The sequence below is a fragment of the Vibrio sp. Y2-5 genome (assembly GCF_014596725.1).
Taxonomy (GTDB): Bacteria; Pseudomonadota; Gammaproteobacteria; order Enterobacterales; family Vibrionaceae; genus Vibrio.
Genome location: NZ_JACVEG010000002.1, coordinates 517908 through 574946 on the forward strand (window position 1 = coordinate 517908; position 57039 = coordinate 574946).

At 43.3% G+C, this 57039-nt stretch carries 59 protein-coding genes (2 of these 59 running past the window's edge); 26 read left to right on the forward strand and 33 right to left on the reverse strand.

Going from position 1 to position 57039, the window contains the following annotated elements; all coding sequences use genetic code 11:
• The 4 genes from HUO09_RS07420 to HUO09_RS07435 form a co-directional block, all read right to left on the reverse strand.
• On the reverse strand, positions 1-282 hold the 5' portion of the coding sequence (locus HUO09_RS07420) for an SCO family protein (RefSeq protein WP_188233517.1). 321 nt of this gene lie to the left of the window's left edge; only the first 282 of its 603 coding nucleotides appear in the window; it begins with the start codon at positions 280-282; its stop codon lies off the left edge, out of view.
• Positions 279-707 carry a hypothetical protein gene (locus HUO09_RS07425; protein WP_188233518.1) on the reverse strand — a complete coding sequence of 143 codons (429 nt, stop codon included), beginning with the start codon at positions 705-707 and terminating at the stop codon, positions 279-281. The genes HUO09_RS07420 and HUO09_RS07425 overlap by 4 nt, the downstream gene beginning before the upstream one ends.
• A gap of 151 nt (positions 708-858) precedes the next feature.
• The gene (locus HUO09_RS07430) at positions 859-1779 is read right to left on the reverse strand and encodes a DUF368 domain-containing protein (RefSeq protein WP_188233519.1); all 921 of its coding nucleotides are present in this window, start codon (positions 1777-1779) and stop codon (positions 859-861) included.
• 94 nt (positions 1780-1873) lie between these two features.
• Positions 1874-2626, reverse strand: coding sequence for a flagellar brake protein (locus tag HUO09_RS07435; RefSeq protein WP_167410255.1), 753 nt, complete (start codon positions 2624-2626; stop codon positions 1874-1876).
• 123 nt (positions 2627-2749) lie between these two features.
• Here HUO09_RS07435 and HUO09_RS07440 point away from each other — a divergent pair, with 123 nt between their 5' ends.
• Positions 2750-3028, forward strand: coding sequence for a GNAT family N-acetyltransferase (locus HUO09_RS07440; protein ID WP_167410256.1), 279 nt, complete (start codon positions 2750-2752; stop codon positions 3026-3028).
• On the opposite strand, the gene HUO09_RS07445 is transcribed toward HUO09_RS07440, so the two are convergent.
• Positions 3017-3982: an endonuclease/exonuclease/phosphatase family protein gene (locus HUO09_RS07445; RefSeq protein WP_188233520.1), complete on the reverse strand. Its 966-nt coding sequence runs from the start codon at positions 3980-3982 to the stop codon at positions 3017-3019. The two genes, HUO09_RS07440 and HUO09_RS07445, sit on opposite strands and share 12 nt — an antisense overlap.
• 113 nt (positions 3983-4095) lie before the next feature.
• On the opposite strand from HUO09_RS07445, the gene HUO09_RS07450 reads away from it, so the two are divergent.
• Positions 4096-5271 carry an MFS transporter gene (locus HUO09_RS07450; protein WP_167410258.1) on the forward strand — a complete coding sequence of 392 codons (1176 nt, stop codon included), beginning with the start codon at positions 4096-4098 and terminating at the stop codon, positions 5269-5271.
• Positions 5272-5456: 185 nt separating this feature from the next.
• Entirely contained in the window at positions 5457-7004 is a 1548-nt protein-coding gene (locus tag HUO09_RS07455; protein WP_188233521.1) for a PAS domain-containing methyl-accepting chemotaxis protein, read from the forward strand.
• 117 nt (positions 7005-7121) lie between these two features.
• On the opposite strand, the gene HUO09_RS07460 is transcribed toward HUO09_RS07455, so the two are convergent.
• The 3 genes from HUO09_RS07460 to HUO09_RS07470 all read right to left on the reverse strand — a co-directional run bounded on the left by HUO09_RS07460 (position 7122) and on the right by HUO09_RS07470 (position 9955).
• On the reverse strand, positions 7122-7457 hold the full coding sequence (locus tag HUO09_RS07460; protein WP_167410259.1) for a DUF3316 domain-containing protein: 336 nt from the start codon (positions 7455-7457) through the stop codon (positions 7122-7124).
• Between the two features lie 289 nt (positions 7458-7746).
• Entirely contained in the window at positions 7747-9039 is a 1293-nt protein-coding gene (locus tag HUO09_RS07465; RefSeq protein ID WP_188233522.1) for a hypothetical protein, read from the reverse strand.
• A 199-nt stretch (positions 9040-9238) separates the two neighbouring features.
• On the reverse strand, positions 9239-9955 hold the full coding sequence (locus tag HUO09_RS07470) for an NUDIX hydrolase (RefSeq protein ID WP_167410261.1): 717 nt from the start codon (positions 9953-9955) through the stop codon (positions 9239-9241).
• Positions 9956-10256: 301 nt separating this feature from the next.
• On the opposite strand from HUO09_RS07470, the gene pncB reads away from it, so the two are divergent.
• The 4 genes from pncB (at position 10257) to HUO09_RS07490 (ending at position 14355) form a co-directional block, all read left to right on the forward strand.
• Positions 10257-11564 carry a nicotinate phosphoribosyltransferase gene (pncB, locus tag HUO09_RS07475; RefSeq protein ID WP_188233523.1) on the forward strand — a complete coding sequence of 436 codons (1308 nt, stop codon included), beginning with the start codon at positions 10257-10259 and terminating at the stop codon, positions 11562-11564.
• A gap of 110 nt (positions 11565-11674) precedes the next feature.
• Positions 11675-12715: an oxidoreductase gene (locus HUO09_RS07480; protein WP_188233524.1), complete on the forward strand. Its 1041-nt coding sequence runs from the start codon at positions 11675-11677 to the stop codon at positions 12713-12715.
• A complete protein-coding gene (locus HUO09_RS07485) occupies positions 12712-13185 on the forward strand; it encodes a heme-degrading domain-containing protein (RefSeq protein WP_188233525.1) in 474 nt (157 codons plus the stop codon). Before HUO09_RS07480 ends, HUO09_RS07485 begins: the two co-directional genes overlap by 4 nt.
• Positions 13186-13215: 30 nt before the next feature.
• Positions 13216-14355, forward strand: a complete 1140-nt coding sequence (locus tag HUO09_RS07490) for an amidohydrolase (protein WP_188233526.1) — start codon at positions 13216-13218, stop codon at positions 14353-14355.
• 153 nt (positions 14356-14508) lie between these two features.
• Here HUO09_RS07490 and HUO09_RS07495 read toward each other — a convergent pair whose 3' ends face one another.
• The 5 genes from HUO09_RS07495 to HUO09_RS07515 all read right to left on the reverse strand — a co-directional run bounded on the left by HUO09_RS07495 (position 14509) and on the right by HUO09_RS07515 (position 18765).
• Positions 14509-15459, reverse strand: a complete 951-nt coding sequence (locus HUO09_RS07495) for a hypothetical protein (protein ID WP_188233527.1) — start codon at positions 15457-15459, stop codon at positions 14509-14511.
• A gap of 388 nt (positions 15460-15847) precedes the next feature.
• Positions 15848-16669 (reverse strand): hypothetical protein, encoded by an 822-nt coding sequence (locus HUO09_RS07500; RefSeq protein ID WP_188233528.1) that lies wholly within the window; start codon positions 16667-16669, stop codon positions 15848-15850.
• Between the two features lie 369 nt (positions 16670-17038).
• Positions 17039-17410 carry a rhodanese-like domain-containing protein gene (locus tag HUO09_RS07505; RefSeq protein WP_188233529.1) on the reverse strand — a complete coding sequence of 124 codons (372 nt, stop codon included), beginning with the start codon at positions 17408-17410 and terminating at the stop codon, positions 17039-17041.
• A 93-nt stretch (positions 17411-17503) separates the two neighbouring features.
• Positions 17504-18082, reverse strand: a complete 579-nt coding sequence (locus HUO09_RS07510) for a nucleotidyltransferase family protein (protein ID WP_188233530.1) — start codon at positions 18080-18082, stop codon at positions 17504-17506.
• 26 nt (positions 18083-18108) lie between these two features.
• Complete coding sequence (locus tag HUO09_RS07515; protein ID WP_188233531.1) at positions 18109-18765, reverse strand: HAD family phosphatase; 657 nt, start codon at positions 18763-18765, stop codon at positions 18109-18111.
• A gap of 218 nt (positions 18766-18983) precedes the next feature.
• Between HUO09_RS07515 and HUO09_RS07520 the strand changes: the two genes are divergently transcribed.
• Both HUO09_RS07520 and HUO09_RS07525 read left to right on the forward strand, forming a co-directional pair.
• Positions 18984-20753, forward strand: coding sequence for a SulP family inorganic anion transporter (locus HUO09_RS07520; RefSeq protein ID WP_188233532.1), 1770 nt, complete (start codon positions 18984-18986; stop codon positions 20751-20753).
• Between the two features lie 168 nt (positions 20754-20921).
• On the forward strand, positions 20922-22664 hold the full coding sequence (locus HUO09_RS07525; protein ID WP_188233785.1) for a SulP family inorganic anion transporter: 1743 nt from the start codon (positions 20922-20924) through the stop codon (positions 22662-22664).
• A 57-nt stretch (positions 22665-22721) separates the two neighbouring features.
• Here the strand turns inward: HUO09_RS07525 and HUO09_RS07530 are convergent, their stop codons facing one another.
• From HUO09_RS07530 to HUO09_RS07545, 4 genes are all read right to left on the reverse strand, one after another.
• Positions 22722-23756, reverse strand: a complete 1035-nt coding sequence (locus tag HUO09_RS07530) for an NADP-dependent oxidoreductase (RefSeq protein ID WP_167410276.1) — start codon at positions 23754-23756, stop codon at positions 22722-22724.
• 124 nt (positions 23757-23880) lie between these two features.
• Positions 23881-24477 carry a TetR/AcrR family transcriptional regulator gene (locus HUO09_RS07535; protein WP_188233533.1) on the reverse strand — a complete coding sequence of 199 codons (597 nt, stop codon included), beginning with the start codon at positions 24475-24477 and terminating at the stop codon, positions 23881-23883.
• 97 nt (positions 24478-24574) lie between these two features.
• Entirely contained in the window at positions 24575-26257 is a 1683-nt protein-coding gene (locus tag HUO09_RS07540) for an RluA family pseudouridine synthase (RefSeq protein WP_188233534.1), read from the reverse strand.
• A gap of 79 nt (positions 26258-26336) precedes the next feature.
• Positions 26337-27185, reverse strand: coding sequence for a DMT family transporter (locus tag HUO09_RS07545; RefSeq protein WP_188233535.1), 849 nt, complete (start codon positions 27183-27185; stop codon positions 26337-26339).
• 126 nt (positions 27186-27311) lie between these two features.
• Here HUO09_RS07545 and dmeF point away from each other — a divergent pair, with 126 nt between their 5' ends.
• Together dmeF and HUO09_RS07555 are read left to right on the forward strand one after the other, a co-directional pair.
• On the forward strand, positions 27312-28208 hold the full coding sequence (gene dmeF / locus HUO09_RS07550) for a CDF family Co(II)/Ni(II) efflux transporter DmeF (RefSeq protein ID WP_223159341.1): 897 nt from the start codon (positions 27312-27314) through the stop codon (positions 28206-28208).
• A 12-nt stretch (positions 28209-28220) separates the two neighbouring features.
• Entirely contained in the window at positions 28221-28637 is a 417-nt protein-coding gene (locus tag HUO09_RS07555; RefSeq protein ID WP_167410281.1) for a MarR family winged helix-turn-helix transcriptional regulator, read from the forward strand.
• A 19-nt stretch (positions 28638-28656) separates the two neighbouring features.
• On the opposite strand, the gene HUO09_RS07560 is transcribed toward HUO09_RS07555, so the two are convergent.
• Positions 28657-29241 carry a LysE family translocator gene (locus HUO09_RS07560; protein ID WP_167410282.1) on the reverse strand — a complete coding sequence of 195 codons (585 nt, stop codon included), beginning with the start codon at positions 29239-29241 and terminating at the stop codon, positions 28657-28659.
• Between the two features lie 110 nt (positions 29242-29351).
• Between HUO09_RS07560 and HUO09_RS07565 the strand changes: the two genes are divergently transcribed.
• On the forward strand, positions 29352-29795 hold the full coding sequence (locus HUO09_RS07565; RefSeq protein ID WP_167410283.1) for an Lrp/AsnC family transcriptional regulator: 444 nt from the start codon (positions 29352-29354) through the stop codon (positions 29793-29795).
• An 83-nt stretch (positions 29796-29878) separates the two neighbouring features.
• On the opposite strand, the gene HUO09_RS07570 is transcribed toward HUO09_RS07565, so the two are convergent.
• Positions 29879-31522: a methyl-accepting chemotaxis protein gene (locus tag HUO09_RS07570; protein WP_167410284.1), complete on the reverse strand. Its 1644-nt coding sequence runs from the start codon at positions 31520-31522 to the stop codon at positions 29879-29881.
• A 358-nt stretch (positions 31523-31880) separates the two neighbouring features.
• Between HUO09_RS07570 and HUO09_RS07575 the strand changes: the two genes are divergently transcribed.
• The 4 genes from HUO09_RS07575 to pstB all read left to right on the forward strand — a co-directional run bounded on the left by HUO09_RS07575 (position 31881) and on the right by pstB (position 35416).
• Positions 31881-32702 carry a phosphate ABC transporter substrate-binding protein gene (locus HUO09_RS07575; RefSeq protein ID WP_167410285.1) on the forward strand — a complete coding sequence of 274 codons (822 nt, stop codon included), beginning with the start codon at positions 31881-31883 and terminating at the stop codon, positions 32700-32702.
• A gap of 109 nt (positions 32703-32811) precedes the next feature.
• On the forward strand, positions 32812-33738 hold the full coding sequence (gene pstC / locus HUO09_RS07580) for a phosphate ABC transporter permease subunit PstC (RefSeq protein WP_167410286.1): 927 nt from the start codon (positions 32812-32814) through the stop codon (positions 33736-33738).
• Between the two features lie 5 nt (positions 33739-33743).
• Positions 33744-34631 (forward strand): phosphate ABC transporter permease PstA, encoded by an 888-nt coding sequence (pstA, locus tag HUO09_RS07585; protein WP_188233537.1) that lies wholly within the window; start codon positions 33744-33746, stop codon positions 34629-34631.
• A gap of 35 nt (positions 34632-34666) precedes the next feature.
• Positions 34667-35416 carry a phosphate ABC transporter ATP-binding protein PstB gene (gene pstB, locus HUO09_RS07590; protein WP_167410288.1) on the forward strand — a complete coding sequence of 250 codons (750 nt, stop codon included), beginning with the start codon at positions 34667-34669 and terminating at the stop codon, positions 35414-35416.
• A gap of 90 nt (positions 35417-35506) precedes the next feature.
• On the opposite strand, the gene HUO09_RS07595 is transcribed toward pstB, so the two are convergent.
• The 4 genes from HUO09_RS07595 to HUO09_RS07610 form a co-directional block, all read right to left on the reverse strand.
• On the reverse strand, positions 35507-36607 hold the full coding sequence (locus tag HUO09_RS07595; RefSeq protein ID WP_167410289.1) for a GGDEF domain-containing protein: 1101 nt from the start codon (positions 36605-36607) through the stop codon (positions 35507-35509).
• The gene (locus HUO09_RS07600; protein WP_188233538.1) at positions 36607-37074 is read right to left on the reverse strand and encodes a molybdopterin-dependent oxidoreductase; all 468 of its coding nucleotides are present in this window, start codon (positions 37072-37074) and stop codon (positions 36607-36609) included. Before HUO09_RS07600 ends, HUO09_RS07595 begins: the two co-directional genes overlap by 1 nt.
• Before the next feature lie 287 nt (positions 37075-37361).
• Positions 37362-38741, reverse strand: a complete 1380-nt coding sequence (locus HUO09_RS07605) for a YjiH family protein (RefSeq protein ID WP_167410291.1) — start codon at positions 38739-38741, stop codon at positions 37362-37364.
• A gap of 387 nt (positions 38742-39128) precedes the next feature.
• Positions 39129-40805 (reverse strand): SulP family inorganic anion transporter, encoded by a 1677-nt coding sequence (locus HUO09_RS07610; protein WP_167410292.1) that lies wholly within the window; start codon positions 40803-40805, stop codon positions 39129-39131.
• Positions 40806-41051: 246 nt separating this feature from the next.
• Between HUO09_RS07610 and HUO09_RS07615 the strand changes: the two genes are divergently transcribed.
• The 4 genes from HUO09_RS07615 (at position 41052) to HUO09_RS07630 (ending at position 44148) form a co-directional block, all read left to right on the forward strand.
• Complete coding sequence (locus HUO09_RS07615; protein ID WP_167410293.1) at positions 41052-41681, forward strand: hypothetical protein; 630 nt, start codon at positions 41052-41054, stop codon at positions 41679-41681.
• Between the two features lie 153 nt (positions 41682-41834).
• Positions 41835-42134: an isoamylase early set domain-containing protein gene (locus HUO09_RS07620; RefSeq protein ID WP_167410294.1), complete on the forward strand. Its 300-nt coding sequence runs from the start codon at positions 41835-41837 to the stop codon at positions 42132-42134.
• Between the two features lie 189 nt (positions 42135-42323).
• Positions 42324-43637, forward strand: a complete 1314-nt coding sequence (locus HUO09_RS07625; protein WP_188233539.1) for a peptidoglycan DD-metalloendopeptidase family protein — start codon at positions 42324-42326, stop codon at positions 43635-43637.
• Between the two features lie 160 nt (positions 43638-43797).
• Positions 43798-44148 carry a hypothetical protein gene (locus tag HUO09_RS07630; protein ID WP_188233540.1) on the forward strand — a complete coding sequence of 117 codons (351 nt, stop codon included), beginning with the start codon at positions 43798-43800 and terminating at the stop codon, positions 44146-44148.
• A gap of 148 nt (positions 44149-44296) precedes the next feature.
• On the opposite strand, the gene HUO09_RS07635 is transcribed toward HUO09_RS07630, so the two are convergent.
• From HUO09_RS07635 to HUO09_RS07645, 3 genes are all read right to left on the reverse strand, one after another.
• Positions 44297-44926, reverse strand: a complete 630-nt coding sequence (locus tag HUO09_RS07635; RefSeq protein ID WP_188233541.1) for a glutaredoxin — start codon at positions 44924-44926, stop codon at positions 44297-44299.
• Between the two features lie 55 nt (positions 44927-44981).
• Positions 44982-45878: a DMT family transporter gene (locus tag HUO09_RS07640; RefSeq protein ID WP_188233542.1), complete on the reverse strand. Its 897-nt coding sequence runs from the start codon at positions 45876-45878 to the stop codon at positions 44982-44984.
• A 560-nt stretch (positions 45879-46438) separates the two neighbouring features.
• Entirely contained in the window at positions 46439-46864 is a 426-nt protein-coding gene (locus HUO09_RS07645) for an organic hydroperoxide resistance protein (RefSeq protein ID WP_167410299.1), read from the reverse strand.
• A gap of 111 nt (positions 46865-46975) precedes the next feature.
• Here HUO09_RS07645 and HUO09_RS07650 point away from each other — a divergent pair, with 111 nt between their 5' ends.
• Together HUO09_RS07650 and HUO09_RS07655 are read left to right on the forward strand one after the other, a co-directional pair.
• Positions 46976-47443 (forward strand): MarR family winged helix-turn-helix transcriptional regulator, encoded by a 468-nt coding sequence (locus HUO09_RS07650; RefSeq protein ID WP_188233543.1) that lies wholly within the window; start codon positions 46976-46978, stop codon positions 47441-47443.
• A 112-nt stretch (positions 47444-47555) separates the two neighbouring features.
• Positions 47556-48170, forward strand: coding sequence for a fumarylacetoacetate hydrolase family protein (locus HUO09_RS07655; protein ID WP_188233544.1), 615 nt, complete (start codon positions 47556-47558; stop codon positions 48168-48170).
• An 80-nt stretch (positions 48171-48250) separates the two neighbouring features.
• Here HUO09_RS07655 and HUO09_RS07660 read toward each other — a convergent pair whose 3' ends face one another.
• The 3 genes from HUO09_RS07660 to HUO09_RS07670 all read right to left on the reverse strand — a co-directional run bounded on the left by HUO09_RS07660 (position 48251) and on the right by HUO09_RS07670 (position 50475).
• Positions 48251-48568, reverse strand: coding sequence for an AzlD domain-containing protein (locus HUO09_RS07660; protein ID WP_188233545.1), 318 nt, complete (start codon positions 48566-48568; stop codon positions 48251-48253).
• Complete coding sequence (locus HUO09_RS07665; protein WP_188233546.1) at positions 48565-49314, reverse strand: AzlC family ABC transporter permease; 750 nt, start codon at positions 49312-49314, stop codon at positions 48565-48567. Before HUO09_RS07665 ends, HUO09_RS07660 begins: the two co-directional genes overlap by 4 nt.
• A gap of 81 nt (positions 49315-49395) precedes the next feature.
• Positions 49396-50475 (reverse strand): mechanosensitive ion channel family protein, encoded by a 1080-nt coding sequence (locus HUO09_RS07670; protein WP_188233547.1) that lies wholly within the window; start codon positions 50473-50475, stop codon positions 49396-49398.
• Between the two features lie 211 nt (positions 50476-50686).
• Here HUO09_RS07670 and HUO09_RS07675 point away from each other — a divergent pair, with 211 nt between their 5' ends.
• A complete protein-coding gene (locus HUO09_RS07675) occupies positions 50687-51349 on the forward strand; it encodes a TrkA family potassium uptake protein (protein WP_167410304.1) in 663 nt (220 codons plus the stop codon).
• The gene (locus HUO09_RS07680) at positions 51346-52713 is read left to right on the forward strand and encodes a TrkH family potassium uptake protein (protein ID WP_188233548.1); all 1368 of its coding nucleotides are present in this window, start codon (positions 51346-51348) and stop codon (positions 52711-52713) included. Before HUO09_RS07675 ends, HUO09_RS07680 begins: the two co-directional genes overlap by 4 nt.
• Here the strand turns inward: HUO09_RS07680 and HUO09_RS07685 are convergent.
• Complete coding sequence (locus HUO09_RS07685; RefSeq protein WP_188233549.1) at positions 52710-53144, reverse strand: DUF2850 domain-containing protein; 435 nt, start codon at positions 53142-53144, stop codon at positions 52710-52712. The two genes, HUO09_RS07680 and HUO09_RS07685, sit on opposite strands and share 4 nt — an antisense overlap.
• Positions 53145-53492: 348 nt before the next feature.
• Between HUO09_RS07685 and HUO09_RS07690 the strand changes: the two genes are divergently transcribed.
• Positions 53493-53774 (forward strand): pyrimidine/purine nucleoside phosphorylase, encoded by a 282-nt coding sequence (locus HUO09_RS07690; RefSeq protein WP_167410307.1) that lies wholly within the window; start codon positions 53493-53495, stop codon positions 53772-53774.
• 171 nt (positions 53775-53945) lie between these two features.
• On the opposite strand, the gene HUO09_RS07695 is transcribed toward HUO09_RS07690, so the two are convergent.
• Positions 53946-54794, reverse strand: coding sequence for a pirin family protein (locus tag HUO09_RS07695; RefSeq protein WP_188233550.1), 849 nt, complete (start codon positions 54792-54794; stop codon positions 53946-53948).
• Between the two features lie 214 nt (positions 54795-55008).
• Here HUO09_RS07695 and HUO09_RS07700 point away from each other — a divergent pair, with 214 nt between their 5' ends.
• Entirely contained in the window at positions 55009-55302 is a 294-nt protein-coding gene (locus HUO09_RS07700; protein WP_167410309.1) for a hypothetical protein, read from the forward strand.
• Here HUO09_RS07700 and HUO09_RS07705 read toward each other — a convergent pair.
• Positions 55283-56452, reverse strand: coding sequence for a GGDEF domain-containing protein (locus tag HUO09_RS07705; protein ID WP_167410310.1), 1170 nt, complete (start codon positions 56450-56452; stop codon positions 55283-55285). The two genes, HUO09_RS07700 and HUO09_RS07705, sit on opposite strands and share 20 nt — an antisense overlap.
• Positions 56453-56743: 291 nt before the next feature.
• Positions 56744-57039, reverse strand: partial view of a DUF3541 domain-containing protein gene (locus HUO09_RS07710; RefSeq protein WP_188233551.1) — the 3' portion only. It continues 814 nt past the right edge of the window; only the last 296 of its 1110 coding nucleotides appear in the window; its start codon lies off the right edge, out of view; its stop codon occupies positions 56744-56746.

A 57039-nucleotide genomic window follows, 5' to 3' on the forward strand; every position in this document is an offset into this window, starting at 1 on the left:
TGCTTTTGTTTCATCGTCTATCTGATTCAAAGCACCTGCCAGCATTGCAAGAGAGGTAGGACAAACGTCCGGACAACGAGTAAAGCCAAAATAGACAATACGGATACGCTTATCTGACGTATCAAAGATGTTCACCGCTTGGTTATTTTCACCATACAGAGTTACATCAGTGGCGGATTGCATCTCTTCTTGTTTTAGGGTTTTCTGAGAATCGAAATAACTCTTGGTACCAAAGCCAAGTACGAATGCCATAATTAAAACTAAAGACCAATTTTTACTCATCGTTCCATCCTTAATGCTGGTAGGACTGTTGTTTTACCGTCAGTGAGTTGTCCTGCCCATGTCATTGATTCACTGGTACATACGGGCAATATAATGTCGGCTTCAAATTTACCCGGTTCTACTTTTTTCAGCACGTATTTTACGGTGCCCATTTCCATCTCGACACCTTGTAGCCGCAATTCAAGCTGCTCAGAATCGCTGTTCGGCCATGAAACCGAGAGACGATTTGCCACCAGAGGATGCACTTTATCCTGAGCGAGAGTCATTGCGATATTTTGCTGCGAGCAAGGGGTTGATGACAATACGCAATATTGCGACAGGTCGATGTTCTTTGTCTCTGCGGAGAAGAACTTAATGATGTCGCTTGCAAAGAATCCAGCAAGAAGCGCGACAAGTATGAAGAAGAGTTTTAAGGCTGAACGCATTGTCTTACCCGCGGTTACGAAAGGTGTCCGCATCCTAGCACAAACGGAGATTAAGTTTAGGAAAAGTAGGGCAAAATGTGGAAGGGTTCAAGCAAACATTTAGGCGCTGAATAGGCGACTTGAAGCCGCCTATTGAGGGCATCTGAAACGATTAAACGTCGTGTTTCTCTGCGTATTTTTCTAAGCCTAATACCAATGCGATCGCGCAGCACATAAAGACAACAGCAATGACCAGCTGCGAAGACTGAGAAGTAATCGTTTCAAACTCAAACGGAGATAAGTTGTGCTGAACCAGTGGCACTTGTTCACCATGAGAATTCGTGCGCCATGAAATGGTCTCTTTCCAAGGCCAGATCTTAGGCAAAGTACCAAGCATTAAACCAGTCAGGAACATTAAGGTCACTTCACGGAATCTTTTCAGCAGCCACGAAAGCACATGAGAGAAACTTAATAAACCAATGACACAGCCAGACAAAAACAATAATAGGATATCGATTTGTACATTTTTCACCGCACCTAAAACGGTCGCGTACATGCCGATAAGCAGCAGAATAAAACTGCCTGAAATACCCGGCAATATCATCGCGCAAATGGCAATAGCTCCAGCAATAATGACGTTGATATTGCTGAGTTCAAGGTTCAGTGGTTTTAAAATCGTAATGCTATAGGCAAATGCGACCCCTAAAACAAGACATACCCAACGTGAAGCGGTTTTGTGCTCTACTTGTTTAAGCATATGAAATACTGAAACAAGGATTAAGCCGAAGAAAAACGACCAAGTTGGGATAGGATGAGTGACCAATGCCCAAGAGATAAGTTTTGCCAAAGTAGCAATACTGGTGAATATTCCTGCGAACAGCGAAATGAGGAAAAAGCCATTAATATACTGGAATGCAGCGGCAAAACCCTCGCGCTTCCAAATGCCGAGTAAGCTTGGGTTTATGCGTCGAATACTTTCCAACAAAGTGTCGTAGATGCCAGTAATGAATGCGATGGTACCACCTGAAACGCCGGGAACAACATCCGCAGCGCCCATCGCCATTCCTTTAATGAAAGTACTAAAGTAGTTCATTTCAAACCTTTAAGAGAGGATAGTGCTGAGGAGTATAGCGAAAAAGCAACGTCCATACTCCTAGGTTTTGGTGAGATATCGAGAATTTAAGGTTTTAAGCAACGCGTTCAATGTTCAACGTTAGCTTGGTTCCATTGAACTTCAATTGGCTGAGTAGATTTTTAGCGTTCTTCTGCCCTTCTTCGTCAAACTCCATACCGTAGCGAGCATAGTGAGTGGAACGTTGCAGATTACAAACTTTACCCGTTAAAGGCGCAAAAACTTTGGTGCCACGCTGATCTGCAAATATCTCTATCGAGACCATTTCGCCGACTTGATACGTTTTGCCTACTGGTGGGGCGATAAATCGGCAGCCACATTTTGATAAATCACGGACTTCGCCGCTGGCTTTGTGTTCACCACAAATCACTCTGCCTGGCAGATTAACGTCAAAGCGAGGTTCTTTTCTCAGTTGCGTTACTTGCATTGAGCTTGGTATTGACAGCATGGCTAGCGGGATTGGCTCTTGAACGACATGCAATAACTGACTGCGAAAGTGGATCATTGCGCCTTCGCCACGCGAAGATATTGCTCGAATATTAATCCAGAAACCTTCCTGAAAATAAAAGCTCATATCGCTGGCTGAGATATTGGGAATTTCAGCAAGAAGATACGTATCAGAGTGAGTACCGATAAATGGTGTTCTACAGATGAACTTTGTGCCAACAGGAGTGGTAATATTGAGCTTCAATTCGCTACCGTGCTCAACCATTGCAAGCGCATCGGTACTATTGAGGGTGATAACGGATTTAGTCGCTTTCGCGACATTTGTTTTAGCACTTTTAGTCGCTGTTTGTGGCGAGCTCATCCATAATCTCCAACAAGATAATTTATAATTTTTTTTAAGAGTTGAGATTTTATGGTGATGCAATCAGACTTTCAATTCACCAAGCTTATAAATTAAGACTTAATTATCATTTTGGATATAAAAATGGAACATACCGTTATTTATGACAGAGAGAACGAGTGCTTTCGCGTCCACCTTGAAGGTGAACACTACGCGGTTGTGCGCTATCAGTTCTTCGATAAGGCTATGCATATAACGTCAACCAAAGTCCCGGCAGAATTACAGGGCAAAGGCTACGGAAAAATTATGATGGAGAGTGTTTTACCTTTGATTGAAACACAAGGGTTTAAGATTGTGCCCGTTTGCAGCTACGTAAAACACTATTTGGATCGCCATCCAGAATGGCAACATTTACGAGCGTAACTCCAGCGTGACGCATACAAATGCATGATCACTCGCGAATTTATCCAGCTCAAAATTTGGGTTGACCAGATGCTGATCCTCAACATGAAAATCAACCACTCGGGCGATATTGCGGTCCGTTTCCAAACCGAAGTCGCTCGACATCAATATGTAATCCAAAACCTGACCTGAAGCGCCTGTGTAGTGAGTTGGCTGACGTTGAACTGTTCCCGCATGACAATACAGTTCCCAGCTATCGATAAGTTGGTAGGGAAGCAGAGGTTGGTAAGAATCCGGCTGACGAAAACGGTGAGTCGAACGTAAACAAGCGAACTCTTGGCTATCAAGTATCTGGTTAAAGTCTCCCATTAACACCACAGGATATCCGGTGGTTCGTTTTCTCTCCATGATAGCGTGATGCAATAGTGTTGCTTCGAATCCACGCTGAACTGTGGAAAGCCAGTTTCCGTAGTTCTCTTGTTGCCATGCTTCAAACACGCTCGAACCTTCTTCTTTGTCCTCTAGTGTCGGGCGTTGTGATTTAAAGTGGACAATATAGATATCCACTTTTCCCATCACTGGGTGGTTCAACGTTGCTCGAAGCGGTTTGCGATAGAAGGCAAAAGCGTCATTGGAATTCGGTTTCTTGGCCTCAACGGCCTCTATTTCTGTCAATTCATAACGTGACGCAATACCGACGACGGGGTGCGTGTAAATGTAGTCTTGAGAGACCTTAGGTTGGTCTACAACGGCGAAATATGAGTAACCAAGCGGCTTTAACTGTGCTTCTAGCGCTTCTGCACTGAAGATCTCCTGAAATCCAACCACATCCGCATTTAAGGTTAATAGTTTTCTTTCTAACCACTGTTGTTTTTTATGCCACTGGTTGAGCTCGTAGATATTATTGAACTCGTAAAAAGCATTGGGGGGAGCGAGGTAGTTGAATAAGTTTGCAGTAGCAAAACGGATTTGCATCAATTGCTCCTATTTTTATTAGGATCTATCGATCCTAGTATTAATAGTAAGGTTACAGCTAAAGCGGTATTGGTTAGACTGATAATATGATAACAAGGATGATAATACTTTTAATGAACACTAAAACTTGGCGTACCCCACAAAACTTCTTAATGGTTATTTCAGCAATTGTTCCGATTGCGTTTGCTAGCTGGATGGCGCTGCTCAATAACTTTGTGATTGAAAAAGCGAACTTTGATGGAGCCGATATTGGCTTGCTGCAAAGTGTACGTGAAGTGCCGGGATTTCTTGCTTTCACTGCTGTTTTTGTTTTGCTTTTTATCCGAGAGCAACGCTTTTTGTTGATCTCCCTTATGATGCTGACGTTGGGTACAGCGATCACGGGTTTGTTTCCTTCTCTGACAGGCTTGTTGCTAACCACTCTGTTGATGTCTACGGGTTTTCATTATTTCGAAACATTGAAGCAGTCACTGTCACTACAGTGGCTCAGCAAAGATGAAGCACCGGAAATGCTAGGAAAGATGATATCGGTTGGTGCGCTGGCATCCCTTGTGACTTATAGCGCACTGTGGCTAATGCTAGAACAACTGCATCTTAGCTATGAATGGGTCTATGGCATTACCGGTGGGTTTGCTTTGGCTTTAGTGATTGTCGCTGCCGTTGCATTTCCAGAGTTCAAATCGGCTACACCGCAAAACAAGAAGTTGGTTTTACGTAAGCGTTACTGGCTTTACTATGCGCTCACGTTTATGAGCGGTGCTCGCCGTCAGATCTTCACTGTGTTTGCTGGTTTCTTGATGGTCGAAAAATTTGGTTATACTGCCGCAGATATTACCCTCCTGTTCCTAATTAACTACGGTTTTAACTTCCTGTTTGCTAAACGAATTGGTCGTTTTATTGGTGTGGTTGGCGAACGGAAAGCTCTCATCGTGGAATATGTAGGTTTAATTTTTGTCTTTGTTGGCTATGCAGTGGTGACAGATGCCCATTGGGCTGCGGGACTCTATGTAATAGACCATCTTTTCTTTGCCTTGGCTCTGGCTGTGAAAACCTACTTTCAAAAAATCGCCGATCCAGCAGATATGGCATCGACAGCCGGTGTGGCATTTACTATCAACCATATCGCAGCAGTCATTATCCCTGTCAGTTTTGGGTTGTTATGGCTGATATCGCCAGCGGCAGTTTTTTATATTGGCGCAGGTATGGCGTGCGTATCATTGTTACTTTCTCTGAATATTCCTAAACAACCGGAAGAAGGGAATGAAGTGCGTTTATTCCGGTGGGCTTGATGACCACAAAGCAATGTGATGCAAAAACTGTTCATTTGTCTCAGTTATGATAAGTATATTATTGATAAGTTTCTGAATTGATTAGGGTCAAAGTCGCGACAGATGTCCCATGCTAAAAAAGCTGCAAAATATATCGTAATTTTTGAAATTACATTTCAACATGAACGTTAGTGAGCGCTATTTGCATGGAAGTTACTGAAAATAAAGATTACCCAGAGCACGTAAGTTTTATTTCTACAACGGATCGTTCTAGTCACATCACTTATGCGAACCAAGTGTTCTGTGACATTGCTGAGTATACGCCTGAAGAGTTACTGGGTAATCCTCATAACCTAGTTCGTCACGCTGATATGCCCAAAGCAGCGTTCGGACAATTGTGGAGCTACATCCAGGAAGGCAAAAGCTGGATGGGTATAGTGAAAAACAAATGCAAAAGCTCTAAGCATTATTGGGTTTCTGCGTTCGTCACACCGATAAAAAACGAAAAGGGCGAGATCATTGAGTATCAATCGGTTCGCTCTAAACCCACGGCAGAACAGGTGAAGCGCGCTGATGCGCTTTACGAAGCAATTAACGCGGGTAAAAAAATCTCCCTCACACGTTCTCCTTTAACCAAGAGCCTGATGCTGATAAGTGTTCTTGGGTTGGCAACCAATCTATATTGGATGTTGCAGCAGCAGACTTGGCTATTAGGCGCTCTTTCCAGTGCATTTCTGCTAGCAGTGATGGTCGGAATCGCCCATGTTCAGCGCCGTTTAAGCCATATGCAGGCATTGGCTAGTGAAGCTTATTCCAATCCTCTGCTAGAAAAAGTATATACCGGCCGTCGAGACGAGTTTTCCCAAGTGGAGCTGGCTCTTATGATGCGCAAGGCTGAGTTGAGAGCTGTCACAGCGCGAAGCGGTGATACTTCGGGTCGTATTTTGAAAGATGCTCAACACGAATTTGAAACAGCGAAATCGATAGAGCAAAGCTTAACCGCGCAACACGCAGAAACAGAGCAAGTGGCCTCAGCAGTAGAGGAACTCACATACTCCATCAACGATATTGCCAGCGCAGCCTCGTTGACTTCTCAGCTTACCCAAGAAGCTCGTTCAGAATCGATTACAGGCCTAGAAAGCATTAAAGCAACCGTGAGCAAAGTAAACGAGTTGGATAAAGAGCTGCTTAACAGCCAGACTATTTTGCAAACATTGTCTGCCCATACCAAGCAGGTTGAGTCGATCCTTGATGTGATCAGCGCCATTTCAGAGCAAACCAATTTACTTGCTTTAAATGCGGCGATTGAAGCTGCGCGTGCAGGAGAATCTGGCAGAGGCTTTGCCGTAGTTGCTGACGAAGTTCGTCATTTAGCGATTAAAACCAATGACTCGACAACTGAAATTCATAGCATGATTGCGGAACTACAAGATCTTGCGGCTCAAGGTGTTAACGCGATTCAGCGTGGTTCAGATTTGTCTCAACAGTGCATCGTGAGCGCAGATCAAACTGGTGGAATGATCAACGATATCGCCTCAAAACTGGAGCAGGTCTCTGACAGAAGCCAGCAGATAGCGGTTGCCGTAGAACAACAAGCGATTGCGACCAAAGAAATTACCGCGAATGCGGTGAATATTAAGATGTTGACGGAAAAAACTGCTCACTCTTCGGCTGACTCAGTGAACCGTACCAGAGTTCTGGTATCAAATCTTAAAGAGTTGCAGAGACTCATCAGCCAGTTTGAACGTAACTGATATTAAGCCTGTTCGTTCGACAAGCAGCAAACGGGCTTGATGTAAATTGATGACACTCCGTTGTCATCAATTTGCCGTGACTAACTCATATAGGGGTAGAGGTCGAGGCTCGTTGTTTTACTCTTTAGTGTCGTATTGGTAATCAACATTGACTAAACCGCGATAAGACGTTTTGTCCGGTTCAACCATGATAGATTCAACTTTCAGCTCGCTGTTGTTGATTTTAACACTGTCTGGAACAACCAGAGGTTCAACAACACCCAACTTGAAGCTGAGCTCTTCTGGAGATAACTCTCTCAAATCATGAATAATTTTGAATCCAGCTTGCTGCGCTTTTTGTTCAGAGTTGAACACTTCTGTTTGTAGCGTTCTCTCTGATTGTTTGGTTTGGGTAGCAGCCATTACACTACCGCTTACGACCATCATAGTGATTATTGCGAGCGCTTTTTTCATGTGAATACTCCTTTAACTGTCGTTGTTATGCCCTTGCAACAAAAGCGACACGGTGTTGATGCTATTGAGCTGCCCGTGACAACTTGTTGTTTGGGTATCCTGTGCACGTTGAGCACGAAATTATCCTAACAACAGACATGTAAGGAGTCCGTCAACCAATGTAAAACGATAGAAATCTTATCTTCAACTTTCTGACAATCCTGATTTAGTTACGGCTTTTTCTAACACTGTAAAACTATTGACCAAATTTTGTTCGCATTATTACGTATACAGTAAGGTTTAACGCCAGTTATCTCTGAATCGAATACCACCAGAGCACAGAGCAGCAAACCAGATACATAATGGCGATGTAGCGCCAGTTGGCCTTAAGCAACGCTTTTGCACTGATATCGTAGCGAGACTGAATACTGAGCTGGACACCAGAGAAAGGCGAGGCTGTAATGCCTAATGACCAGCCCATCAGCAGAGTCAAACCAAGCATATTGGGATCCGCCATTGAAGGAGCAAGCACACTTCCTGCCAGTACGACACTTGTCACTGGGTGCATTCCTGTCATCGCCAAAGCAATCAGCACAGCGACAGTCACACTGGCTTCAATTGGCCCAAAATGTTGCGGTGCCAATTGAATATTCATCGCATCTAAAGAGGCTGCCACACCGGAGGCGAGCATTGCAGCGGCAGCAAACAGAACCACTTCGCCGCTGGAATTCGCAATCCCAGACTCAATATGGTTACGTGCCGCGACAATGGTGTGATAGCCCTTATTAATCAGAAGCCACAATGCGATAAAGCACAAAGATGTTAAGGTCACCAGAGAGAGCACGCTAATGTGGGGATAGAACTTATGTGCGGTGATTACAACGGAGGCAAGTAAAGCCGGCATCCACAAAGAGTAAATAGAAATTGGGTAGCCTGCGGTAGAGTCGGCATCTGCGCGGTGAACGATTTGCCAACCGCTTATGGCTAATGCCACTGCGCATATAGGAATACCATAGCTCACCAAGGTGCCAAGTTCAGAGCCGGGAGAACTGGTTAACGCTAAACCCATAGAAGCGAAAAACGGTGACCAGAACGCACAGGCAGCGAAGCCTCGCAATAACACTAAACCTTGAGTGGTGCTGAGTTTACTTTGTGTTGCCAGCTTGTCGCCGACAATCATAATGGACGAGATGTTGAGCACAGTGCCAAATAGATGAGTGCCGAACAGAGTCCGAATCAACGCGCTTTTGCCTTGAGGGAGCGTTTCTCCTGTTTTGACGCTGTTGGTCGCGAAAATACGAAGAAACCCAACACCGACCACCATTGCCACCACATTTTGGTTGGCATCTAAAGCTTTTAATAGATAACGTCCATCAAGCCCCTTGAACACTCCGTAAAACAAGCCAATTGCGCCTATTAGCATCAGCAGGATAATTTGTTTTCTTTGTGTTGGTTTGACATAGGGCACGAAAAGCATGACGACTAGCCAGATAGGAATTCCCGCCCAGTAGCCGCTGAATAGACCTGTGATCTGAGCGATGAGCGAAAGCAGTACGCTAAGCATTAACAACCAGCCGCCAGTAGCAGCAACAGAGGGTTTCATAGTTTTAAGTACGCCAAACAAAAAGTGAATGAAATGTAGGGAAGTGGCGATATTTGTTGGAATTATTTTTGTTTATACACAAAACGTTTGAATAAAAAGCTTCAAGCCGTAACGGTATGATTGTTTACATATTACTCATCAATGTTGCGGGCGCAATAGAGATTGTGAATAAAATTTAGGCGCACTAGATATTGGCGGTTTAACCACGCAAGCAAGTTTGGAAATAGCTCACATCGTTGGTCGCTAATTTGTAGACGTTGGCAGGTTTGCCGCCTTTGCCTTTGCTCGACGCTGCAATTTTGTTGGCACTGACAATGATGCCAGTATCAATCAGGCGTCGCTTGATGGTCATGCGGTTTACTTCAACGCCAAACTTACTGTAGGCATCAATAATATCTGCCACGAGGAACTCTTTTTCCAATAGGAATAGAACCACAGAGGTATATTCCACTGCCGCTCTGAGCTTTTTCCATGCGTGCTGAATTTGAGCAACGTGGTCAAAAGCCAGTTCCATTTTTTCATCAAGCAAAGGTGGCAAGTCAAACCAATCCGCGCGACTTTTATCTGTTCCTGCATTTTCGATTTGCTGAACATTGGATGGATTGAGAAGCGCATAGTGAGAAATGCTGATACTCCAGCCTTCAGGGTCTCGTTTAGGGTTGCCATCCACCAGAGGATCACTGATGTAATTGGGATAGGTATGGATTTTTTGTCGACAGATTCTTCGGTGTGCAGAATTGAAATCTTCATCTGCGGGTTCACCACCTTGACTGGTCATATCCTCGTCGTAAACAAACCCGCCCGGCAATGCCCATTTCCCGCAATCTGGGCGGTTTGGGTTACAGCGTTTTACGAGTAGGGTCTGAATCCCCGATGGTGCGAGACGAAGGCAAACCATATCAATGGTAACAATCATAATAAGAATCCTGACATGTAGTGGAACCATTCTAGGCAAGTGAAAATTGAGGGTCAATGTAAATAACAGTTAGTGACAAACTAGCTGAAAATTAGGGAATCGAGCAGAAGCAGTAGCAATAAGTGCTTGTAATTAAATTGAATCAATAAAAATGCGTTAAATGACGACAAAATGCCACTTTCTTTACGGTTTGTAACAAGGTTTGACAAACTAAAAGGGTTGAATTATTGTTCATGGCAAAGTTAGGAACAAAATGTTACTAACACGAACCACTCCTTGCAGTAAAAAGAAGGAAGGCATCATGAGTAATCGCCTATTCTCCCCTCAAATCATCCGCAGTTTATTGGATTTAGATGCCTATAAAATCAATATGATGCAGGCGATTCATTCCAACTATCCTGATGCACAAGTGCGTTATGAACTGATTGTTCGTAGCGATGAAGATGTCAGTGATTTACTGGAAGAAGTTGGTGAAGAAATTGCGCATTTGTCTTCTTTAAGATTCTCAGATGCCGATATCGCCTATTTAGGTGACCATTTTCCGCATTTGAAGCAGTCTTTCATTCAATCCTTACGCTATTTCCACTTTCAGCCTGAACGTCAGGTTGAGTTAGGTGTGGTTAAACAGGACGGAAAGAAGCAACTTCGCATTAGTATCCAAGGTTCTTGGCGTGACACCATTTTGTACGAAACCATTGTGATGGCGATTGTGTCTGAAGTCCGCAACCGTCGCCATTGGGCGGATGTGCCTAATGAGCTACCGATGCAAGTGTTTGCAGAAAAAGTAGCGTTATTGAAAGCTGAAATCGCAAAACGAGGTATCACCAATTTCTCATTGACAGAAATGGGGACACGTCGCCGTTTTTCCGGTCAGGTGCAAAGAGATGTGATGGCGCATCTGAAACAAGAAATTCCCGAGTTTTTGTTGGGTACCAGTAACTGCCACTTTGCCCGTGAGTTTGATTTAAAATCGATTGGTACCATCGCCCACGAGTGGTTTATGGGGCATCAAGCATTAGTGAATGTGCGTGATTCTCAGCGTGTGGCACTTGAGCAATGGCTAAACGCATTTGAAGGCCAGATCGCTATTGCGCCAACCGATACGCTTACGATTGATGCTTTCATCAATGACTTCAATATGCATTTGGCTAAAGCCTACAGTGGCGTTAGACACGATTCCGGTTGCCCGTTTAAGTGGGGTGATCGAATGATTGCTCACTATGAAAGTCTTGGTATTGATCCGAAAACGAAAATCTTCATTTTCTCGGACGGATTGAACTTCAATGAAGCGCTGGATCTATGCGAATACTTTGCAGGTCGAGTTCAGATCTCCTTTGGTATTGGTACGTTTTTGACCAACGATCTCGGGAATTGGAAAAATGCTCAGGGCAAAACCTATAAGCCGCTTTCTATCGTGATTAAGTTGACCGAATGTAATGGCAGACCTGTGGCGAAGATCAGTGATGAGCCGGAAAAAGCCATGTGTGAAGATCCACTGTTTCTTGCCAACTTAAAGCGCCGATTCGATATTGAAGTTGATATCGATGCCTTGATTAAATCTCTCAAGAAACAAAAGCAGATCACGCGTAAATACATCGTCGCTGCTTAATCCGTCAGTCATACCATTAAATAAGCCTTCTCTGGTTTTTTCACTAGAGAGGGCTTTATTTTTATGTCACGATACCGGTTTCATTTCGCCTCTAAAAGGATTGCTTTGATATGAGTTTCACTCCTGTAAAAACAGCTGTTATTGGTTACGGCTTTTCAGCAAAAACCTTCCACCTTCCATTTATCAAAGCGTTACCTGAGTTAGAGTTATCCGCAATCAGCTCCAGTCAACAAGCGAGTGTTGAAGCTGATTGGCCGCAAGCGAAGTGGTTTGCTGATGCAAATGAATTATTAGATAACAGTGATGCTGAGCTGGTGATCATCACCGCGCCAAACGATGTGCATTATTCACTGACAAAACGCGCTCTGGAAAATGGCAAGCACGTTATCGTTGAAAAGCCGTTTGTTACTCGAGTGGAAGAGGGTAAAGAGCTGATCGCTCTGGCTGAAGAGAAAGGACTTGTGCTGAGCGTGTTCCACAACCGTCGTTGGGATGGTGATCTTCTCACAGTGAAAAAACTCATTGATGAGGGCCGCCTTGGCGAAGTGAAATTGTTTGAATCTCACTTCGATCGCTACCGTCCGGAAGTTCGTCAACGCTGGAGAGAAATGTCCGCTGACGGCGGCGGTATTCTGTTTGATTTAGCGCCTCATTTGCTGGATCAGGCGCTTATGCTATTCGGGATGCCACAAGCCATCAATGCACAATGCAGAAATATGCGTCTGGGTTCGACCACCAACGACTACTTCAATCTCATTTTGCATTACCCAGAACATCTGGTTCACCTGCACGGCAACATGTATAGCCCAGAGCCGAACTTGCGATACAAGGTATTAGGTACCTTGGGTAAATATGAAAAATACGGATTGGATCCGCAAGAACAGTGTCTAAAAGATGGCGTGGAGCCAAACGCATCGGGCTGGGCGAAAGAAGAGGAATCTTCGTACGGCAAACTGTATCTGGAAAATGAATCTCACACGATTACTACCGAACACGGCTGCTACGAACTGTACTTTAAGGCTGTTGCATCGGCTATTCGTCTCGGAACAGAAAACCCTGTACCACCGACGGAAGCACTGAAAAATATCACCCTAATTCAGATGGCGATGGAAAGCAGCGAAACGGGTCAAACGCTAACGGTGAACCTATGAGTTACACCCTAGACAGCTTGATTGAACAGGAACAGCAGCTTGAGTTGGAATATTTCAACCAAGATGTTGCTTGGCAGTTGGGCTCCTGCATTAAAACGCTTGCCGAGAAAAAAGGCGCATCGATATCGATAGAAGTGTTTGGCTTCGGCCAAACCTTATTTCAATATTGCATGATGGGTTCGAGTGCGGATCAGTTAGATTGGATTCGCCGCAAGCGTAATTCAGTACTGTGTTATGGCAAAAGTACTTACTACTTGTCACTCTACAATGAGGGTAAGAAGCGGGTATTTGAAACTCAGCCACACGTTGACCCGAATGAATACTGTGCTCACGGCGGCTCATTCCCAATCCGAATCAAAGGTTCTGGTTTAGTGGGGGCGGTAACGGCATCTGGGTTGGCCTCGCTGGAAGATCACGAGTTGGTAACCGAGGCAATGAAGCAAGCGCTGGAATCTCAAAAAGCACAATAAATACTGAGAACGACAAGGAGGTCGTGAATTATGTCTCAAACAACGTGGAGTGATTTTAGACGCACGCTGCACCAGTATCCTGAACTCTCAAACCATGAGCATCAAACCGCTCATCGTGTCAAAGATGTGTTTAAGCGTTTCCAGCCGGATGAAACGGTTTCTTCTCTTGGCGGGCAGGGCGTCGCTTTCGTTTTTAACGGTTTCAAAAAAGGGCCCACAACCTTAATTCGTTGTGAGTTGGATGCGCTACCCATCGAGGAGTGTAATGACTTCGCTCATCGCTCGGTTCATCAGGGCGTGTCGCACAAGTGTGGTCATGATGGTCATATGGCAATTGTGACTGCACTGGGTGAAATGCTCTCCGAAAACAAACCGAAATCTGGTCGCGTCATTCTTGCTTTTCAACCAGCAGAAGAGACGGGAGAAGGTGCCATTAATATGGTGAATGACCCTTCATTTTCCAGTTATCTGCCGGACTTCGCTTTTGCTCTGCATAATTATCCGGGGCTGGAGCTAGGGCATGTAGCGGTAAAATCCGGTTCATTTAACTGCGCATCTCGCGGCATGATTGTTCGCCTCAAAGGGAAAACCTCTCACGCAGCTCATCCTGAGAATGGAGTCAGCCCTGCTTTGGCGATGTGCAGTATTATTGAATCCTTGGCTGCCTTACCTGAAACCCTTACTCAAAGAAGTTGGGTGACCGTTATTCATGCCTCTCTTGGTGAAATTGCTTTTGGTACTTCACCGGGTGATGCCGTTGTTATGGCGACGCTGCGCAGTGAAACGAACGAAGCAATGGAGAGTTTGGTTCATGCCGCAACAGAAATTGCGCGGGAACTGGCACAGCAACATGGGCTAACGTGGTCCCTGGAATGGCAAGATGTTTTTCAGGCCAGTGTGAACTCGCAACTGGGTGCTGAGCTGGTGGTGAAAGCGTGTCAAAGCACTCAGACACCTTGCCACATTCTTAAGGAACCAATGCGCTGGTCGGAAGATTTCGGACAGTTTACAGCGGTTGCAAAAGAGGGCGCGATGTTTGTGCTCGGCTCAGGTAGCAAAAGCCCACAACTGCATAACCCCGATTACGATTTCCCAGATGAGTTAATACCAGTTGGCAAAGCGGTATTCGCAGATCTTATCGAGCAGATTAATGGTTTTAACAGAGCTTAAACCTAAACAATAACGGCATCTTAAGATGCCGTTATTGAATTAAACTTCTGCAAATTAGGGGTGTTTGTTAATTGATGCCCACTAACAGAGCAGCAACATGTACAGTGAAGCAACTCTGTTCAGAAATCGAAGTATTAGGAATCATAATAAAGTTCATAGGCCAGTGCGGTACTTATCGATTGCACTTAAAAACTTATCGATATCATCCTCTCTTTGCAGGTACGGTACGGATTTATTGTATAGGTCTAGGTGAGTTTGTCCGTACATGTAGCAAGCAGTAAAAGCTGAATCGGGACTGTTGCTATCAATGAAATTAAAGGTGTACCCCTGACCATCGGAAGTTTGTTCAATTTCAGTTATTAATAATGCATGAGAATCGATCCCTTTTATTTGCAATTTTACGTAAGCGATTCTTTTTCTAACCGCTACTTCTTCATAGATCTCATCCATGTACTTTTTTAGCTTTTCAGGTGTTGTCTCATAGCTACCAGAAAGTCCATTGATCCACTGCCAAAGTAGGAGACCATCATAAAGCTGCCATAGATTTAGGTACTTTTGTATTTCCTCTTTGAATTCCATTGAGAACTCAGAAAAATTATTGAACCCGCTAATCTCTGACACCTGTTTGCCTTTAATTAAGTTGCGGATGATCTTTTTTGCCTCTTTCTTGGAGCACTTAGGTTCATTTGGCCTGTATGTGGTAAGGTACAATGCAGCTCGCTGCAAGCGCGAATGCCACCAACACACACCTGCGTTAAAAAGTCCGCCAGCGTTTTTGAAAGCGATCAGGTTCTCGTTAGACTCGAAATATTCTTTAATCCCTGCTAAGTGAATGAAGTAGTTAGGATCTTGAGATTTTTCTATGAACTCTTTTTTCGACGTTGAGGCTTTTTGATGTTTAATACCCAGTGTTTTTCCAGATAGCTTAATCTCATCGGTGTACATATCCATGAGACGTTGCTTTTCGGTATGGCTACTTTTTAGCCTTGCTTCGGCACTGATCAAAGCTGCTCTTTCGTCAGGTGACAACGCGTCAATTTGTTTTGTATTGAGTTCTTCAATGTCATCTGAGTCAAAGAATTCAATTCCATCTGTATGTTTCATTCTAAATGACCTCCATAATCAGTTGCAGTCGAATGAATAGATATCACATACAATACTAGTTGCACTTGAGGAGATAACCTTACTATTAACGTGTCTTTTGTTAAGGTTAAGCTTAAGAGGGCGGAATGAGATTGATGGGGGCTGGTTAATTAATCACAGCCCTACTCTTATCGACTACTGACGTTATGATACGGTAAATCTAACCTATCTAGTTTTTTAAACAATGCGTCCATGTGATCGCTTTATCCTCGTTGTTGCATAAAAAATATAACGTTAAGCTAAGTGGCTGATAACGCAAATCCACTGAACCTAATATAATAACCGTAAACACACTAGTCGATTTCAACCCAAAACCGCCAAGCGTTAATAGTCCGTCTTGAGCGCCTTGTTATTCCAGCCTTTTTACAACTTGGTTCATTGTATAGTGAACGAACTGCGAACCGAGTTCAGTAAGCTGATATTGTTTTGTATTTTCAAACGCCGATTCCATTGTGTTGCTGCCAGATCCTGAATGCTTTGTAGCTCTAGTTTGCTTTACAAACTGCCCTTGCATGTTTGTAGGTCTAAACTGGCGAATAACACCACCAGTGCTTAAATCCCTGATCAGTAACTTAAATAGGTCAGCTTCTGCACTATCTTCTCGAGGCATAATATCGCTTACTGACTGCCAAATACCTAACCGCGTCACGCCAGGTTGCTGATAAATAGATCGAATAACCTTAAAGTGAATTTCATGATAAGTATCAAGCCAATCATTAAACAACCTAATTTGATCGTCAGGACATAGATTTGAGGCTGCTGCGTTGGAAATTAAATTTACGACATACTGCCTTTTTTCTGCTGTATCAGAACTATCCCAAGACCTAAACGCACGTCGCACTAGTCCTAAATATTCTTCACTTTGAATTCGTTCTTCTAATTCTTCAGGAATCGATTCTAACCGTTCAGTAACCTCATCGAGGGATTGTGCTAACTGTTCGATTTTTACTTTGTGGACTTTCAGCCACTCTTCATAGAGTGAATTTACTTGCCCTTGGCTTTTCTCTCCGTGAGCAGCCGCACCAGATGCTAAAATACTGCCTACCCAAGGTATAACACTCATTGCATTAGCGGTGACGCGACAGTATTTTTTCCATTTGTCACTTCCACTCAACACAACCAAATCATGAATAATAAATTCTTCCGATCTTTCAACGTTAGTACTGGTCACGGTTCCCTCCTGTAAGCCTAACAGTATCTTTTAACTAGACACATTCCATATAAAACTAAATACATATTTAGTTACTAGACAAAATAGGTCAAATCATGACAAGAGAAATGAGTTCTGAATCTTAGGCTGGCAAACAATGGGGCAATGTTTAGTTAGAACAGTACGGGAAACTGAAGATGCTGAGTGGTAGTAAAAATATCTATTAGGTTTAAATTTCTCACCAAAGCATGCACAGCAAACGTGCTCCACAAAATGAATTCTTAGCCGCTGGTATATTCAGTTTGTCGCTGTTTTCACTGCACTTACAAATTACCAATAGGTATTATGCCTTCTTTGACGGTGCAGTGATTCAGTTTGCTAGAGAGATAATCAGTTCAATGGTGCTTGGTTCAGTTGTGCATTCTGCATTTCTGATAAACCACCACCGTTGTGAACATTGATGAAGCCTTGTTTGACAAGAGATTGCATCGCCATACCCGATCGGTTTCCACTGCGGCAGTAAACGACAATAGAACGATCTTTGGCGATATCTGCAAAACCAGTTTCAACGGTGTAGAGTGGAATATTAATCGCGTTATCTAGGTGACCTTGAGCGAATTCTTCAGGGGTTCTAACATCTACAACCAGTGCGCCGCTTTCAATCAGTTCCCATGCAGCATCGGCTCGCTGTGATGCTAAAGCTGAACCGGCTGGCAACGCCATTACGCCGCCTAAAAATAAACTTAATAGCTTTTTCCACATAACCTTATATCTCCTTGGTGGATATCCTACTGAACTCATTATGAACGCAATTTTCCAAGTTCGACAATAAAAACGTCAAGCGCTTTTGGGCGTTCATTTCAACATTCGATTAGAGGCAGGGTGCACATCTTCTAAGACGAGTTTAGGCCAAATATTAAGCCAGTTTTTCTTGTTGACTCTCTGAGTAAAAACATCGGGCTGAGGGAAGTGTGGATTGAGAGCGACGTTGAGTGACCAGTTCTCCTCTAGGCCAAAAGGGGCACAAAAGGTGAGTTGGTCATCTGCGTCTAAATGAACACCAACACAGGTTGGCACTTCTACCCAATGGGCAATGGCATGTTCGGTACTTAGATACGGGGAATGACCATGATTCAAGTGCATTCTAGCCTGATTTCGGACTTCCCAATTGATGTGCGGAAGCGCATTCTTCAACTGTTCCTGATAGAGAAGTTCAGTATCGTGGCTGAGATCTTCAGTATCGAAATAGACCAAATCAATGTCGTTTAATGGTGTGATTTCTGGTTTGGAATGCAGATGATCCCAAATAGCATTTCTTAGAAAGCCCGCAGCAAGATACCAATTAGGTAAAGCTAGCGTTCGTGCCACTGTGAGACATTCCATTCTGAACTCATCACCTTTTATCAATAGGTTTGTTTGCTCGATAACGCTCATCTTTGGGCTTCCTAAATGTCTATTGCTTAGCTTGCCGCTTTTAATTCGCTTAATACATCGTGCATTGAGTTGCGAATGTATGGACCGAGCGCCAGCACATCGTTACAAGGTTTGACTAAATCGGGGATTTGATAAGTGATCATATTTGCAGCCATCGCAGATTTCACACCGTTGTTCGAATCTTCAAAGGCAAGGCAATGCTCAGGGGCGATATTTAAGCGCTCAGCCGCTAGAAGATAAATCTCAGGGTCTGGTTTGCCATTTTTCACTTCACAGCCTGTTGCATAGGTATCGAAGTACTGGTCAAGCTCAGCCAAACGCAGTTTTACGGTGGCAACGTCACGTTGAGTGGAAGTGGCAACCGCAGTAGGGATATTGTTCTTTCTCAGCCATTGCAGAAGTTCAACAACGCCTTCTTTAACAGGAATCGCTTGGTGCTTCACAACTGCGTCGTAACGCTTACGCCATTCTTGATGCAGTACTGGGTAATCTAAATCAGGGCCGTAACCTTCACGTAAGGTCTGTTCTATTCCCGCCGCGTTTTTGCCAATTACAGACAGGTAAATCTCTCGGTGGAAAGGTACGCCTACTGCGTAGCAGGCTTGTTCGAAGATTTCTAAACAGACTTGCTCGGTATTCAGCAATAGTCCGTCCATATCAAAAATAGCAGCTTTGAATTTCATTATTACAACTTTGAGCTGGTGTGCGGAAGCTCGTTATTCTCCCATATTCTGACTTTGAAGTGAGATTTTTTTTATCGCCTTGAAAGTGTCTGCTTATCTTTTGTTACGAAACGCATTTGGCAGAGAGAGATTCTTGGCCTTGGGGTATTCTTACGCCCCGTTTTTGGGATCTGCTTCAAACAACATACCGGCTTACGCCGTCTTGGAAGGTAAAATCGTTGAAATCTTCATCAATTCAGCAATGGGTGCCAGGGTTGCACCAGCTCAAAAATTATGACCGCTCGTGGCTAAAGGATGATATTCGCGCCGCGGTCTCTGTTGTTGCTGTTGCGTTACCGGTGGCGATTGCCTATGCCCAGTTAACGGGTGTGTCAGCGATAGTGGGTTTGTATTCCTGTATTCTTCCAATGATTGTTTACGCTCTGTTCGGTACGTCTCGCCAACTGATTGTGGGGCCTGATGCCGCTACTTGTGCGGTTGTTGCGGCGGTAGTGACTCCATTAGCTGGTGGCGATCCTATTCGTCATATGGAACTGGTGACAGCCATGACGTTGATGACAGGAGGATGGTGTATTTTAGCCAGCCGATTCAAGTTAGGTATTTTGGCGGATTTCCTATCTCGTCCCATTTTGATTGGCTTATTAAACGGTGTGGCGCTGACCATTATCTTTGGTCAGTTGGTTAAGTTTATCGGCATGAAAAATTCTGAGGAATTCTTATTACAAAATGTGATTGATACGCCTTGGATTATCTTCGATGTACATTGGCAGACTGTTGCAATAAGTGTTGTAACTGCGGTGATTTATTTTGGTTTTAAGAAGTATCAACCTAGCTCTCCTGCTGCAATGATCTCTATTTTTGTTGCGAGCTTAATGGTGTGGTTCTTTCAACTTGATGAACAGGGTGTAAAGGTCATTGGTTCTATTCAAGGTGGCTTGCCAGTGTTCCACGTTCCGCACATTGAAGTGACAACGTTACGTGAACTGGTGATGCCTGCGCTTAACTTAGCGATGGTGAGCTTTGTAAGTATGATGCTTACCGCCCGTAGCTTTGCGGCCAAGAATGGTTACGAAATTGATGCAGATAAGGAGTTCCAAGCATTAGGTTTGGCGAACTTGGCTTCCGCGTTCTCGCAAGGCTTCGCTATTAGCGGCGCAGATTCTCGTACTGCTGTGAATGACGCCAACGGCGGTAAAAGCCAAATGGTTTCTATTATTGCTGCGCTGTTAGTGGCGATCATCGCTATCTTCGTTTACGAGCCTTTGCGTTATATTCCAATTGCTGCGTTGGGTGTGGTGTTGATCATTGCTGCCACATCATTGGTGGATCTATCGGGGATCTGGCAGCTTAGAATCCGCAATAAAGATGCCTTTTATTTAGCGATGATTACCTTTGTTGGCGTATTGATGATAGGCGTGATTCCGGGCATTACTATGGCTGTATTGTTAGGATTAGTGCAGTTTCTTCGCGTGATTATGCGTCCAACCGACGAGCTTTTAGGTTTGGATAAAGAAGGTACCGTTCGTGCGCTGGATATCTCGGACAAAGCCTCTCCGATTCCGGGTTTAACCATCTATCGTTTTAACTCTCCACTTACTTATTTCAACTCACCTTACTTTAAGCGTCGAGTTCTGGACCATTCAGAAGCCGCTGCCCCTGACGAGAAGTGCTTCATTATCGATGCGGTCTCTTGTTTTACCCACTTTGATTTGAGCGTAATGGCAACACTTGCTGATGTGCACAAAATTCTGAAAAGTCGAGGTATTCGACTGGTGGTTGCTGGGCGTAAACCAAGCATGCGTAAGTGGTGTGAGTTAAGCGGTATTCCAGTTGGCGATGGTGGCTTAGTATTGCGGGCAGATATGTTCGTAGCGATCAAATTGAGCGGCTGCTATTTCAATGCAGTTGGAGAAGGGCATATCCCTGAAATCCAGAAAGAATCTGAAAGCTCAGTCGAAGATATTCGTTTCGCTCCGAGTGTTGCTTAATATTTGTGTTGAGTTATTCAAGCCTGCTTAAATGCAGGCTTTTTTATTGCATTTTTATTTCAATGTTTATGTGAATGGTTTGAACAACTTAGGTTATGCTTAATGGAGATATTTTTGTATGTGAAGTAAGGAACACAGCAATTGAAACACGTTTCGATCGAACAATGGATGCCCGGTTTTAATCAACTGAAACAGTATGACCGCTCATGGTTTAAAGATGACCTTCGAGCCGCGTTATCTGTGGTGGCTGTCGCTTTGCCAGTTGCTATTGCTTATGCGCAGTTAACCGGAGTGTCTGCGATCGTTGGTCTTTATTCGTGTGTGCTTCCCATGCTGGTGTATGCCTTGTTCGGTACTTCTCGTCAGTTAATCATTGGCCCTGATGCTGCAACTTGTGCGGTTATTGCTGCCGTGGTCACTCCATTGGCTGCTGGTGACCCCACCAAACATTGGCAGTTAGTTATGACCATGACTGCGATGACGGGTATTTGGTGTATTTTGGCGAGCCGTTTCAAGCTTGGTGTTTTGGCTGATTTCTTATCACGACCAATTTTACTTGGGCTGTTAAACGGTGTGGCGCTAACTATTATCGTCGGTCAATTTGCGAAAATATTCGGTTTTAAGTTCGAACAGAGTTACCTTTTGGAACGATTGTATGAAGCCCCTTCTTTATTGCTGAGTGTTCATTGGCAAACCATGATGATCAGTGCCACTACGGTGGTTGTTTATCTGGCGTCAAAACGTTTCAGACCCCAGTGGCCAGCAGCGATGTTTGCCATATTCATTACCGGTGTAATGGTTTGGCTAATGAAGTTAGACGCTGTGGGTGTCCAAGTGGTGGGGGCGATTCAGGGTGGATTACCAGCATTTCAGGCTCCGACATTTGATATTGGGGTTTCCCGTGAACTTGTCGTGCCAGCGCTCAACTTAGCGGTAGTGAGCTTTGTGAGTATGATGTTGACCGCGCGTAGCTTCGCAGCGAAAAACGGTTATGACATTGACGCGGATAAAGAGTTTCAAGCCTTGGGGCTTGCGAATCTGGCGTCCGCATTTTCGCAAGGCTTTGCTATTAGTGGCGCAGATTCTCGTACTGCGGTGAATGACGCGAACGGTGGGAAATCACAACTGGTTTCCGTGATTGCAGCTGCGGTGATTGGCGCAATAGCGATATTTGCTTATCAGCCATTACAATACATTCCGATTGCGGCATTGGGTGTTGTGTTGATTATTGCGTCGATGTCTCTGCTGGATTTAAAAGGGGTTTGGCAACTTCGCAAACGCAATAAAGATGCGTTTTTTCTTGCTTCTATTACGCTGGTGTCAGTGCTGGTTATTGGTGTTATTCCAGGTATCACTTTGGCGGTATTGTTGGGTTTGTTCCAGTTCCTGCGCGTGGTCATGCGCCCAAGAGACCAAGTGTTAGGTTTGGATAAAAAAGGTACGGTACGTTCGATTGATCCATCAGGCAAAGCGACGGCGATTCCGGGTTTAATCATTTATCGTTTTAATTCTCCGCTAACTTACTTCAACGCACCTTACTTTAAGCGTCGTCTATTGGAGCTTTCTGAAGTGAGTGGTAGTGATGTTGTGTGTATCGTGGTTGATGCTGTATCCAGTTTTACCCATTTAGATCTGAGTGTGATGGCGATGCTTGGGGATGTTCAGTCGATTCTTAAGAAACGAGGCATACGTTTAGTGATTGCAGGACGAAAACGCAGTTTACGCAAATGGTGTGACCTAACTGGAGTACCTGTCGGCGATGGTGGGGTAGTGCTTCGTGCCGATCTCTATTTAGCAATTAAACTCAGCGGTTGTTATCAAGAAGCGTTTCTGGGAGGTCAAGTGCCCCCAGTGCAGAAAGAGAACGATCCAAACGAGAACACCACGAAAGCAACTCCCGAAGTGGCTTAACGCATAAATTAAAAAAAGAGCCTGTTAATACAGGCTCTTACAGTATGTGTAATGCGATTAAAGCGGTTTAGCGACTTCAATCACTACTTTGCCGAAGTTCTTACCTTCAAGCAGACCAATCAGTTGTTCTGGTGCGTTTTCTAAACCAACTTCAACTTGTTCACGGTATTTGATCTTACCTTCCGCTACCCATTGGTTCATGTCTTTAGCAAATTCGCCGTAACGATGACCGTAGTCGTCAAAGATAATGAAGCCCTGAATTCTTATGCGTTTAGTCAGGATCAGACCTGTAAGTTGAGACAAACGGTCTGGGCCTTCAGGCAGTGAAGTTGAGTTGTATTGAGCAATCAAACCACATACTGGAATACGTGCTTTGCTGTTCAACAGTGGCATTACAGCGTCGAATACTTTGCCGCCTACGTTTTCGTAGTACACGTCAATACCTTGTGGACAAGCGGCCGCAAGCTGCTCTGCAAAATCTTCTGCTTTATGGTCGATACAAGCGTCCATACCCAGTACTTCTACTGCATAACGACATTTCTCTTCACCACCTGCGATACCAACAACGCGGCAGCCTTTGATTTTACCAATCTGACCAACCGTTGAACCTACTGGACCTGTTGCAGAAGCGACAACAATTGTTTCACCAGCTTGTGGTGCGCCAATATCTAAAAGACCCATGTACGCAGTAAAGCCCGGCATACCAAGAACACCTAATGCCCATGAAGGATTTGTTGGGTTCGCACCTAGTTTCAATAGGCCAGCACCATCGGATAGTGAGTATTTCTGCCAACCTGTTGCGTATGAAAGAACCCATTCACCAACTTGGAAATCAGGGTTGTTTGATTCTTCAATTTGACACACAGTGCCACCAATCATTACGTCATTGATGGCTAGAGGTTCAGCATAAGATTCCGCATCACTCATACGGCCACGCATGTATGGGTCGAGTGATAAGTAGATAGTGCGCAGTAAAACTTCGCCTTCTTTTGGTTCTGGTTTAGCTACGGTTTCTAAGCGAAAGTTTTCTGCTGTTGGCGCGCCTACAGGGCGTGACGCCAACACGATACGTTGGTTTGTTGAGTCAGTCATTGAACTTTCCTTTTGTATTTTTAAATAATTAGACCAGTCGTCTAGTGTTCGTTTCAAAAAAACCGCTACGGAAATAGCGGATGAATCTGTTAAATCGGCACAGGTTTGCGTTTGTCGATATCGCTTAGTTGAGCTGTTCACCTTTTAAAATTTGTTCGGTTACTTTCAGCGCCTGAGCTAAGCTAGCGTCATCGAGGCGAATTTTATTTATCAAGCTCGCACCAATCCAAAGGTTATAAAGCAACTCTGATGTTTGGCGGCTATCTTTGACGTTTAATTCGCCTGACTGAATACCTTTTTCAATGTGTTCAGCCACGGTAATGATTACTCGGTCTGTGCCTTTGTGTAGCGCTAAGCGCATCGGCTCAGATAAATCAGAGACTTCACCTGCGAGTTTCACCACTAAGCATTTACCAGTTTGGCACGCACTGCTGTTTTGTTCCATCCAGTAACGCCAATATTGCATGAGCTTTTCATATTCACTCATATCACTCTTAGCAAACAGGTTTTCAAGCTTCTGCTGGTAGTGATTGAAGTAATCTTGCAGCAGCGCTTCTCCAAATTGTTCTTTGGATTTGAAGTAGTGATAGAAAGAACCTTTCGGTACTTCAGCATTTTTCAATAGTTCAGACAGGCCAACACCGGTAAAGCCTTTACTGGCAACCAGTTTATAGCCAATGTCTAAAATATGTTGTTTTGTGTCGTTTGATTTTTCGTTCATGCGAGTCAATATAATTTAAATTAGACCGGTCGTCTAGTAATTTTTTAAAAGGAACCTCAAAGTACAAATTGCGTTTCTTTGCTCAATAAATTTGAACTCAAAAATCAGGTTCGACTTGGAAGTGCATACGCTCTTTTGTGTAAGGATGATCAAAGCTCAGACTTTCTGCATGCAGATGAAGGCGCTTATCTTTTTGCCCGTATAGGTCATCACCGACAATCGCCATATTCAAGCCGTCGGCGTGGGCACAATGCACGCGAAGCTGGTGTGTTCGCCCAGTTTTCGGATACAAATAAACTCGGCTCTTGCCTTCATTGCTGCTGATTTTTTGCCAAAATGTTTCGGCTGGTTTGCCATGTTCGTAGCAAACCATTTGGCGAGGTCGGTCATCTAAATCACCACGTAGAGGAAGCGTTATTTCACCTGAGTCAGCCGTCAGCTCGCCGCTCAATAGCGCTACGTAGCGTTTCTCAACGCCGCGAGTAATAAACTGCTTTTGCAAACTTTTGTTCGCGCGGCGAGTGAGTGCAAACACTAATATTCCAGATGTCGACATATCTAATCGATGCAGAACAAAAGGGCCTTCTACATCGATAAACATTGCCTCTAAGCGTGTGAGAACTGAGTCTTTGATATTTACACCGGGTACAGACAAAAACTCAGCGGGCTTGTTGACGACGACAATTGCTTCATCTTGATAGAGGATCTCTATCTCTTTGCCGTCAGCGGGGTTTTCAAGCAATGGATTGTCATCCAGAGCAATACCATCAAGCATGTGACCCAATATCGGATGGCACTTGTTATTACATGCTGGATAGTATTTCTTATGCTGGCGGATTTCAGATTTTGGTGAACGCCCCCACCAGAATTCAGCCAATGCAACCGGTTTTAATTGGTGCGCAAAAGCGTATTGCAACAATTTAGGGGCAGCACATTCTCCGGAACCGGCTGGTGGAATAGGATTTGCTGTGCCTTCAAAGATGTCGACCAGCGATTTTTCATCACCCTGCTGATTTAAAAACTGATACTGCGAGAACAGCTTTTTCTGCAAAGCAGCAGAAAGTTGCTTACGTTTTTCTTTGAGTTCATCAAGCTGACTTTGGTGCTGATCAAGTTCCGATTGAAGCAGAGCTAGCTCGTTATCCCATTTTTGCTTGAGATGCTTGAGCTGATTCTTTTCCGTCACACTCTGCTGAGCAAGTTGTTCAAAAAGCTTATCTATCTCATCGCTAGACATGTTTTCAGGAGGTATTTGACGCAACAATTTACGTTGCTTGCGTCCCTCTATCATCACTTGACGATGGGATTCAATTTCTTGTTCTGCTTGCTTTGAACAAGTTTGAATGGCCTCGGTTAATTGTGCAGAGATTGGTGAGTTATTCAATTCTCGAACTTGGCGGTTAATTTCTGCTATTTGATTGGCTTCCAAACGGAAGAAGGTTTCGTCTTCAAAACGATCAAATACTGGCGGCACGAAGTGAGGTTGCTGTAGCTTTTCAGCCAACAAACCGGAAAAGGCGGAGAGGTAGCCGAGTTCGCCTTTTGGAGTTTGTACCACTAACACGCCAAACATTTTGCCGTGAGAGTCGGTTTCATTTTCAGTGAGTCCGAAAGGGTGTGTCCAATCGGTCTGAGTTGCAATATGTTGTTGTAGTTCTTTGGCGGCGATTTCGCTCAGTGGATGAGGCTCGTAGCAAAACGGGAAAGTAAAACGCTCCGGTAGTGTGTATCCAGAAATGTCTGTCTGAAATGGAGTAAAACAGTGATCGGAGTGCTTCATAACGCTGGAACCTCGGTAGGTAACCCTAAATATCAGCGCGGAATTTTACTGGGCGCAGAGGGAAAAGCCATCATTTTGTTTACCCATTTGTTTGTTTACCCATAATCACCAGAACGATGCCACCCAGAATAAGCGCACTGACAAAGATCAGATGTAGCGTAAATGCTTCACCTACCAGCAAAGTTCCGCCCGCTATGGCAATCACTGGCACCGATAACTGAGCGACAGATGCCTGCAATATCGACAAATGGGCAATGACTCTATACCACAAAATGTAGCCAGCAGCGGAGGCAATACTGCCGGAAATTAAAGCGAGAATGATGCCTTTCGATGAACTCGTTTCAATGTTAACCAACCACGGAGTGGCTACCAGACAAAGTATCCCCGCAACCCAAAAGCCTTGCGAGATGGCAGAAATAGGATTGCCACTGTTGCGACCAACTAGGGTAAAGATAGCCCATGCTAACCCCGAAAGAATCATCAAGAGAGCGGAGAGAATATCGGGTCTGGTGACACTGGGCGCCATTAGATAAACAAAACCGGATATAGAAACAACTAAACCCACAAGTTCTAATGCGTTGATTTTATTCCCTTGGAAGAAGTGTGCAGCAAGTAAACTAAGTTGCACTGTACCAAAAAGCAGCAGTGCACCTGTTCCAGTAGAGAGCTTTAAGTAGGCAATAGAAAAAGATAACGCATAAGTAAACAGAGCTAATCCCGCTTTAAGGGCAAACATCGGCTGGTAGCTTCTCTCGTTTTTTTTCACCATCATACTGTGTAACACGATCAAGGTGACCGCGCCTGAAACAAGCCGAAGGTAAGTAAAGGTGGTGGCGTCAATGGTTTGGTCTTGCAATGCTAGACGGCACAAAATGGAGTTCGCTGCAAAAGCCAACATGGTAATGACAGTTAAGAAGATAGGTGACACGATGAAAAACCTTATTGTTATGTTATGGATAATTTAAGGTTAAATACATGTATACAACAATCTTTAATTTACTTTGATGATCAAACTAACTACACTTTAGAAAATTTGATTATCAAAGTATTTGTTATGCAAACTCCAAGTTGTCCCCAAACGCAGACGTTTTCTTACACGAATAAGAAAGGCGAAAAGCGTACGCTTTATGTTTTATTGCTGACGGTTGTTACCATGGCTGTCGAGATTACCGCAGGTAGTTTTTACGGTTCTATGGCGCTGCTCGCGGATGGTTGGCATATGGGCACACACGCCGCTGCATTTTGTATAACGCTATTCACGTATCGTTATGCTCGTAAGCATGAGAAAACCCGAGCATATACATTTGGTACCGGTAAAGTGGGCGTTTTGGGCGGATACACAAGTGCAATCGGCTTAGGCTTAGTGGCGTTGGTAATGGCTGGCGAATCCATTCATCGCTTGTTTAATCCGCTCAGTATTCAATTTAATGAAGCGATTGTGGTTGCCGTTATTGGCCTTGTAGTCAACGTTGCCAGTATGTTTTTATTGCACGACCATCACGACCATCACGACCATCACGACCATGCCCATAACCATGACCACAACCTTACTGCGGCTTACATGCATGTGCTGGCCGATGCATTAACATCGTTATTGGCTATCGCGGCTTTGATTGTTGGCAAATACTTAGGGTGGGTGTGGTTAGACCCAATTATGGGTGTTGTCGGCGCACTTGTGATTACTAAGTGGGCGGTAGGTTTAATGAAGCAAACCGCGCCTATTTTGCTTGATGCTAATATCAGCCATGACTATGAAAAGAAAGTGCTAACCAAACTTACCGAAGCGGGCGCAAAAGTGAATGATATTCACGTTTGGAAAGTGAGTGCGAATCACTATTCTGCGGTGATAAGAATGTCGGCTGATTCGAACAAAGATGCCCTCTATTTTAGACAGGTATTGAAAGAGTTTGATAGACTCCACCACCTTACGCTAGAAGTAAATCCGCTTTAAAGGCCATGACATATGCACCAGTTAACCGAGCTAAACAATCTGATTACTGAGTTCTACGACAAGATGTCTTCTTGGGAGATGTCCGTTGTTAAAGAAACAGGGTATTCATTGGCTCAAATACACACCCTCGAGGTGTTAGGTTCTCATGGTGCAATGCGAATGAAAGAGCTGGCTAATCGACTCAGCATTACAACCGGAACCTTAACCGTTCAGGTGGAAAAGTTAGTTCAGGCAGGGTTGATAGAACGTCAATCTATAGAAGGTGATCGACGTTCTGTTCAGGTTGCTCTTACCGAAGAAGGAACAAAGGTATTTCAACAACACAATACCTTGCATATGTCACTTACAGAAGAACTCACTCGTCGTTTTAGTGCTGAGCAACAAAAGAATCTCGCTCAGATGCTGACGTTAATCAATCAAGAGTTCTAGCTAATTCTATAGCTTTGAGCTAGAGCATTGGGACTACGGAAAGTAACAGTAGCCCTCCCATCGCCCCATTAAACCAGCGGACATAACTCGGATGATGCATCCATTGGCTAAGCTGTTTGCCTGCTGCTGTCCAGACACTGACCGAAGGCACATTCACCATCGCAAATACAATCGCAATGATGGCTAGACCCACCAAGCTCGTGGTGTCGTTGTAAACACTCACTGCAGTTAGCGCCATTGACCAGCCTTTAGGATTCACCCACTGAAACATCACTGCAGAAACAAAGGTCATAGGTTTATAGTTTGTGCTGTTGTTGCTGGGCTTACTTAGAACAATTTTAACGGCCAGATAAACTAAGTAGCTTAAACACAGCCAGTGCAGAACTTGTTGAATGATGGGGTATTGTTGGAATACACCAATTAAACCTATGCCAACCAGAATGATCATAAAGCTAAATCCAAAGGTAACTCCGGCCATATGGGGTATGGTTTTTTTAAACCCTACGTTTGCACCAGATGTCATCAACATAATGTTGTTTGGACCAGGGGAAAACGTGGAGACAAATGCAAACATCACTAAAGGCCACCATTGATATAAATCCATTTTCTCTCCTGCAATTGTTATCAAATGATGGAAAAATTGTAATTGGATGCGAACGCAATTTTGTGCTTATATTTGTGCTAACTGAAATTTATAAGCAATAAAATTTAGCTATGGATAGATTTGACGAAAGAATATTGTTTGAGCTTCAGGCTGATGGGCGAATCTCGAATGTAGAGCTGGCTGAAAGGGTGGGATTATCACCTTCGGCTACTTTAAGGCGAGTGCAGGAACTGGAGAGAACCAAAGTGATCAAAGGTTATCGCGCTGTATTGGACAAAAATCAGCTTGAAGTTGGGTTTATTGCGTATGTTTCGATTGGTTTAAATAGCCATACCAAGCAGTCACAACTCGCTTTTGAAGAGCATGTTCGCTTTGCCAAGGAAGTGGTGGAATGCCATAACATTACAGGCATGAATGAGTATTTGTTACGAGTAGAGACTAAGGATCTAAATTCGTACAAGCGCTTTCACTCGAATGTATTGGGAGAAAGCCCGCAAGTGACGTCAATCTCGACCATGGTGGTAATGGATTCACCGAAAGATGAGCGGCAGTAAAGATACAAAACTGCACGAATACAAAAAAGGCGATGGACTGAATGACCATCGCCTTTTTTACTTAGCTAAGCATGATTGCCGTTTTATACACGGAAGTAGCTCAGTTGTTCTTTTTGCTGCTCTGCAAGGGCAGACAATTCTTGGCTTGCCGCAGCTGACTGAGTAATACCCGCTACGTTCTGGCTTACCAATTCATAGATTGTAGCCAAGTTGCGGTTAATATCTGAAGTTACGTGGTTTTGCTCTTCAGAGGCTGCGGCAACTTGAGTATTGATACCATTCAGTTCTGAAATCGCATGACTAATACTGTTCAGATGTTCGCTCACCTGATCGCCCAATGCTTGATTGGTTTCAATCATCTTCAAGCTCATATTCATACTGTCATTGGCAATGCCAGATTTATTTTGCAGCTCTTCAATGATGAGCTGGATTTCCTGAGTGGATTGTTGAGTGCGTGCTGCCAGCATACGTACTTCGTCGGCAACAACAGCAAAGCCACGGCCGCTTTCTCCAGCACGCGCAGCTTCAATTGCCGCGTTCAACGCCAGTAAGTTGGTTTGCTCAGAAATGCCTTCAATCACTTCGATAACCTGACCAATTTGCTCAGATTGCTCTTTCAGGCCATTCACCACCAAGGCCGCTTCGTTAAGCTGATGAGCCATGTCGATACTTGCTTGGTGGCTTTGTTCGAATATTGCCAAGCTATCTTTTGCTTGTTGATTGGCCTGTTGAGCTGCTTGTTCAGCTTGAGATGCATTACCGGTCACACTCTGCGCAGCACCTTCAAGTTGGTTTACCGCTGAAGCCACTTGTTCTACTTCTTGCTTTTCTTGGTCAGAGTTAACACTTGATTGAGTCATTACTGCCGCAAGCTCTGTTGCTGCAGAAGCGACTTCAACGCTAATGCGGATTAAAGTTTCAACGGTTTCACGCAGCTGTTTAGTCGTCGCGTTGATGTCACGCGTCAGTGCGCTTACTTCGTTGTTGCCTTCCACTTTAGCTTCAACTAGCAAGTTACCTTTTGCTATTTCACGCACAATCGTTTGTAGGTTCTGAATAGGCTTTACAATAATGCTTGCTAACAGCCAACTGCAAAGTGCCGCCAGAATCAACACAGTGACAAATCCAATCATGGAGTTTTGCATGACTGTGCCATGATGAGCTTCAGAAGCATGAACGCTTTCCACTGCAAGCACATTGAGTCTGCTTGAAAGTTCTTCAATCGCTTTGACCATTTTGGCTCCAGCATCTCTGTAAACCGCAGAGGCCTGCTGATATTTGTTGTCAAAGCTTGAATCAAGGTTTGTTTGGCTATGCTTAGTTTTAAGCAAAGGGATCATAGTGTTAAGAGAGTAATCTACATAGTGCTTCATCGCTTTTTGCAGCGCTGAGACTTCTGGCTGTAGACCTTGGACGGTGTTTAGAGATTGAAGCAACTGAAGGTTCTTTGCTTCGTTCTCTTTTAGTACGGATTGAAGACGTGCGACTTCGTCAGGAGTGAACAAGCTATAGATAGCACTGATGCGCATACTATAGGTGTTGTTCACAATATTAGTAACATCATCTTTGTGTTCAACAAGCTGCTCGGTGGATTGAGTAACATTATTGAACGCAGTTTTAAGACTTGATGAGCTATATGTAATACCAACAGTCAGAAGAAGCATAGTAACAAGCACAGGCACGACAACCTGTAACTTTATAGACAACCCGGAGATCAGCTTTCGCATGATTTATCCTTATGTAAATAGTAGTAATTATTATTTGATACTTTTGTAACTTAGGGAGTTTATCGATTTAGAGTAATAATTCAATTATTTCTGGGCTCAAAATAACCATTCTGAGTCTAATTTTTGAGCAGTTATACTGCTTTTTTGATGATTATCTGATTTTTTACTCAGGTGACAACGTTCCCAGGCGGGATTTTATGTGAAATAAGCAACTGGGTACATATATTTGAGATAAATAATTCAATTTGTCATGCAGTTTTCAACGAACTGAAACACAACTGTCACATTCGGATTCTAAAGTGAATCCCGTTCCAGTAAATCAACGGCAAATAAATTAGCCACTTAAGGAAAGAATGTGATGAAAAAGACAGTAATCGGTGCAATCGCTCTTCTAGGCGCACTAGCAATTAACCCTGTTTCCGCTAAAGAAACTATCTCTGCAGTGGGTTCTAGCAGCGTAACACCACTGATGGAAGTTTTCTCAGAAACATACATGAAAACAAACTCGGACGTTTTTATTGAAGTACAAGGCCCAGGTTCTTCTGCTGGTATTAAAGCAGCGAAGAATGGCAGTGCAGATATTGGTATGTCTTCTCGTAATCTGAAAGACTCTGAAAAAGAATCAAACCTAGTAGAAGAAGTGATTGCTCGTGATGGTATCGCAGTGGTTGTTCACCCAAGCAACAAAGTTAAAGGCCTAACTTCTGAGCAAGTTTCTGAAATCTACAAAGGCGAAATCACTAACTGGAAACAAGTTGGCGGTGAAGATAAGCCAATCGTAGCGATTACTCGTGATACTGCTTCTGGTACTCGTGGCGCATTCGAAGAAATCATGGAACTTAAGAAAAAAGTGTCTGGTAAAAAAGTTTCAGCAATCTCTCAACGTGCGCAAGTTGCGAACGGTAATGGTGGTCTGAAAACTATGGTTGCTTCTAACCCATACTCAATCGGCTACATTTCTCTTGGTACTGTAGATGGTTCAGTTCATGCGCTAGCAGTTGATGGTACTCCTGCAACGGTAGAAAACGTTAAAGCAGGCAGCTACAAAGTTGCGCGTCCTTTCCTTGTTCTTTACAAGAAAGGTGCACCTTCTGCAGCTACTCAAAAATTCCTAGACTGGATGCTAACGGCTGAAGCTCAAAAGATCGTTGCTTCACACCACTACATCTCTGTGAAATAAGATTCAAATTAATAAACTTTGCTCAGCCCGCTTTGGGCTGGGCTTTTGTATTACATACCGACGAACGAATGAAAGTTGGTTTGCTCGGTAGGTGAGATTGAGAACATCTATGACCATCGCAAATAGTGACAATCTTATGGATATCGAAAAGACGCAAGCAAAGCGTAAACTGCGTGCACAAAAGCGCGTAGATTGGAAAGAACGTTTCTTCCACGGTTTGTTTTTGACGAGTGCCGTTATCGGTATCGTTTCTCTAGCTGTTATTGCCTACTTTATCGTAAGAGAGAGTATTCCTGCATTCCAAGAAGTTGGCGTTTCTGGCATCGTTCTTGGCCAAGATTGGTTACCACCAGCGTTATACGGTGTGGCTACCATGATTGTGGCATCTGTTGTTTCTACTTTCGGAGCGGTAATTGTTGGCGTACCTATTGGTGTGTTGACGGCAATTTTTATCGCAGAAATTGCACCGAAACGTGTTGCAGACATTATTCGTCCAGCAGTTGAGTTGTTGGCGGGTATCCCTTCGGTTGTTTACGGCTTCTTCGGCTTGGTTATTATCGTTCCCCTAATTCAGAACATTTTCCAAGTACCTGCGGGTAACACGATTCTCGCGGGGATTATTGTTCTTGGTGTGATGATTCTGCCAACCGTTATCACCGTATCAGAAACGTCAATCCGTGCTGTACCTCACGCGTACAAAGAAGGTTCTTTGGCACTGGGTGCGTCAAACATCTACACGATTTTCAAACTTCTCGTTCCGGCAGCTCGTTCAGGCATTATGACTGGCGTGATTTTGGGTATTGGCCGTGCGCTTGGTGAAACCATGGCGATCATCATGGTTATGGGTAATGCGCCAGCGATGCCTGAAGGCATTCTTGACTCTGCACGTACCCTGACGGCGAACATCGCGATTGAGATGTCATATGCAAGTGGCGTTCATGCTAATGCTCTATATGCCACTGGTGTTGTGTTGCTTGTGTTTATCATGATGCTTAATGCTGCTCTTCTGTACCTAAACCGTGAGAAAGCGAGGTAATGACTATGGATTTCGCAAAAGATAAACAAGCGGATCGCGTAAAACTAAAACAAGCACGTGTGTTTAAAGATAACGTATTACGTGGCTTTATCTGGCTTGCAGCGGCTTTAACTGTTGGCTTTCTGTTCTGGATTATTTGGTACATCCTATCTAACGGTTTAAAACACGTGGATTGGGCATTCGTTACTGATAACTACACGCGTACCGGCGATGAACACGGTATTTTCCCGATGATTATCTCAACCATTTATATGGTGATAGCGTCGATAGCGGTCGCGGCTCCTATGGGGATCATGACGGCGATTTATCTGACCGAATACGCCAAAGTCGGCAGTAAGCTGGTAAAAATCATTCGCTTTTGTACAGAGTCACTTGCGGGTATTCCATCGATCATCTTTGGTCTGTTTGGTATGACGTTCTTTGTGGTGATTCTTGGTCTTGGATTCTCGATTCTTTCGGGTGCATTGACCCTAAGTATCCTGATTTTGCCAGTTATCATTCGTACTACAGAAGAAGCGTTGATGGCGGTACCACAAACGTATCGCGAAGGCTCTTATGGTCTTGGTGCTTCAAAAATTTACACTATCTGGCGTCTCATTTTACCAAGTGCGATTCCAGGTATTCTGACTTCTGTCATTTTGAGTATTGGCCGTGTTATCGGTGAATCAGCTCCAGTGTTTTTAACCGCTGGTATGGTGGCTCGCGTTCCTGATTCTCTTCTGGATTCAGGTCGTACATTAACCGTGCACCTATACAAATTGACGACTGAATTATTCACGATTGAAGAGTGGAATCAAGCGTATGGAACAGCCACAGTGCTGATTGTTGTTGTGTTGCTCATCAACATGGTTACCAAGTTAATCGCTAAGCGATTCAACACTGCAACTTACTAATCCGATACGACTGACAGAATTTAAGAGAAACGAAAATGAACAAATTTAATATTGAAAATCTGGATTTATTCTACGGTGAAAACCAAGCACTAAAATCTATCAACCTGCCTATTCCTACCCGCCAAGTAACGGCTCTGATCGGCCCATCAGGCTGTGGTAAGTCAACGTTGTTGCGTTGTTTGAACCGCATGAATGATCTTATCGAAGGTGTCACCATCAAAGGTAAGCTGGAGATGGACGGTCAGGATATCTATGGCAACGTTGATGTTTCGGATATCCGTATCCGTGTAGGTATGGTTTTCCAAAAGCCGAACCCATTCCCTATGAGCATTTACGAAAACGTGGCGTACGGTCTGCGTGCTCAAGGCGTGAAAGATAAGAAACATATCGATGAAGTGGTCGAGCGTTCACTGCGTGGTGCAGCACTTTGGGATGAAGTGAAAGACCGTTTGAAGTCACACGCGTTTGGTTTATCGGGTGGTCAGCAGCAACGTTTATGTATTGCTCGTACTATTGCAATGGAACCGGATGTGATCCTGATGGATGAACCGACGTCTGCTCTTGACCCAATTGCTACGCATAAAATTGAAGAGTTGATGGAAGAGTTAAAGAAAAACTACACCATCGTTATCGTTACTCACTCAATGCAGCAAGCGCGTCGTATTTCAGACCGCACCGCATTCTTCTTGATGGGCGAGCTGGTTGAACATGACGATACACAGGTGATTTTCAGTCAACCTAAAGATGACAGAACAAAAGGCTATGTGAACGGTGATTTTGGTTAATCGCAACGTATTCACCAAAAAGAAGTGATTACTGACAACGCTTACTGGCTAAAACACTTTATAACTATAAAGCGATGGTAACTTTGCCCCTCAGAATGAGGGGCCTTTTTTTTGATGCTTCATTGCATACATTTTCTGGTCTGCAATATGAATTAATTGGTTGATGTCGGTGGCATCGTTTGGATAGGAACTAACACCAATACTGGTATTTAACGCGCGATATTGCTTGTCCCCGACGACAAACTTCTCTTCGAAACATTGTTCAATAAGGCTTTGCATTCCTTCTAATTCTAATGGCTCCGCCGTGTTAATAATGAGTGCAAACTCATCGCCACCCATGCGAAACAGCTCAAAATCGAAAGTTGGGATATGAGACAAACGCTGAGTCACTTGCTTTAGAACAGAATCACCAGCTAAATGGCCTAACTCATCGTTAATTGCTTTAAATCCATTGAGATCCAACAGGAACAGTGAGTATTCACTGTCCTTAGGTCGATGCGAAATAGAACGGAACATCGATAGCCGATTGCCGATATCGGTAAGTGGATCCGTTAATGCTAGCAAACGATGATATTGAGCTTCTTTGTACCAAATAAAGCTCACTAAACCGATCGAAAGAAATAGCAGCAGGATAAGCGCAAACTGAATGTTGGTAACAAACTGTGCTTGTTTCTTTTGTGCCAAGTACATTGGGCTTTGAATTTTAAAGTTATCGTTAATGTATTGAATTACATCCAGATATAGCGCATCGGCATTAGCCATGAATCTTTCAAGAGAGGGTTCGTCATTGACGTTGAGCAATAAGGCTTCAAGCAATTTAAACTTATCAAAAGAGCTTTTGAAGTAGTGTAAAGTCCCGTCTATTTCTAAAAATTCTTCCGCTTCACTGTTGTTTAAAATGAGGTCAAAACGGCTCCAAGTCAGCTCATACTTCAGCTTTAGATTATCCAAATCTTGAGGAGTATCTAGGGAGTGAGGCATAACTGAAACTAACTCGGTAAACTCTTTGGTCAGGTAAAATAAGAACCAAGTAGCTTTGTGCTGTTTGTAACTGTATGAACGAGCCAGATTCTGGGTCAAAGCCAGGGTATAAAGGTTAGCGATCATCAAAATAACAGAGACGATCAACAGTAAAGTCTTTGTTCGTTGAATTAATGGATGTAACTGCTTACTTTGAGTGGCTGCAATCATCAGTAATTAATCGTTATCTCTTTTATTTGCCATACCATTTGAGAGTGGTATTCAGGAGTATTTGTTTGAGGATACTTTGACATATCGTAAATAAACCATAAGGGACCTTTATCGCGCACTCGCATGGGCTGGCCATTGATGGCGTAAGCCACCATTGGTTTGTAATGGGTCAAATCATCAATTGAGGTGGTTGATGTATAGTCGTTTAATCCAGTAAAGGAGACGCTGGTTGCGTCTTTAGCTTCAAGGTAGCTCAACAAATCAATGACAGTGAAACCGGTAAAAGTTAAGGACTGGCCGCCTTTTGTCCAAGGGGTATCTGTTTTAAAACTGACGACAGGTAAGTCAGTTTTCAGTAAATCCATAGACAGCACGACGGGAGTTTGCCCCGAACGCTTTACGGTTAAGTCAAAAGCGGATGCGTAGGTACTAATAAAAAACAAAGAGGCTACTAAAATCCATTTCATTACATCATTCACTTTGATTCGTTGAAGGCTATTCGTACTTAGATTCAGTCGACCATCGACCTGTACAGAATATTCCTACAAAATTATACGGTGCATATCTAACCAGTTCTATTTTTTATTGGTAAATATAGTGCTTAAGTTAGATGATTTTGGACTATTGACCTGAAAAGTATGCAATGGAGTGAATGCGATTTTGGAAAGGAATATGGAGAGAGTTTTATATCATTCCGGCAATAAACAATAAAAAAGGCTTCAACGAGTGAAGCCTTTTGTTTGCGAATCTGAATTTAGAAAATCAAATGTGCAACACCAGCGATAACCGGTAGGGTGATAAGCGTACGTAGAATGAAGATAACGAACAGTTCTACGAAGTTAACCGGGATACGGCTGCCTAGCATTAGTGCACCCACTTCAGACATATAAATAAGCTGAGTAACAGACATCGCTGCGATAACAAAGCGAGTCATTTCATTGTCGATTGAAGCCGCAAGAATTGCAGGAATGAACATGTCTGCAAAACCAACAACGATAGTCTGAGATGCTTGAACCGCTTCAGGTACGCCTAATAGCTCTAAGTAAGGAACGAATGGTTGACCAAGCACTGAGAATACAGAAGTGTATTCAGCAATAACTAAAGCAACAGTCCCTAAGCCCATAACCACTGGCAGTACACCAAATACCATGTCGACAGCATTACGAATACCTTCGCCAAACACAGACTGGAACGATTTCACTTGACCCGCTTTCGTTAGCGCTAGCTTCATACCCCAAGAAAGAGATGTGTGACCTTCTGGAATCGCATCTGCATCTGCATCAGGTTTTGAACCATCAATGAAAGTGTTTTTCTTCAAGCTTAGTGGTGGCAGACGAGGAATAATGATCGCTGCAACAAAGCCTGCTAAACAGATAGCACCGTAAAATGGTAAGAACAGGTGCTCCAATTCTACCTGAGCAATAACGACTAAGCTGAATGTGATAGATACTGCTGAGAAGGTTGTACCTACAACGGCAGCTTCACGTTGTGTATAGAATTTGCCTTCATATTGTTTGCTTGTTAGTAAGATACCAACGCTGCCGTCACCTAACCATGAAGCGACACAGTCAATTGCACTGCGGCCAGGCAGGTTAAACAGAGGACGCATTACTTTACTTAGAAGTGCACCCATTAGCTCCAACAAACCAAAGTTAAGTAGTAGAGGTAACAGTAAGCCAGCAAAAATGAATACTGAGAATAGCGTTGGTAATAAGCCTTCTAGAACTAACCCGCCAGTGTTTTCTTCCCAAATGGCTTTAGGACCAACTTGGAAGAAAGTCATGATGACTGCTGCGCCACCAATCACTCGTACGGCAAGCCATAACCACGATGGGTTAAACAGACTGTTTAAAAATGGTTTCTCAACAATGAATGCTGGTTTGAAAAGTTTCGTTGCAAAAGAAGCAACCGACATAAACGCAATAATAGTGGTAATAATGGCAACTAAGGCGTCACCAAACAAAGCTTGTACAGACTTAGCCAATACAGCAACAGGGATGGTGAATGAACCGTCATAACTGATCGGTGCCATAAATAGGAATACCCCGATCAAAGAAGGGATCAGGAACATCCATAAGCTTCCAGCAGACTTCTGTTCTACTGGAGTGTCTAGTGTTTGAACGTTATCTTGCATTATTTTTCTCGTGTTACTACAAGTCAATTAAAACCATGTCCTTGGTATATTAATTCACTAAACATCCGTATTTTCTCATTGCCGCGAGAATATCTGTTTTTCAATGAATTTGCAATATTATTCATTGAAAGAGGGTAAATATTCACACTGTTGCACTATATAAATGGCAAATTATAGTGATTTGTTTCGTTATTGTTACACTAGTGAAGGGTTTGTATAAAATCATTTATGTGTTTAATGTGATATTGGGCGCAGACTTGCAGATTGAAATGGGAATCGGAAGATGTTTTCTTTTGTAAGTTATAGAAATATAAAGAAAAGCTCTTAGTTATTAGACTAAGAGCTAGAATTTGAGGATTGACAAAGGAAGAGTGTTGCCTTTTGGTGCTAGATAGTATCTGAATTTGTTAATGAAATTTTATCTATGGTGTTTAAGCTTTCACGCAATGCGTCATCGAAATCTTTATACACATTCTCTTCACCAACAAGATGAATAATTCCTGCCCTTTCTAACTTTTGTGTGACACGCGCATTCGCTCCTGAAATGAGCACGGTGACATTTTTATGATGAAAGTTTTCGATGATTTCTTCGAGAGCTTGCAGTCCGGTAATATCCATAAACGGTACCCATCTTAAACGTATGATCAGAATCTTTGGTGTTTCCTGAATGCTCGTCATCACACGCTCAAAAGTTTCAGCGGCAGCAAAAAAGAACGGACCATCAAGTGCATAAATAGCTAATTCTCGCGGCAATACGCTCTTTCCATGACGCTTTAAATCGGGCGTTAATTCCTCCGCCGTTGGTGCTTTTACTTCTACACTAGAAGCCATACGTTTCACAAAGTGAAGTATAGCGATAATCACACCTATGTTTACTGCGACGACAAGGTCTGCAAATACCGTCAAGCTAAAGGTAATAAGCAGGATAACCACATCTGCCTTAGGTGCTCGTTTTACCAGCTTAATGAAGTGTGGAATTTCACTCATGTTCCAGGCGACGACGAATAGAATCGCACTTAACGTTGCTAGCGGAATGTTAACCGCGAGTGGTGCGAGAACCAATAAAATGACGACGAGTGTTAAGGCGTGAATAATGCCGGCTAGCGGACTATTACCACCATTACGGATATTGGTCGCGGTACGGGCAATGGCACCTGTTGCCGCAATACCACCAAAAATCGGTGCGATGATATTGGCAATTCCCTGTCCCACTAATTCTTGGTTTGAATTGTGTTTGGTTCCCGCCATACCATCAGCTACAACTGCAGAAAGTAGAGACTCAATTGCACCGAGCATAGCGATAGCAAAAGCAGGGCCGATCAACTGAATAATCTGAGAAAACGAGATATCAGGAACAGAGAGTTCTGGTAAACCTTGCGGAATACCACCAAAAGCAGAACCTATGGTGCGTACGCCTTCAAAACCGACGACATACTGCAATGTGGTGACTACCACCAGTGCCAGCAGAGGACCCGGAATACGCGACAACTTTGGAATTTTAGGCCCTGCAATCACCAAGGCCAAAGACAGCAAGGCTAACAAAGTGGTTGTTAAGTGAAGCTGTGGGAACGCGTGGAAAATAGCAATCAGCTTTTGATGAAAATGTGCACCACTGATCTTAGGTAGTCCAAAGAAATCTTGCCATTGACCAACCCAAATAATGACGCCGATACCGCTGGTAAAGCCAACAATTACCGGGTCTGGTATATAACGAATGATGCTGCCGAGCTTAGTGACACCAAGAATAAGCAGAATCACACCCGCCATCATGGTCGCGATTTGTAATCCGCCAACCCCATACTGAGCAACTATTCCCGCCAGAATGACGATAAACGCGCCGGTAGGGCCTGCAATTTGAACTCGCGAGCCACCAAATAGAGAGACAATTAAGCCAGCAATAATCGCGGTATAAATGCCTTGTTCAGGTTTCACTCCTGATGCAATTGCAAATGCCATCGCTAAAGGAAGAGCAACCACCCCGACAATCAATCCCGCACTTAAATTATTTAACCAGTGCTTACTTTTGAGCAGACCTGCTTTATGGGATTCATAGATGGCAAACATATCAATAGCCTTAAAAATGGTGTGGTAATCGAACGGCGTCTGATTCTACGCTCATTTCATATCCTGTAAAGGTAGGATTCAGATAGAATTTATTCGCCAAAGTAAGCTTGTTTTTGAGCACGAAGACCCTTTGTGAGAGTTTGTCGTAATGAATTTTTACTAATAGGCTGAAGGCTAAGTACTCTCAATGTCATAGCGCTTAGGTTATAGTGTTCGCGTCTTATAAAACAGCAAATTACTAACACTATGAAAAAACGCTTTTTACCTATTCCTCTGATATTACTTACTCCTATTGTTTTGCTCGTTATCGTCGTTGCGGCGGGTGTTTACCGCTTTTCATTGTCTGATCAAGAAATCATGGCGAAATTCCCAACAACAACCAAACAACATGACCCAATAGCAAAAGCTGTGTTTGGATTAGACCTTCCTAACCCCATCACTGTTCCGGTTCCTGAAACCCCAAGCTTTGCATTTATGGAATCTTGGGATGAGCAGCAGCGCTGGGTGATTGGAAACTATGATTCGGGCAGCGAACGTGGCTCTGTCGCATTGGATACTCAACGAATGCTGAAGCTCAAAGGTTTTGAAGAAAGTCATGGTTACCTTTCGGTGATTCGTGTTTCCAACCAAGGATCAGGGGAATTCAATTACTTAGCCTTATTTAAATATGACTCACTCAGATCTCGTATGGTGATGGTGAGCAGCCAGCTTTTAGGTGATCGTATAAACGTGCAGACACTGGCCCAAAATGGAAGTAAAGTGACAGTTGAATTATTAAGCCATGAAAATAATGTGGCTTTCTCTGAGGCACCAACGAAATCTATGTCTATACTATTTTCGATATCGGAGAAATATCAGCTATCTCCATCCAACTAGAAACTTCGTTTCAATAGGGTAGGTGTGTAGCAAGATAATGCCTTAGTGATACTCATTTGTATGAGGAAACTTCTTGGCTGAATTTAGATGTATATTTTTGAGTTTCTATCATTTGCCTAGCAGAATACTTTATGAGCAAAAATGGAGTTTTATATGATTAATAAGCGTTTCTTTAAGACAAAAAATGAAGTAGAGGTGACATTTGAGCTGGATGCACCGGATGTCGCATCGAATGTCGCTATTGTTGCAGATTTTCTTGATTGGCAGCCTCAGCCAATGAAGAAAGTTGCTAAATCCAGTGTGTTTAAGTTTAAAACCCGTCTACCAAAAGATTCTAATTACCAGTTCCGTTATCTTTTAGACGAAGAACTTTGGGTGAATGATCCGCAGGCCGATCAATACATTCCTAACGGCTATGGTGAAGATAACTGTATGGTTTCCACGCACGAATAAATTAGGCTATCGACCATATAGTTAAAAGTAATGTTGATTGGCTATTGAAGCCTAAACTTGCGCTATAAACAAAACTTCTAAAAAGGCACATTTGTGCCTTTTTACTATTCTTTACTCGCTCAATAATGACTTTTTGTTAAGAAAGCCGTAATCTGTGCCTCTTTTTAAATGATTTACACAGGTAAGGTTGTGCTTTCAAAGTCTGTTATTTTGCGATTTTCAGAGCTTTCAAAAGGAAAGAAAGCCTTTGCATTAGGGTTACCTATTGTAGCTGCTGCAGCCATCTTGTTCTCGTCAAATCCTGATTCAAATCAGCGACGTATTGCTTTGTCTATCCAGGAATCAGATGTAGTTGAATCTATTTTTGGTGAATCAAAGCAAGAGAGTGCGCCACTTCCTGATTACGAATATGTAATCAAACCCGGTGACAACTTAAGTAGCATCTTTAATCAGCTTGGTTTTTCTTACCAAGAGCTGATGAAGATAATGGAAACCGACTTAAACTATCTTGCGCTGGATACATTGAAGCCTGGCAACATACTGCGTTTCTGGTCAGGAGATAATAAGCGAACTCTGGCTAAGATGGAGTTGGAGTTTAGTTTGGTTGAGCGAGCGGTTTATTCGCGTGTTGAAGATGGAAGTTTTGAATATAAGGACGTAACTTTACCTAGCCGATGGAAAGAGTTTGCTCTTGTCGGTGAGATTCAGGGTAGTTTTTCACAATCTGCGAATAAAATTGGTTTAGGCAGTGCTGAGATCGATCAAATCGTCGCTTTGTTGAAGGATAAAGTGAATTTTGGTCGAGACTTGCGCGCGGGCGACCCGTTTGAAGTGGTTCAGTCTCGTCAGTATGTCGGTGAAAAACTGACAGGCAACCGAGAAATTCAAGCGATTAAAATTTACACTCGTAATAGTGAAGTGTCTGCGTATTTATACAAAGATGGTCAGTATTACGACAAAGATGGCAACAGTCTTCAACGTGCTTTTCAACGTTATCCGACAAAAACACATTGGAGAATGTCATCGGGCTTCAATCCTAATCGCCACCACCCTGTCACTGGACAGTATGCTCCGCACAATGGTACGGATTTCGCGACTCCGATAGGAACACCAGTTCTGTCAACGGGTGATGGTGAAGTGATCATGACTCGCCACCACCCGTATGCGGGTAACTATGTTGTGATTAAGCATGACAATACCTATAGCACCCGTTATTTGCATTTGAGCAAAATACTGGTGCGTAAAGGACAGAAGGTGACTCGTGGTCAACGCATTGGATTATCTGGAAAATCAGGCCGTGTAACTGGACCACATTTACATTATGAATTGATCGTTCGTGGTCGTCCGGTTGATGCAATGAAAGCGAATATCCCAATGGCAACGTCGGTGCCGAAAAAAGAGATGTCCGTGTTCCTTGCTCGTCGTGAGCAGCTTGATAAAATTCTCGACTCGAAAGAGAGCATGCTAGCGTCAAATACCAAAGACGTGCCCCAAGAAGGTTAAGCTTCGGTTTATCAATGTTTCAATAGCCCTATCGTTCGATGGGGCTTTTTTATGTTTTAACTATCTATGTTTTAAAGATGTACGTGAGAGGCTTTGTTGGTATCCAGCTTTGCTGCTTTACGTATATAATCCGCCCCGTCATTTAATGAGGAGAGATTTTATGCAGCAAAACGAATTTGAAGCTTTGGTAACAAGCTTATGTGAAAAAGAGAACCTACCTCAGGCTCTGGAGCTGCTAAAAGCGAGCGAAGATACAGAAGTTGCAGAAGCGGCGCAGTCGTTATCTGGTCAGTTTGCAGTGGCTGAAGTTGATGGTGAGCAACGCATTTATCACGTCTTTTTACAACAAGATGAGCAAGGCGAAGAGCAAGAGTTTGTCGAGCATATTATGAATGAAGGTGACGATGTGATTAAGTTTGTTGCTTGGTTCTTCGATATCCATTTCGATGTTAAACAAAAAGATACTTATCAAGCAGCCGGCAAAACTTATAAGCAACCGAAAAGAATCTAACTAAATTTTCGCAGACACCTATGAATTTCCAATTGGCTTCAGTCCATATGGTGATGGGTGAAGTGGTTGTTGAGAAAATCTGTCAGTAATTAAAAAGCCCTGAGGTTGAATCGTCTCAGGGCTTTTGCTTATTCGATTGGAGATGGGCTTAGCCAATCTCTTTCTGATGAATTGGGTGAACATTTTCTTTGCTAGAAGAACGGACATAACTAACATCTCTTTGCTCTAGCCATTTTTCTAAGTCGTCGCAACCTCCGATGTAGTTGCCTTCTATCCATATTTGCGGAACCGTTACCGGTGTTTTCTCACCGATAATGGCTTTCACTTCAGGAATCATTCTGTACAGCGACGCGCTGTCTTTTACCACATCATGGTACTGGTACTTGATACCAGAATTATTCAACAATTGTTTTGCTTTGGCACAGTAAGGGCAGGTCTCTTTACCAAACACGATATTGCCTTTCAACGAATCACGCTTTGTCCATTCTTTAATCGCGGCTTGTACTAGCAAACCTCGGTTTAGCGCTTCTCCTTGGCTCACTACTTGCCCTTCAAGGATAACAATTGGGGCGTGCCAAGCACCATGCTTTAATGGCTCCCACCAATGGGATAGCCAATCCTTCACTTCTAATTCAACAGGAACATCTGCGAGTTCATTCTTAAACGTATCGAGAAGTATGTCTTTTGTCAGTGTGCATTCACCACACGGAATGTTCACTTTAAATGGGCCGAAGCTGCCCGCCCATCGATATAAAGTTATTTTAATTGGCTTTGTCATGGCTGATAGATACCCAGTTAACCTACGCTTAATCACTTACAACATAAGAACGAACTTAGGCGGTTTTTATTTCAACGTGACTCTTTTTTGCTTCCCATTGAGTAATGAAGGCGACAGATAAGATGATAATGATTGCCCCAAGCCATAATCGACCCGGTGGAACCCAACCGAAGACCATCCATCCAGCAAGAACATTCAGTGGTAGCTTTGCATGATCAAATGGCTGTACGAAGGATGCATCTGCTACTGAGTATGCTTTAACTATTGACCATTGCGCCAAGGCGGTCATAGCGCCAGCAGCTATAAGCAGTGCCCACAACGTACCGCCGACAGGTGTTTGCCACTCAGGTACTGCTAAAAGCAAGTTAAATGGTGTAATCAGCAGTAACAGATAAACGACCATAGTGGAGGGGCTATCAACCGAAGAAAGTTTTTTTACCATCAATGAATAACATGCCCAGAAAAAAGCAGCGCCAACTGGAAGCAGCGTTGCCCAGCTAAAGTCTTCAGCCCATGGTTCAAGAATGATCATTGCGCCGATAAAGCCAGTCAAAGTTGCACCCCAACGAGCGATTCCTACTTTTTCTTTCAAAAGTAATCCAGAACCAACGGTGGCAAATAACGGCGAAGTCATGAGCAGAGCAATGCCTTGCCAAATTGGAACAGGGTAGGCGAGTGCCCACAACCACAATTGAATTCCTATCACGGCTAAGAAAACACGAAATACATGCAAACCAAAATATTGAGTGCGCAGAGATCGGCGAATTCCCAATGTTTTGAGATAGGGAAGGATAACCACTATCGCGACAGCATACTGAATCAATGCCACTGTGGTTGAAGTAAGCCCGAAATTGATGGTCGCAATTTGCGTCACGCTGTTCACAACAGCGAAAGCTAACCCTGCTGTTAACATCCAAAAAGCGCCATGGATTGGCTGGTGTTTTCCGTTCATTTGAAAAGCTTATACAAAGTAGATAATAGGGTGAATCATACGTTCAAATTGCAGCGAAACCAATGGAGATTATCTGTTGAAGCTGTTCAGAATCTTTGAGGTAAATTGCAGATAAAAAAAGACCTCCTAGTAGGAGGTCAAAAGAACATGAAGTGACCAGTGATTTCTGCCTTATCACTGAAAAGAAGCACAAACGCTGCCTGCATTTGTAATTTATATAAAGCATTTACTGTGCCAATAAATATTTTTCTATATTTACAATGAGTTATGAATATTTCATGTGTCTGTACGGTACGAGGACGTGCATCGTCATGGCGCACAACGCTGTGATGTGGTGCAAAAAAAAGACCAAACGAATGTTTGGCCAAAAAGGATTTATCTTGGGAGTATTTAAACCAAGCAAACATTGTGAGTGACAAATGCATAGAGTATTTGACCCAATTTCTTTGCTGCGTCTAAAGGTAAGTGGATTACGTGACGATCTGATTTCAACTTGTTGTCATTATTGTGAATAAAAAAAGCTCGCACTTGGCGAGCTTATCGAACTCATATTCTATAAATTAAGCGATTTTTACGCCATTTGCTGTCAGACCAACTGAGATATTGCCACGAGTTGCGTTTGAGTAAGGACATACTTGGTGAGCGGTTTTCACCAGTTCAACAGCTTGTGCTTCTTCAAGATCTAATTGAACGTCAAGGCTAACAGTTAGAGCAAAGCCACCAGTCTCGTTAGGACCAATACCCACTTCAGCGGTTACCGGTGCTGATTTAAGTGCTACTTTTGCTTCGCGAGCAACATGAAGAATCGCGTTTGAGAAACACGCTGAGTAGCCTGCTGCAAATAGTTGCTCTGGGTTAGTTGCTGCACCGTTGCCACCCATTTCTTTTGGGTAGCTCAAGTCTACAGACAATAAACCGTCATCAGTTGAAACTTTACCGTTACGGCCTGCTAGTGCTGTTGCTTTAGTTGTATAGATAGTCGCCATGTTTATCACCTTAATATATGTTGTGTGCAATCTAATTGTTTGCAATATTAAATCGATCTTTAGGTAGAATGCAAGTATATTGTGCACAATTTATTTTCAAGAGAGAGAAACATGAGTCATTGTGTAACAGGCAAGAATACGGATTCACTTGCTACAGAAGAGCTACTACTGCTTGATAAACAAGTGTGTTTTCCTTTGTATAGTGCAGCCAATGCTGTGGTTCGTGCGTATCGACCATTGCTTGATGCTCTTGATCTTACCTATGCTCAATACTTAGTGATGATGGTGTTGTGGCAGACAAACGGTATTAACGTAAAAATTCTTGGCGAGCGATTGCATCTCGATTCAGGCACGTTGACACCGCTTCTAAAGCGTCTTGAAAGCAAAGGTATTGTCGTACGCAAACGTGGTCAGTCTGACGAACGTGTACGTGAGCTTTTCCTAACGGATGAAGGTTTTGCACTAAAGAAAAAAGCATTATCAGTACCTAATGCTATGTTATGTAAGCTTGATCTTGAATTGGATGACCTGATTTCGTTAAAAACACTTTGCGAAAAGGTCATTACGAAGTTGTCCTGAACTTAGAAATTCGGGTCAAAGATCTTAGTTCTAGTAACAGATTCATCAATTTAGTTGTTGAATTGTATGGATAAGATAAAATTTGTGCTCATTCAATGTTCAAGGAAGAAAAATGAACTCGGTTCGATTAGATGAGCAACATGTTTACCCCTCAAAAGTCGTGTGCGTTGGACGTAATTATGTTGAGCACATTAAAGAGCTAAATAATGCCATTCCTGAGCAAATGGTGGTGTTTAATAAGCCCAACAGCAGCGTAACCTCGCTACTGAACTCATACCATCAGGAGACGCTGCATTACGAGACAGAAATCTGTTTCATGATTAAAGATGGTCAGTATGCCGCGGTTGGGCTGGGTTTGGATCTCACCAAACGTGAACAGCAATCTGTATTGAAAAAACAAGGCTTACCTTGGGAACGAGCAAAGGCTTTTGACGGTTCCGCGGTGTTCAGTCGTTTTATTCCGCTAGAAGGCATTGATATCGCTTCTCTGCATCTTGAATTACTGATTAATTGCGTCCGAGTACAGGCGGGTGGCGTTGAGCAGATGATATTCAAACCCGATGTTATTTTGCAGGAATTAAAGTCATACACCACTTTGTTTGATGGCGACATCATCATGACTGGCACACCACAAGGCGTGGGTGAAGTTCATCGTGGAGATGTATTCCTTGGTCGTCTGAAAAGCGGCGATACCACTCTTATTGAGATTGAATGGCCTGCTGAATAACAGGCAGTTTATTCCCTTCTTACTTCTTATCCATATCGATGAGCTGAGAAGGGAAAACAGAACCATTTCCCTTTTCTTATTTATCCCCAGACAACCAAGTTAAGCACTAGGAATACCGCCATGCTCACCACCGTGGTGAGTAGCACGTTTTTGGTTTTCCAAGCAATAATGCCAGCCAGCAGGGCAGCCCAAAGATAAGGGTTGTAGACGGAGGTATTGAGCTCACTGTCGTGCGTAAACACGATCGGTGCCCAAATAGCTGTCAATACCGCTGGGCTGGAATAGCTGAGTAATTTCTGTACGCCTGGGCTGAGTCTTAGTGGCAGTCTTGGCTCAAGAAACAAATATCGGCTAAGGAAAACCAAACAAGTCATTGCCAATATGGAGAGAATAATCATGCTTTATCTCCCGTTGCTTTGTTGCTTGGCGTCTTTTTCGCTAAAGCTAGTTCGCTAAAATATCCCGCTAACATAGCGCCAACGCTGGCATACATTAAGCTGCCGTTCACATTAAAGATTGTCAGAATGACAGACAGTATTAACGCGGTAATCACGGAAATAAGAATAGGGACACTCTTAACATTCGGAATGACAATCGCAATAAAGGTCGCTGCCACAGCAAAATCTAAGCCTATAGAGTTGAGCGAGGGTATGTAGCTGCCCGCGACAATGCCGACTAAAGTGGCTAAGTTCCAGATCAGATAGAAACTGAAGCCTGCTCCCAGTGCATACCAGCGGTTAAACTGCTTTTCATTTTGTTGACCACATAATGCAAACAGTTCATCAGTGAGTAGAAACCCGAGAATTACACGCCAACGAGTAGGCAGTGGGCTAATTTTCCCCCGCATCGAGACACTATAAAGAAAATGACGCGAAGTGATGAAGAAGGTGGTGATCAACATAGTCATTAAGCCTGCACCCGCTTTGATCATGCCTGTTGCAACCAACTGAGCTGATCCGGCAAACAAGATCGCGGATAACGCTTGGCTTTCAAAGGGATTTAGCCCAGCCTCAATTGCAAAGGAGCCAGCAAGCAAACCCCAAGGTAGAACTGCGACACTTAGTGGCAGCATAGCAACGGTGCCCTGCCAAAAAAGCCGCGCTTTTGAATCGACCTTATGGTGAGGTATCGCGGTACTATTCATAAATCGTCCTTAATATCTTGATGCCCCCTATTTAGTTGACTGAATAGGGGAGAGCGAAATATTCCATTTATTGGCAAATGATTATTCGTCGAACAAGGTAGCTTCTTTCGGCTCGAGCATGAGAGTGCGAGTCGGGTAGGCGATATCGGCACCATTTTGATGAATGATCTCCATCACTTTCAGCATGACATCTTGTTTCACTTCGTGAAAACGAATCCAGTTAATGGTTTCTGTGAAGGTGTAGATAAAGAAATCGAGTGATGAGGCGCCAAACGCGTTAAAATTGACAATCAACGTCTGCTGCGCATCGATATCTGGGTGATTTTCTAGCATCTCACGCACCTGAACAACGATGGTCTCCATTTTATCGGCATCTTGATATCGTAAACCGATCGTTTCGTAGATACGACGGTTCTTCATGCGTGAAGGGTTTTCAACAATAATATTGCTGAATACAGAATTTGGTACATACAGGGGTCTTTTATCGAATGTACGAATGATAGTCATACGCCAACCAATGCGCTCTACAGTACCTTCTATTTCTCTGTCTGGAGAACGAATCCATTCACCGACTTTGAAAGGACGATCGAAGTAAATCATCAGTCCGCCAAAGAAGTTGGAAAGTAGATCTTTTGCAGCAAGACCCACTATCAAACCACCAACACCACCAAAGGTCAGTAAGCCTCGTAAGCTCACCCCCAGCGTTTGCATTACCGACAGTAAACCTATCGTCAAGATGATGAGGCGTGCAACTTTACCAGCGGCTTGAACGGTTGTCTCATCTCGACTTTTGTCTTGCAAAAGATATTGTTCGATGTTGACGGCTAAGCGAATCAGAACCCAGATAAAAATAGCGGCCAGCATGAGCTTTTTACTTGTCGCTAACCAACTGAATTTGCTTTGAATGTGATCATCCAGCAATAATCCGAGAGATATTGTTGCAGGCCAGCACCAAATCAAGGTGCTGATTGGAGTTTTCAATGCATGTAATATCAAGTCATCCCAGTGAAATTTGGTTTTTTCACTGATATTGGATAGACGGTTATAAACGAATCGCCAAATCACCCATGCCACTAAACTTGCTAGAGTGATGAAAATTACGCTGTTATTCCAGCCTTTGAGGTACTGTGAAGTTTGAAGCTGTGTTAATAATTCGTTCATATCCATCCAAGTTTGATGCATTTTTCTCATCTAAATTAACAGAAAGTAGGTTTATTCTCTAGATTATGTGAGTTAAGTGGCGAATTTTTAAAGGCATTCTATGCTATCTAAAAAGTCGCCCAACGTTATTCAATAAGTTTGGTAACGGTTTTTATTACTAAGGTTAGAGCCATTGGAGCTGAATAACCATTTGAGTCAGTAAGGCAATTAAATGAAAATTCGGGATAAGCAATTTGCCGTAATCGGCTTAGGACGTTTTGGTTTATCGGTTTGCCAAGAGTTGGCAGACGCTGGTGCACAGGTGTTGGCGGTTGACGTCAATGAAGACAAAGTAAAAGCTGCAACACAATTTGTTACTCAAGCGGTTGTCGCGAACTGCACACTCGAAGATACCGTGGGAGAGTTAAAGCTCAGCGACTACGACATGGTGATGATTTCAATAGGTGAAGATGTTAATGCATCGATTCTTACCACGCTGGTAATGAAAGAGTCGGGTGTAAAGTCTGTTTGGGTAAAAGCTAATGACAAGTTTCACGCTAAGATTCTGCAAAAAATTGGCGCTGATCACATCATCATGCCTGAGCGTGACATGGGCGTGCGCGTTGCCCGCAAGATGCTGGATAAGCGAGTCTTAGAATTTCAGGAGTTAGGCAGCAACCTAGCCATGACGGAAGTGGTCATCGGCTCACGTTTAATGGGCAAAACCCTTGGTCAGCTTAGCTTATGTCAGAATGATGAGATTCAGGTTTTAGGCTTTAAACGTGGCCCAGAAATCTTAAAAAATCCGGATCTTGATAAAGTGATGGAAATTGGGGACATGCTCATTGTCGCGGGTGTTAAAGATGTATTAATGGCTAAGTTGAAATCTTTATGACTCCATTTCGTAGCGGTGTTTTTTATCCTTTAGATAAAAAGCATGATGAAAAGAAAAGCTCTGAGCCAAAGATTATACTGCTCAGTTTCCTTTGGGTACTGATACCTTCTGCTATTCTGCTTACCTTACCTGTCTTTTCTGTTTCTGGCTTAAGCTTCGCCGACGCGCTATTCACAGCAACCTCAGCGATCAGCGTGACCGGACTTGGTGTGGTTGATACCGGGCAACACTTTACATTAGCGGGCAAAGTGTTGTTGATGGCGTTAATGCAAATTGGCGGGCTGGGCCAGATGACCCTGTCTGCGGTACTTCTGTATCTGTTCGGTGTGCGTTTGAGTTTGTATCAACAGGCGCTGGCAAAAGATGCACTAGGGCAAGACCGTGCGATTAACCTGCGCAGACTGGTCACAAGGATTATCACTTTCGCTTTAATCGCAGAAATTATCGGGTTTGTAATTTTATCGTTTCGCTGGGTTCCCGAATTTGGATGGTCAACTGGGCTGTTCTATGCGCTTTTTCATGCCATATCTGCATTCAATAATGCAGGGTTTTCTTTATTTTCTGACAGCATGATGGGTTACGTTGGTGACCCTTTAGTGATTATTACTCTCGCCAGTCTATTTATATTTGGTGGATTGGGATTCACGGTGGTTGGAGATGTATGGACCAACTGGCGCAAAGGCTTACATAGACTGAGTTTGCATACCAAAATCATGCTCACAGCAACGCCGACCTTGTTGTTGATTGGTACCGTATTGTTCTGGTTGTTAGAAAGGCACAATCCAAACACGATGCAAAGCTTGGATGTAGAAGCTCAATGGTTAGCCGCTTTTTTCCAGTCCGCAACCGCTCGAACCGCAGGTTTTAACAGTGTCGATCTTGCTCAATATACTCGTCCGGCGTTACTGGTGATGATCATTTTGATGCTTATCGGCGCGGGTTCTACATCGACAGGGGGCGGAATTAAAGTTTCAACCTTTGCTGTAGCGTTTGTTGCAACTTGGTCGTTTTTACGCCAGAAGAGGCATGTTGTGATGTTTCAGCGCACAGTTAACTGGCCTACGGTAACCAAAGCATTGGCTATCATCGTTGTCAGTGGTGCACTGTTGACCAGCGCCATGTTTCTGCTCATGATTACCGAGAAAAATGCCAGTTTTGATCATATCTTGTTTGAAACGATTTCAGCCTTTGCTACCGTTGGTCTGTCTACAGGGCTGACGGCTGAACTCTCTGAACCGGGTAAATACATTATGGTGGTGGTGATGATTATTGGTCGTATCGGGCCGCTGACACTGGCTTATATGCTTGCGACCCCACAGCCAACGCTGTTGAAGTACCCAGAAGATACTGTGTTGACGGGCTAGTCTCGGTCGAAGTGGCTCGTTATCGCGCTACGGCGCGTTTCCACAGCACTTTGTGAATCAACGGTATCTTCAAAACCTTGTTTAATAAAATGTTGAATTGGAGATGCCGGTTGAATTCGTTTTAACTGTGGAGAGTTCTCTGTTCCTGCCAATGCATAAATAGCGCGGCCTTTCCCAGTTTCTATCTTGATGTTCTTCCCATCGTATTCAAAACTTGTACTGATTAAGCGGTGATTTCGGAACACACCCTGATCACTCAAAGTGATGACTTCAGTACGATAGCCTGGTGCATTAATCTCAATCCAAGAGCCATATACTTGGGATGGATTGGTATAAGATTGGTAACCAAAGTATATGAGAGCCCCACAAAGCAACGCTGCGACGCCTAAGGTTGTGGTAAATACTGACTTAAATAATGCTTCTTTTGACATATTATTATTTGGATCAATAGATCCTTATGACTCCGACTGCTTGTTCGTTTTGTAAGTTCATTCTTACATCTTGCTAAAAGTACCATCAAATAGCATGTGTTTGAAAGTGTGTGAACGGATTTCGCTTTTTACCATTCTAGTTGGCGTGTATTACAGCACAGACAATAACCAAAAGTCACAATGTGGGTGTCCAATTGTGACTTTTGAGTGTGAACAAGTAGGCGCACTTATTTATAAATCAATAAGGATAATCTGGGTATTTTGCGTCTTGAATCAAAACATGTAATGCGTTAAAACAATACGGTGTCGGTGGAACAGCCATCAGTTGATAATTTACAAGGAAGAACGATGATTAAGGAAAACACTTACTTTGAAGGCTCTGTTAAGTCTTTAGGTTTTACTCACGCGGATAGCGATGTCACTGTTGGAGTTATGCTGCCAGGAAGTTACACGTTCAGTACCGGTAACCCAGAATGTATGACAGTGGTAAAAGGCGCGTTAACGATTAAGCGTGTTGGTGATAAAGACTGGACAACATTTGAAAGCGGTGACGCATTTGAAGTCGCTGGTAATGCTTCATTTGAAGTGAAAGTTGACGCTGATACGGCGTATTTGTGCGAGTACCTATAAGCTGAAAAGACCACACTAGTTGATCACTAGTGTGGTAAAGCAAAAAGGAATGGGCAGTGGATTATTCTCTTTTTGTTAGGGGCTCATTGTTTGCAAAGCAGACCGTTGCTAAACAGTCAGTTGCAACTAATGAGCCGTAGAAAAACCAAAGCGGCTTTTCAAATTGAATCACTAATAGGTTTGAAATAAGCCTGAGTTGTAATCGTTAATCGCTTGTTCAATTTCTTGAATTGAGTTCATTACAAATGGACCATAGTGAACTACAGGTTCATTAATGGGTTCGCCACTGAAGATCAACACACCACTGGTATCGTTCGCCGTCATAGAGAATGACTCTCCGCTAGACATCAACGCAAACTCACCTTGCATCAGGATACGCTGACCTATTTTGATACTGCCTTTGTAGGCGTAAACCATAACGTTGTGGTGATTAGGTGTTTGCAGTGTCATTTCACTACCAGCATTTGCCTGCCAATCAGCAACCGTGGCAGGTACGCCTGTTTTCGTCAGTGGCCCTTGTAATTCAGTACCATTGGCGCTGATATCACCTGCTAATACTCGCAATAATCCCAGTTGCTCATCTCGGAATTCTGTAATGGTTTCAGGTTGGAAATCATGGTACTGCGCTGGTTTCATCTTGTCGCGCGCTGGCTGATTAATCCAAATTTGGAAACCGTGTAAATCGCCATCTTGCATAATAGGCATTTCACTATGAATCACACCTTGTCCTGCTGCCATCCATTGCGCGCCTCCCGAGCGAAGCGAACCAACATTGCCCATATGATCTTTATGTTCAAAGTGACCTTTCAGCATATAGGTTAGTGTTTCAATTCCGCGATGCGGGTGCGGGGGAAAGCCTCCGACATAATCTTTACGTTGGTCAGATTTAAGCTCATCTACCATTAAAAACGGAGAAAAAGCAGCGTTGTTGAAACCGGCTACGCGTTTAATTTTTACTCCATCACCGTCTGAAGTTGGTTGAGCTGGAATAATTTGGCGGATTTCACGTTGTGTACTCATAATTTTTATACCGTAGCTTTTAGTGGTAGATAAGGTCGCCTGACCTTTTGGACTATGCTGGAATTGTAGTAGAGGATTAATCAAAGAATGAGAGGAGCGAATCGAGTATGTCATTCAAGAATTTCGAATGAGTCAGGTAACCTTTTCTCTTTCTTAACCCGATTATTGGTTAGTCTATACTTTAAATGTACGTGAAATATACGAGGAGGTTGCAATGGCGGTTCTTCCTAAACATAACGACCAGAACCCTCGTTATGACCCTAATGATGATCTCACTGTCGATCAGTTGCACAGGTACACTCGTGCAGCGAATAAAGCGCAGAAAAAGCGAGAAGCAATCGAAGAAAGCGAAACGCCTTCAATTATTGAAGTGGCTCGTAGATCTCGTTTCTCTGAATATAGAAAACAAGCTAAGGCGAAAAGAGGTGAACGAAGTTCACATCAATATGCCATGTTTATGGTACTTATTGCTTTGTTAGCGCTGGGGGTTATGTATTTAACTCAGTAGCTCTATGTATCGGAGTGACCTTCCCATCTGGGTAATTTAGCAGCTGTGTTTGGTAATCGCTGACGTTTTGGTAGTAACAATATTGGTTTTTACCATTGTGCTTAGCAGCATACATTGCTTTATCCGCGCAGCGCGTCAATTCTGGAAGGTTGTCGGCATCCTGAGGATAGAGTGCAGCCCCCACGCTGATAGTGACATTGCTCAGTAACTGCTTGTCTTTATACTTGCTATCAAACAAATGACATATTCGATACAGAATGTTATCGAGATCTTTTAGCGAATTCACATCGTAAAGCAGTAAAACAAACTCATCACCCGCGAATCTTGCAATGGCATAGTCATGTTGGTTGGTTTTTCTGTCGCGGGTACGAACGTTATTCTTAATTCGATGTGCAAAATTCTTGAGAATTTTGTCGCCCATTTCATGACCGTAGCTGTCGTTTATGTGTTTGAAATTATCGATGTCCAGAAAAACTAATGCCGTAATTTTTCCATCTTGTGGTGTTTCTGATAGCTTCGCTGTTGCCCAGTTTTCAAAGCTCCAGCGGTTGGCTAAACCCGTGAGGTGATCACGGTAGGCGAGCTTTTCTATCCCTTCTAAGTAGAGTGATGTGATGTAGTCTATCGCTTTGGAGTAGAAATAAGATGAGGTATTGCAAACGGCACATATCGCAATCAGGCTAAAGTAAAAACGTTGAGCCGCGAGTATGTCACTACTTATTGTTACCAAGTGACCATAAATAGCAATACCTGCTAACAAGCAGTAAGCACAACTGATGATTAACCCGACACAAAACGTGTTAATAAAAATGACTGTTGCGAGTATTGGATATACCCAAAGGAGACGATTTTCTAATTCCGCACCGTAAACAAAAACCATACAGGCCTGCGTCACCAACACTACCGTGAGTATAACGTCGGTATATTTGGCGTTTTTTGCAATTAGCAGGTAAATCAGATTAGTCGTTGTGGCGAATAAACTTGCAAGACACAGAAAACCAAAGATTAAGTTATTGTTCGTAAGGTGGTGATAACCGTAAAGCGTGAATGCGATGATTGATAAAAGCGAACTTAATAATATAACTTTGTTTTTTCTGACTGAACTTATCTCCGCCATCTCCTTTAACTGATGTCCCATCAGTTTGTTCATTATTATGACTGTCCTAGTTCCAAACCAACTCGCTTAAAGTCTAGGAGAAAAAAATGGAAGCAAGGCCAAAAGAACAAGAAATCTTGTGATGTCTTTCACCTTTCTGACTAAACTTGATTGTTTTAGCTGATGCTAAAGTTGAGGGAGGCTGCTGTTCGGCTTATAGGCTCTGTTTTATGCGTATATGAAATGATAAATAAAGAGCACTTTGTTGAGGAAAAGTGTGTCAGAAAGTTCGAAAGGCGCAAATGATTCACGCCTTCAATTGAACTTTATTACTGCTAATAAACGCTATTTTGCTACCAAACCATAAGGCAGGTTAGTAAAAATTTGTGGCTGTTTTTCTATTGTTGGAATTGCGTTCACCTGTTGCCAATCCAGTAGCATAATTGCCAGTACATTGCGGTGCTCACCATAACTCAAATCGAAATCACCCGACGTGGAAGGGATCATACCCTGATCGCGATTAATAGCATCTTTGATATGCTGTCTGGTTTTTTCAACGACGGGATCATTGTTTAATCCAGCGAGCAGAAAAGATATTCCGACCTCAGCAATGATGTCTTCTTTAGCTTTCAGCAGAATTG

Bases quoted from the DNA above. Each gene is read 5' to 3' on its own strand.
- HUO09_RS07425 (WP_188233518.1), bottom strand. From the start codon at position 707: ATGCGTTCAGCCTTAAAACTCTTCTTCATACTTGTCGCGCTTCTTGCT.
- HUO09_RS07430 (WP_188233519.1), bottom strand. From the start codon at position 1,779: ATGAACTACTTTAGTACTTTCATTAAAGGAATGGCGATGGGCGCTGCG.
- HUO09_RS07435 (WP_167410255.1), bottom strand. From the start codon at position 2,626: ATGAGCTCGCCACAAACAGCGACTAAAAGTGCTAAAACAAATGTCGCG.
- HUO09_RS07440 (WP_167410256.1), top strand. From the start codon at position 2,750: ATGGAACATACCGTTATTTATGACAGAGAGAACGAGTGCTTTCGCGTC.
- HUO09_RS07445 (WP_188233520.1), bottom strand. From the start codon at position 3,982: ATGCAAATCCGTTTTGCTACTGCAAACTTATTCAACTACCTCGCTCCC.
- HUO09_RS07450 (WP_167410258.1), top strand. From the start codon at position 4,096: ATGAACACTAAAACTTGGCGTACCCCACAAAACTTCTTAATGGTTATT.
- HUO09_RS07455 (WP_188233521.1), top strand. From the start codon at position 5,457: ATGGAAGTTACTGAAAATAAAGATTACCCAGAGCACGTAAGTTTTATT.
- HUO09_RS07460 (WP_167410259.1), bottom strand. From the start codon at position 7,457: ATGAAAAAAGCGCTCGCAATAATCACTATGATGGTCGTAAGCGGTAGT.
- HUO09_RS07465 (WP_188233522.1), bottom strand. From the start codon at position 9,039: ATGAAACCCTCTGTTGCTGCTACTGGCGGCTGGTTGTTAATGCTTAGC.
- HUO09_RS07470 (WP_167410261.1), bottom strand. From the start codon at position 9,955: ATGATTGTTACCATTGATATGGTTTGCCTTCGTCTCGCACCATCGGGG.
- pncB (WP_188233523.1), top strand. From the start codon at position 10,257: ATGAGTAATCGCCTATTCTCCCCTCAAATCATCCGCAGTTTATTGGAT.
- HUO09_RS07480 (WP_188233524.1), top strand. From the start codon at position 11,675: ATGAGTTTCACTCCTGTAAAAACAGCTGTTATTGGTTACGGCTTTTCA.
- HUO09_RS07485 (WP_188233525.1), top strand. From the start codon at position 12,712: ATGAGTTACACCCTAGACAGCTTGATTGAACAGGAACAGCAGCTTGAG.
- HUO09_RS07490 (WP_188233526.1), top strand. From the start codon at position 13,216: ATGTCTCAAACAACGTGGAGTGATTTTAGACGCACGCTGCACCAGTAT.
- HUO09_RS07495 (WP_188233527.1), bottom strand. From the start codon at position 15,459: ATGAAACATACAGATGGAATTGAATTCTTTGACTCAGATGACATTGAA.
- HUO09_RS07505 (WP_188233529.1), bottom strand. From the start codon at position 17,410: ATGTGGAAAAAGCTATTAAGTTTATTTTTAGGCGGCGTAATGGCGTTG.
- HUO09_RS07510 (WP_188233530.1), bottom strand. From the start codon at position 18,082: ATGAGCGTTATCGAGCAAACAAACCTATTGATAAAAGGTGATGAGTTC.
- HUO09_RS07515 (WP_188233531.1), bottom strand. From the start codon at position 18,765: ATGAAATTCAAAGCTGCTATTTTTGATATGGACGGACTATTGCTGAAT.
- HUO09_RS07525 (WP_188233785.1), top strand. From the start codon at position 20,922: ATGCCCGGTTTTAATCAACTGAAACAGTATGACCGCTCATGGTTTAAA.
- HUO09_RS07530 (WP_167410276.1), bottom strand. From the start codon at position 23,756: ATGACTGACTCAACAAACCAACGTATCGTGTTGGCGTCACGCCCTGTA.
- HUO09_RS07535 (WP_188233533.1), bottom strand. From the start codon at position 24,477: ATGAACGAAAAATCAAACGACACAAAACAACATATTTTAGACATTGGC.
- HUO09_RS07540 (WP_188233534.1), bottom strand. From the start codon at position 26,257: ATGAAGCACTCCGATCACTGTTTTACTCCATTTCAGACAGACATTTCT.
- dmeF (WP_223159341.1), top strand. From the start codon at position 27,312: ATGCAAACTCCAAGTTGTCCCCAAACGCAGACGTTTTCTTACACGAAT.
- HUO09_RS07555 (WP_167410281.1), top strand. From the start codon at position 28,221: ATGCACCAGTTAACCGAGCTAAACAATCTGATTACTGAGTTCTACGAC.
- HUO09_RS07560 (WP_167410282.1), bottom strand. From the start codon at position 29,241: ATGGATTTATATCAATGGTGGCCTTTAGTGATGTTTGCATTTGTCTCC.
- HUO09_RS07565 (WP_167410283.1), top strand. From the start codon at position 29,352: ATGGATAGATTTGACGAAAGAATATTGTTTGAGCTTCAGGCTGATGGG.
- HUO09_RS07570 (WP_167410284.1), bottom strand. From the start codon at position 31,522: ATGCGAAAGCTGATCTCCGGGTTGTCTATAAAGTTACAGGTTGTCGTG.
- HUO09_RS07575 (WP_167410285.1), top strand. From the start codon at position 31,881: ATGAAAAAGACAGTAATCGGTGCAATCGCTCTTCTAGGCGCACTAGCA.
- pstC (WP_167410286.1), top strand. From the start codon at position 32,812: ATGACCATCGCAAATAGTGACAATCTTATGGATATCGAAAAGACGCAA.
- pstA (WP_188233537.1), top strand. From the start codon at position 33,744: ATGGATTTCGCAAAAGATAAACAAGCGGATCGCGTAAAACTAAAACAA.
- pstB (WP_167410288.1), top strand. From the start codon at position 34,667: ATGAACAAATTTAATATTGAAAATCTGGATTTATTCTACGGTGAAAAC.
- HUO09_RS07595 (WP_167410289.1), bottom strand. From the start codon at position 36,607: ATGATTGCAGCCACTCAAAGTAAGCAGTTACATCCATTAATTCAACGA.
- HUO09_RS07600 (WP_188233538.1), bottom strand. From the start codon at position 37,074: ATGAAATGGATTTTAGTAGCCTCTTTGTTTTTTATTAGTACCTACGCA.
- HUO09_RS07605 (WP_167410291.1), bottom strand. From the start codon at position 38,741: ATGCAAGATAACGTTCAAACACTAGACACTCCAGTAGAACAGAAGTCT.
- HUO09_RS07610 (WP_167410292.1), bottom strand. From the start codon at position 40,805: ATGTTTGCCATCTATGAATCCCATAAAGCAGGTCTGCTCAAAAGTAAG.
- HUO09_RS07615 (WP_167410293.1), top strand. From the start codon at position 41,052: ATGAAAAAACGCTTTTTACCTATTCCTCTGATATTACTTACTCCTATT.
- HUO09_RS07620 (WP_167410294.1), top strand. From the start codon at position 41,835: ATGATTAATAAGCGTTTCTTTAAGACAAAAAATGAAGTAGAGGTGACA.
- HUO09_RS07630 (WP_188233540.1), top strand. From the start codon at position 43,798: ATGCAGCAAAACGAATTTGAAGCTTTGGTAACAAGCTTATGTGAAAAA.
- HUO09_RS07635 (WP_188233541.1), bottom strand. From the start codon at position 44,926: ATGACAAAGCCAATTAAAATAACTTTATATCGATGGGCGGGCAGCTTC.
- HUO09_RS07640 (WP_188233542.1), bottom strand. From the start codon at position 45,878: ATGAACGGAAAACACCAGCCAATCCATGGCGCTTTTTGGATGTTAACA.
- HUO09_RS07645 (WP_167410299.1), bottom strand. From the start codon at position 46,864: ATGGCGACTATCTATACAACTAAAGCAACAGCACTAGCAGGCCGTAAC.
- HUO09_RS07650 (WP_188233543.1), top strand. From the start codon at position 46,976: ATGAGTCATTGTGTAACAGGCAAGAATACGGATTCACTTGCTACAGAA.
- HUO09_RS07655 (WP_188233544.1), top strand. From the start codon at position 47,556: ATGAACTCGGTTCGATTAGATGAGCAACATGTTTACCCCTCAAAAGTC.
- HUO09_RS07660 (WP_188233545.1), bottom strand. From the start codon at position 48,568: ATGATTATTCTCTCCATATTGGCAATGACTTGTTTGGTTTTCCTTAGC.
- HUO09_RS07665 (WP_188233546.1), bottom strand. From the start codon at position 49,314: ATGAATAGTACCGCGATACCTCACCATAAGGTCGATTCAAAAGCGCGG.
- HUO09_RS07670 (WP_188233547.1), bottom strand. From the start codon at position 50,475: ATGAACGAATTATTAACACAGCTTCAAACTTCACAGTACCTCAAAGGC.
- HUO09_RS07675 (WP_167410304.1), top strand. From the start codon at position 50,687: ATGAAAATTCGGGATAAGCAATTTGCCGTAATCGGCTTAGGACGTTTT.
- HUO09_RS07680 (WP_188233548.1), top strand. From the start codon at position 51,346: ATGACTCCATTTCGTAGCGGTGTTTTTTATCCTTTAGATAAAAAGCAT.
- HUO09_RS07685 (WP_188233549.1), bottom strand. From the start codon at position 53,144: ATGTCAAAAGAAGCATTATTTAAGTCAGTATTTACCACAACCTTAGGC.
- HUO09_RS07690 (WP_167410307.1), top strand. From the start codon at position 53,493: ATGATTAAGGAAAACACTTACTTTGAAGGCTCTGTTAAGTCTTTAGGT.
- HUO09_RS07695 (WP_188233550.1), bottom strand. From the start codon at position 54,794: ATGAGTACACAACGTGAAATCCGCCAAATTATTCCAGCTCAACCAACT.
- HUO09_RS07700 (WP_167410309.1), top strand. From the start codon at position 55,009: ATGGCGGTTCTTCCTAAACATAACGACCAGAACCCTCGTTATGACCCT.
- HUO09_RS07705 (WP_167410310.1), bottom strand. From the start codon at position 56,452: ATGAACAAACTGATGGGACATCAGTTAAAGGAGATGGCGGAGATAAGT.